The sequence below is a fragment of the Pseudomonas sp. FP2335 genome (genome assembly GCF_030687535.1).
Taxonomy (GTDB): Bacteria; Pseudomonadota; Gammaproteobacteria; order Pseudomonadales; family Pseudomonadaceae; genus Aquipseudomonas.
This window is the reverse complement of sequence record NZ_CP117437.1, coordinates 1,853,975-1,908,468: the sequence shown is the minus strand read 5'-3', so window position 1 is coordinate 1,908,468 and position 54,494 is coordinate 1,853,975. Positions and strand designations below refer to the sequence as shown.

Below are 54,494 nucleotides of genomic sequence, written 5' to 3'. Positions count from 1 at the left end.
CGGGACCAGGAACGCGGCGAGCAACGGCAACGGTTTGCCCAGGCGCGATTCGCGGGGCTTTTCCACGCCTTCGGTGTCGGCCAGCAATTCGCGCGCGGCTTCGGCGCGGCCGGTGTCGAGTTGCGCGGCATTGAGCACGCCTTCGGCGCTCTGCGCTTGCAACTCGGCGACGCGCTCTTGGTACAGCGCCACGTTCAGCGCGGTGCGATCCTCTTCACGCTGGGCGCGGCGGCCACGCAGCACCGGGATCAACAGGAAACTCAGGGCAATCAGAAGCAGCAAGCCGGCTGCGAGCCAGAAATCAATCATCAGTCTTGGTGTCCAGCAATTGGTCGAGACGTTTGCGCTCTTCAGGGGACAGCGCATCGGAGCCATCGTCAGGCGCGGGCCGGCGACGACGAATGATCACCACCATCACCACCACGCCCGCCAGCAACAGCCCCGCGGGGCCGAACCAGAGCAGCGCGGTCTTGCCAGTGAGCGCGGGTTTGTAGCGCACGAAGTCACCGTAGCGATCAACCATGAAGTCGATGATCTGCTGGTTATCCTTGCCCTCCCCCAACATGCGGAAGATCTCTTTGCGCAGGTCGGCGGCGATGGGCGCGTTGGAGTCGGCGATGTCCTGGTTCTGGCACTTGGGGCAGCGCAATTCCTTGGTCAGTTCGCGAAAACGCTCACGCTCGGCGTCGCTGGCGAACTGGTAGGTGTCGATGGCCGCGTGGGCCACACCGGCCAGGCCCAGCGCCAGCACGGCGGCGGCTAACAGACGCTTCATGGCTTGGCCTCATCCACCAGCGCCTGGTACTTGGCGGCCAGTTGCTCGCGCCACACCACTTCGTCGATCACGCCGACGTACTTGTCGCGGATCACGCCCTTGGCATCAATGAAGAAGGTTTCCGGGGCGCCGTACACGCCGAGATTCAGACCGAGGTTGCCGTCTTCGTCGCGGATGTCCAACTGGTACGGGTTGTGGAATTCGGCCAGCCACTTCAGGGCGGCAGCGTTGTCGTCCTTGTAGTTGATGCCGTAGATCACCACGCCTTTCTCGGCCAGCTTGTTGAGCACCGGGTGTTCGACGCGGCAGGAGATGCACCAGGTGCCCCACACGTTGACCAGCGCCGGCTTGCCCAGCAGGTCGGCCTGGGTCAGGGTCTTGTCGCCTTGCACGGTCGGCAGGCTGAACGCCGGGAACGGCTTGCCGATCATTGCCGAAGGCAGCTCGGACGGGTCCAGGTAGAGGCCACGATACAAAACCACCGCACCGAGCAAAAACACGATCAGGGGGATCGCCATCAACCAACGCTTCATACCGCCGCTCCCTGCATGCCGAGGGCTTCACGCACCCGGCTCTTGACCTTGACCCGATAACGTCGATCCAGCGCTGCCAGCAAACCACCGAAACCGGTGAGCAGACCGCCGAACCAGATCCAACGCACGAACGGTTTCACATGCACCCGCACCGCCCAGGCGCCGTCGCCCAAGGGTTCACCCAGCGCAACATAGAGGTCACGGGTGAAACCGGCGTCGATCCCGGCTTCGGTCATCATCGAGCTCTGCACGGTGTACAGGCGTTTTTCCGGGTGCAGCACCGCCACTTCCTTACCGTTGCGCACAACGCGTACGGTGCCTTTGTCGGACGTGAAGTTCGGCCCTTCGAAGTGCTTGGCGCCTTCGAAGATGAAGTGATAACCGGCCAGGTCCATGGACTCGCCCGGCGCCAGGCGCAAGTCGCGCTCGGCACTGTTCTGGCTGGACAGCACCACGCCGAGGGCACACACGGCGATGCCGATGTGCGCGATCTGCATGCCCCAGTAGCTGCGGGTCAGGCCCGGCAGGCCTTTGATCAACCCTTTGTGGCGGGTCTTGTCGAAGATGTCGCGCACGCCGGCCAGCAGCACCCAGGCGGCGAGCAGGAAAGTGGCGAGCACTGCCCAGTTGAAGTCGCCGTAAGCAAAACCGGCGAGCACCGCTAGGGCCACGCTGCCGAGCAACACCGGCATCAGCATGCCCACCAGCCATTTCAGCGGGGTGTCTTTCCAGCGCACCAGCACGCCGACGGCCATCACCACCATCAACAAGCCCATCAATGGGATAAACAACGCGTTGAAGTACGGCGGACCCACGGACAGCTTGGCCCCGCTCAGCGCATCCAGCACCAACGGGTACAGGGTGCCGAGCAGGATCATCGACGCCGCCACCACCAGCACCAGGTTATTGCCCAGCAGCAGGGTTTCCCGCGACCACAGGTTGAAGCCGACCTGGCTCTTGACCACCGGCGCGCGCAGGGCGAACAGGGTCAGGGAGCCACCAACCACAAACAGCAGGAAGATCAGGATGAAGATGCCGCGTGCCGGATCAGACGCAAACGCATGCACCGAGGTCAGCACCCCCGAGCGCACGAGGAAAGTGCCGAGCAGGCTGAGGGAAAACGCCGCGATGGCCAGCAACACGGTCCAGCTCTTGAACACGCCGCGCTTTTCGGTGACGGCCAGCGAGTGAATCAACGCCGTGCCCACCAGCCAAGGCATGAAGGACGCGTTTTCCACCGGGTCCCAGAACCACCAGCCGCCCCAGCCGAGTTCGTAGTACGCCCACCACGAACCGAGGGTGATGCCAATGCCGAGGAACGCCCAGGCGACGATGGTCCATGGCCGCGACCAGCGCGCCCAGGCCGCATCGAGACGCCCGCCGAGCAAGGCGGCGATGGCAAAGGCGAACGCTACGGAGAAGCCGACGTACCCCATGTAGAGCATCGGCGGATGCACGATCAGGCCGATGTCTTGCAGCAGCGGGTTGAGGTCGTGACCGTCCACCGGGATCTGCGGCAGGATGCGGCTGAACGGGTTGGAGGTCATGATCAGGAACAGCAGGAAGCCGATGCTGATCATGCCCATCACCGCCAGCACCCGCGCCAACATGACTTGTGGCAGTTGGCGCGAGAACACCGACACGGCGAAGGTCCAGCCGCCGAGGATCAATGCCCACAGCAGCAACGAACCTTCGTGGGCACCCCACACCGCGCTGAACTTGTAGTACCACGGCAAGGCGCTGTTGGAGTTATTGGCGACGTAGCCGACGGAAAAATCGTCGGTCATAAACGCGTAGGTCAGGCAGCCAAACGCGAACAGCAGGAAGGCAAACTGGCCCCAGGCAGCCGGCTGCGCCAGGCTCATCCACAGGCGGTCGCCGCGCCAGGCACCGAGCAACGGCACCACGGCCTGCACCACGGCAAAGCACAGGGCGATGATCATCGCCAGGTGGCCCAACTCAGGAATAAACAGTGCGGACGTCATCACTCAACCCTCCTTGGCGGGCGTTGGTGCGGACTGGCCGCTGTCTTTCAGGGCCTTGGTCACTTCCGGCGGCATGTATTTTTCATCGTGCTTGGCCAGCACTTCATCGGCCACCACCACGCCGTCGGCGTTGAGCTTGCCCAAGGCGACGATGCCCTGGCCTTCGCGGAACAGGTCCGGGAGGATGCCGCGGTAGCTGATGGTCACGGACTTGCTGAAGTCGGTGACCACGAAGGTCACGTCAAGGGAGTCGCCGGAGCGTTTCAGCGAGCCCTGCTCGACCATGCCGCCGGCGCGGATGCGGGTATCCAGCGGCGCTTCGCCATTGGCGATCTGGGTCGGGGTGTAGAACAGGTTGATGTTCTGTTGCAAGGCGCTCAAGGCCAGGGCCACGGCAATGCCCACGCCAGCCAGGATGGCCAGGATGATCAACAGACGTTTTCTACGCAGCGGATTCACTTTTCGGTCTCCCGGCGCAGACGACGCGCCTCTTGTTGCAGGTAACGCTTGCGGGCCAGGATCGGCGCGGCGACGTTGAGGGCCAGCACCGCCAGGCAGATGCCATAGGCCGTCCAGACGTACAGGCCGTGGTGGCCCATGGCGAGAAAATCACTGAAAGAAGCAAAACTCATCCACGTGCTCCCAGGCAGCTTTGCACTTCGGCCTTGACCCAACTGGCCCTGGCTTCACGCTTGAGCACCTCAAGGCGCATGCGCATCAGCAGCACCGCGCCGAAAAAGCAGTAGAACCCCAGCACCATCAACAGCAGCGGCGCCCACATTTCCACGGGCATTGCCGGTTTTTCGGTGAGGGTGAAGGTGGCGCCTTGGTGCAGGGTGTTCCACCACTCCACCGAGTACTTGATGATCGGGATGTTGATCACGCCGACAATCGCCAGCACCGCGCAGGCCTTGGCGGCACTGTCACGATTACTGATCGCATTGCCCAGGGCAATCAGACCGAAGTACAGGAACAGCAGGATCAACATGGACGTTAGTCGCGCATCCCACACCCACCACGAACCCCAGGTCGGCTTGCCCCAGATCGCCCCGGTGACCAGCGCCACGGCCGTCATCCACGCCCCGATGGGCGCGGCGCATTGCAGGGCGACATCGGCGAGTTTCATCTTCCAGACCAGGCCGACGATGCCGCACACCGCCAGCATCACGTAGCAGGACTGGGCCAGCATCGCGGCCGGCACGTGGATGTAGATGATGCGAAAGCTGTTACCTTGCTGATAGTCCGGCGGCGCGAAGGCCAGGCCCCAGACCAGGCCGATGCCGATCAGCAGCACGGCGAAGAGGCTCAACCACGGCAGCAGCTTGCCGCTGATGCCGTAGAACCATTTGGGTGAGCCAAGCTTGTGAAACCAGGTCCAGTTCATTGCTGTTTCCATCACGGTTGCCGCTTGTCGACGCAAGCAGCTTAGGGTCTTTACTGGCTAATGATCAGCCAGACCTCATTATTCGCCGACGCTGATCTTCAGGCCGGCCGCTATCGCAAAAGGTGTCAGGGTTACCGCCAGGGCGGTCAGGCTGCCAAGCCACAAGAGGTAACCGGTCGCCGGCATGCCCATGAGCGCGGCTTGCAAGGCGCCGCTGCCCAGGATCAACACCGGGATGTACAACGGCAGAATCAACAGGGCCAGCAACAGCCCGCCGCGCTTCAAACCCACGGTCAACGCCGCGCCCACCGCCCCCAGCAAACTGAGGACCGGCGTACCGAGCAACAGGCTCAGCAGCAGGATCGGCAGGCATTCGACGGGCAAACCGAGCATCAGCGCCAGCAGCGGCGAGAGCAAGACTAGCGCCAAGCCGGAAAAAACCCAGTGTGCCAGCACCTTGGCCAATACCAGTAGAGGCAGGGGGTGCGACGAAAGGACCCACTGCTCCAGGGAACCGTCTTCGAAATCACTGCGAAACAGCCCGTCCAGCGAGAGCAGCACCGATAAAAGCGCCGCCACCCACACCAGTCCCGGAGACAAGGTTTGCAACAGTTTAGTCTCGGGACCGACCGCCAAAGGGAAGAGTGCGATGACAATCGCGAAGAACACCAGTGGGTTGGCCAACTCGGCCGGGCGCCGGCATAACAACCGGGCTTCGCGGGCGACCAACAGGGCAAACACACTCATAGCGACCACCGGCCCAGGTCCAGGTCACGGTAACCGGCGGGCATGCGCGCGAGGGTGTGGTGGGTGGTGAGCACCACCAGCCCGCCCTGCTCGCAGTGTTGGGCCAAGTGCTCTTCCAACTGGGCGACGCCTTGTTTGTCGAGGGCGGTGAAGGGTTCGTCGAGAATCCACAGCGGCGGGCCCGGCAGGTACAAACGCGCGAGGGCCACGCGGCGCTGCTGGCCAGCGGACAGGGTGTGACAGGGTACGTCTTCGAAGCCCTTGAGGCCGACGGCGGCGAGGGCCTGCCAGATGGCGTCACGGGAGGCGGGATGATGCAGGGCGCTGAGCCAACTGAGGTTTTCTTCGGCGGTGAGCACGTCCTTGATCCCGGCGGCGTGGCCGATCCAGATAAGGTTGCGGGCCAGTTCAGTACGTTGCGCGTTCAGGGGCTTGCCGTTGAGGCGGATTTCACCCGCCGTCGGTTGCATCAACCCGGCCAGCAGCCGCAGCAGACTGGTCTTGCCGCTGCCGTTGGGGCCGCTGATCTGCACCATGTCGCCGCCCGTCAGCCGCAGGTCGAGGTGCTCGAACAACAGGCGCAGGTCGCGTTCACAGGAAAGCGCTACGGCTTCAAGAAGAGGGCTGGTCAAAAGATCGCGGGCCTTTACGGTTCAAGTCGGCGGTGCAGCGGCCGTTAAAGAGAAATGCACAATAACGGCTTTGGCGACCGATTTTAGAGAGCTGGATCAAATAGTTGTGAGGTTTTTAGCGCTCTCTTTGCAGACCGGCGGCATTATACATGCGATGCCCTACTCTCAAGAGGGCAATTTCCTTCAAGACGGCGTAGACGATGACCGGCGAAATCAACCTTCCTGTGCTTCCACCCGCCTCGACAGGCGGGCCCGCCCCGCTGCCCGCGACCGGTGAACTGCTCAAGTTGCTGGAACCGCAGACCGGGCTGATTTCCCCGGGAAAAACCGCCAACGCCGAAGTCATCGCCCTGAAACAAGGCGGTGAAGCCTTTCAGTTGCTGCTCAAGCTGACCCTCGACGGCGGCCGCCAGACCCTGGTGCAAGCCAGCAGCGCGCAACCCTTGCCGTTGGGCAGCAATGTGGCGGTCAGCCAGACCCCGGCGGGCAACCTGACCATCAGCTTGCAGCAGGCCCTGAGCGCCAACGTCGCCGCCCTCACCCGCATCGACACCACGCAGTTGCCGGTCGGCACGCTGCTGCAAGCCAAGGTGCTGACCACCCAGATGCTGCCCCAGGGCGCAGCGCAACCGGCGATCTACCGTTCGCTGGTGACGGTGCTCAACAACACCCTTGCCGGCGCTACATTGACGTTGGAAAGCCCCCAGCCGCTGCGCGTCGGCAGCTTGCTCAGCGCCGTGGTGCAGAACGCGCAAACCCTGAATTTCGTGCCGCTGAGTGGCTTGAAGGACCAACTGGCCGTCACCCAGCAGTTGGCGACTCAACATAGCCGCCAAGGCTCACTGGATGCCGTGTTCACTGCGTTGCAGAACCTGCCGCGCAGTGACAGCACCTCCACTGAACTGCGCGCGGCGGCCGAGCGTTTGTTGGCTGCTTTGCCCGATTTGGCGCAAGTCAGCAATCCGAAAGTGCTGGCCCAGGTGATCCAGAACAGCGGCGCCTTTCTTGAAGCCAAACTGCTCGCAGGGCAGAACCCAGGGGTTCCACCGCTGGACATGAAAGGCGCCCTGCTGCGCCTGGTGGCCGAGCTGCTACCGGCCCTGCCCGCCAGCACCAACCTCAATGCCATCCTCGCCGCCAATACCCTGGCCCAGGTACTGCCCAACTTTGTACGCAGCCCGCTGAACACCCTCGGCCAGCTCAGCGCCCGCCAGGCTCCCGCCGGTTTCCCGCTGCCCGAACGGCTGATGGCGAAACTGGAAGGCGAAGGCGACCTGGAAAACCTGCTGCGCCTGGCCGCCGGCGCCATCTCACGCCTGCAAAGCCACCAGCTGTCGAGCCTGGAGCAAACCGGCACCACCGCCGATGGTCGCCTGCAAACCACCTGGCAGTTGGAAATCCCCATGCGCACCTTGCAGGACATCGTGCCCTTGCAGGTCAAGTTCCAGCGTGAAGAACCGGCGCCGGACAAAGACCAGCCCGAACGCAAAGAACGCAAAGACCCCAGGCAGATGCTCTGGCGCGTAGACCTGGCGTTCGACATGGAGCCACTGGGACCGTTGCAGGTCCAGGCGCAACTGAGCCAGGGCAAACTGTCCAGCCAGCTCTGGGCGACCCGGCCGTTCACCGCCAGCTTGATCGAAAGCCACCTGGGCCACTTGCGCGAACGCCTGGTCACCTCGGGCCTTAACGTCGGCGACCTCGACTGCCACCTCGGCACCCCGCCACGCGGGCCGAAAACCGGACTGGAGCAACGCTGGGTGGATGAAACCGCATGAACAACGCCAACCCGCCGCGCCAGGCGATTGCCCTCAAGTACGACGGCCAGCAAGCACCGACCCTGACGGCCAAGGGTGACGATGCGCTGGCCGAGGCGATCCTCAAGCTGGCGCGGGAGAATGAAGTACCGATCTATGAAAATGCCGAGCTGGTGAAGCTGCTGGCACGCATGGAGCTGGGGGATAGCATTCCGGAGGAGTTGTACCGCACGGTGGCGGAGATCATTGCGTTTGCCTGGACGTTGAAGGGCAAGTTCCCGGTGGGATATGACCCGGATGCGGGGCCGGTGGAGCGGGACATCACAGAGCGTGGCGACGACTACTGAGCACTTCCAGACATACATCAATCCAAATGTGGGAGCGGGCTTGCTCGCGAATGCGGTGTATCAGCTAACAGATGTATCAACTGACCCACCGCATTCGCGAGCAAGCCCGCTCCCACAGGGGATTTGTGTTCAGTTCAAGACTTCGCTCAGGGGAATGAAGTTGACCACATCCCCCTCCGCCAACATCGTCCCTTCCAACACCTCCACCAACCCCTCGGCCCACGCCGCGCTGCGCAGCACGCCGGAGCTCTGGTTGCGGTAGATGATCGCCTTGCCCTGCTCGATGCGCCCGCGCAGGTACTCGCGGCGGTTGCCCGGTTTGGGCCACGTGAACCCCACTGGCACTTCGAAACGCAATGGCTCCACGTCCGCCACCCCTTGGCGGCGCAGCAGGTAGGGCCGCGCCAGCAACGCAAACGTCACCAGGGTCGACGCCGGGTTGCCCGGCAGGCCAATCACCGGCACGCCACGGAAGTGCCCGAAGGTCAGCGGCTTGCCTGGTTTGATCGCGAGCTTCCACAGCGCCAGCTCGCCCTCTTCCCGCAGGGCAATGCCGAGGAAATCCGCCTCGCCGACCGACACACCGCCCGTCGACAGGATCAGATCAACGCTGCCCAGGCCCGCCAGGCGCGAGCGGGTCTGCTCCAGATCGTCGGGCAGAATGCCGGCGTCGATCACCTCGCAGCCCATGCGCTCAAGCCAGGTACACAACACACGACGGTTGCTGTTGTAGATCTGCCCGGGGCCCAGCGGCAGGCCGGGCTCGATCAGTTCGTCACCGGTGGACAGCACGGCGACGCGCGGGCGGCGGATGACTTCAAGGCGGTCGCGCCCGAGTGAAGCGGCGAGCCCCAGTTCGACGGGCCCCAGGCGCGTGCCTGCAGTCAGGACCAACTCACCGACCGTGGTTTCCTGGCCTTGGGGGCGGATGTTCTGCTGGAGGTGCAGGGGCTCGCTGAAACTCACGCGCTCGTCGGCGTGGACCACGGCGTTCTCCTGCATCTCCACGCAATCCGCGCCTTCCGGCACCGGTGCACCGGTGAAGATCCGCGCGCAGGTGCCGGCGGCCAATGGCTGCGGCGCCTGCCCGGCGAAGATGCGCTGGCTGACCACCAACGGCTCGCCGTTCCAGTCGGCCAGGCGCAGGGCGTAACCGTCCATGGCGCTGTTCGGCCAAGGCGGCAGGTCGAGGGTGGCGATCAGGTCTTGCGCCAAGACACGGCCATCGCAATCGGCCAGGGGCAACGTTTGCAAATCGCGGATCGGCGCGGCCTCGGCCATCGCCAGCAGTTGCGCCAAGGCGTCTTCCACCGGCATCAGCGCACCGCTCTTGCCGGGCTTACCCACGGGATTCACAGGGCTCGGCCTGCTTCAAGTGCGGTACGAAATTGCATGGGCGGTGACGGTTGTCCAGTTGCTCGGCGAGGATGCCATCCCAGCCGGTGCGCACCGCATTGGTCGAACCCGGCAGGCAGCACACCAGGGTGCCGTTGGCCAGGCCGGCCAGGGCGCGCGATTGCACGGTGGAGGTGCCGATGTCGGCCACGGAGATCTGGCGGAACAGTTCGCCAAAGCCGTCGACTTGTTTGTCCAGCAGGCAGCTCACGGCTTCCGGGGTGCTGTCGCGGCCGGTGAAGCCGGTGCCGCCGGTGATCAGCACGACCTGCACCACGTCTTCGGCGATCCAGTGGGCGACCTGGGCGCGGATCTTGTAGAGATCATCCTTGAGCAGCACACGCTCGGCCAGGTTGTGGCCCGCGGCGGTGAGGCGGTCGACGAAGACCTGGCCCGAGGTGTCGGTGTCCAGGGTGCGGGTGTCGCTGACGGTCAATACAGCGATGTTCAGGGGTACGAAGGGCGCATCTGCCTTGGCGGTCATGGCACGGTCCGGTTGTCGAAGAAACAGGCGGGTGTTATATCACAGGCCCCCCTTTTGCTGCCGCTGCGGAACCGCCATGCCTATCGATTCATCGCCCCTACCCTGTTCGGTGTTGCTGTTGTCCGGTGGCCGTGGCCAGCGCATGGGCGGCCAGGACAAGGGCCTGCTGGAATGGCGCGGTCAGCCGTTGATTGCGCACCTGCACGGTTTGGTCCGGCCGCTGACGGACGACCTGATCATCTCGTGCAACCGCAACTCCGAGCGATACGCGGCGTTTGCCGACCAACTGGTCAATGACGACAGCCCGGACTACCCCGGGCCGCTCGCAGGCATCCGCGCCGGTCTTGTCGCCGCGCGTCATGGGCATTTGCTGATCCTGCCGTGCGATGTACCGCAGATCGATGCACAACTGTTGGCCGAGCTGCGTACGACCGCGCAACGCAATCCGCGGGTGCCTGTGATGGTGCGCCATGGTCAATTCTGGGAACCGCTGATCTGCATCCTGCCCACCGCCCTGCGCGACGCGGTCGAGGCCGCCTGGCACGCCGGTGAACGCAGCCCGCGACAGATCTTCATGAAACTCGGCGCGGTGGGCCTGGAATGCCCGGCGGATGATCCGCGCCTGGCCAACCTGAATACCCCCGAGCTGTTACTCCCCAGCCCCGGCGTGTCAGAATGAGCCTCGCATCAGGAACTTTGTCGACGCCGCGCGCGTCACAAGGTCAGTATTTCAAAAGAATTCTCTCGGAGACAACACCATGACTCAACGGACCATCGCCGCTCTCATGCTTGCACTGGGCCTCGCCACCCTCGCCGGTTGCGCTTCGCCAACAGTGATCACCCTGAATGACGGTCGCGAAATCCAGGCCGTCGACACCCCTAAATTCGATAAGGATTCGGGCTTCTACGAGTTCGAACAACTGGACGGCAAGCAGACCCGCATCAACAAGGATCAGGTCCGCACCGTTAAAGACCTGTAAGTCTTAGCGTTTGCCACCAAGGCCCGCCGCGTGCGGGCCTTGTCGTTCTTGCGGGTTACCAGTCGAGGGTGATGCGGCTACGGAAGCTGCGTTCTTCGCCGGTCACCGGGTCGATGAACCGGACACCCTGGGCCAGCAGCTTGAGGGGGTTGGCGTAGTCGTCCACGGCATCCTTGATCACGTCAGGGTAGAACGGGTCGTTACAGATACTCGCGCCGAGCGCAGTCATGTGCACGCGCAACTGGTGCTTCTTGCCGGTCACCGGGAACAGGCCGTAGCGCCACAGATCGCCGTGTTTCTCGCGCACTTCAACCGCCGTTTCGGTGTTGCTCACACCTGCGCCTTCCTGCATGCGGAAGAACGGCTCGCCATCCACCAGGCGGCTTTTATGCACCAGGGGGAAGGTCAGGTCGGGCAAGGCAGGGGCGATGGCTTCGTAGAACTTGTCGATCTGGCGCGTGGGAAACAGCTGTTGATACGCCGCACGACTGGCCGGGTTGGCCGAAAACAGCACCAGCCCCGCGGTGTGCCGGTCAATGCGATGCAAGGGCACCAGCGACGGATTGTCCAAGCGGCGGATCAGGCGGCGCAGCAGGGTTTGCTCGACATACTCACCGGCCGGCGTCACAGGCAGGAAGTGCGGTTTGTCGGCGACCACCAAGTGTTCATCGGCGTAGAGGATGCTCTCCTCGACCGGGATCACCTTTTCGTTCGGCACTTCGCGAAAGTAGTAGATGCACAGGCCTTCCTTGTAGGCCAGGCCCTGGCTGATCGGGCTACCGTGGACATCCAGCACCCGACCGCGCGCGATGCGGTCCAGCCAATGTTCCCGGCCGATCGCCGGGAAGTGCTCGCACAGGCACTCGAGCACCGTCGCCCAAGGGCCCGGCGGCAAGTACAGGGTGCTGGCTTGGTGCTCGGACGCGATAAAACCGGAAGTGGACATGCAGATGCTCGAAGCTTGAGAAAACCGGCGGGCATTATCCCGCATGGCTCAGGCCTTGGCCAATTGCGCCCGCAGAACCGGCGAGGCACTGGCGGCCTCGGTGAATTCCTTGAGCCAGCGCAGCACGTCCACCGCTTCCCAGCGGCCTGGATCGTACAGCGCGTACAACAAACCCTGGTAACCCACCACATCCAACTGCTTGTGATAGCCGGCGCGCTGGAACAACGCCTCGATCTCGGCAAAGCAGGTATTGAAATGCACTTTGTTAAACGGCGTCTTGCCTTCCGTGACCAGGCCGTCGAGGCGCAGCTCGTTCACCGCGTCACGCACGACATCGGCGGACATGCGATTGACGCTGCTTTTCAGTTGTTCAACATTCACCACGGGCGTTCCCTCTATTCAATCGCTGTACAAACATACAGTAACTCAATATTCGGAAACCCGCCATCGCGCAAACCTCAGCGCAGGAAGGCGACCACCTGCCCGCTGTCGAACGGCCAGTCCAGCTCAGCGCCGGTGTCGACCCGGCGGAGTACCGGAATCCTTAGGCCGTAGCTCTCAAACAGCGCTTCGGAATCGGCGATATCGACCAATTCAACCATCAGCCCGTGTTCGACGAGCGGCATGATTTCGGATTCGGCATTCTCACAAAGATGGCAACCCAGGGTGCCGAACAGCTGGCATTCAGGAAGCATGACAAACGGACCTGCTCAGAAAGTAGGCGACCATTCTATGCCCGCTGGTTACCTGTGGCGAGGGCGCTTGCTGCCGCTGGGCCGCGAAGCGGCCCCAGGCATGGGACTGCTGCGCAGTCCGACGCGAGCAAGCGCCCTTGCCACAGAAAACCCTGACGCAGGTCAGCATGGCCTATAACTGATTCAGTGATTCTCGCGGCTTTTTGCCTGCCCTTTTGCAATGGAGATGTGTGTGTTTGCCAACCTGCTGATCATTCTGGCCTCATCCTTGGTGGTGATTGCGCTGTTTCGCCGGCTGCAACTGCCGCCCGTGCTCGGCTACCTGTGCGTGGGCCTGGCCGTGGGACCGACTGCCCTGGACTGGGTGAATGACAGCGAAGAGCTGCCGGACCTGGCCGAACTGGGCGTGGTGTTCCTGCTGTTCTCCCTGGGCCTGGAGTTTTCCTTGACCAAAATGCTTGCCCTGCGCCATGTGGTGTTCGGCCTGGGCAGTTTGCAGGTGCTGGGTTGCGGGGTGCTGCTGGGTATCCTGTTGATGACGCTGGGCGTGGCACCGGGCATCGCGTTGTTGCTCGGTGCCGGGCTGGCGTTGTCGTCCACGGCCATCGTCAGCAAGGAGCTGACCAGCCTCGGCGAAATCTTCAGCAGCCATGGCCAGAATGCGATTGGCGTATTGCTGTTCCAGGATGTGGTGGCGGTGTTGCTGCTGACCCTGGTGCCGGTGTTCGCCGGCACCGGCGAGCAGGCCTGGTACGTGGCATTGCCGCTGACCCTGGGCAAGACCGTGGTGCTGTTTGTCGGCTTGCTGCTGGCCAGCCGCTGGCTGTTGCCGCGCCTGTTTCATGAGGTCGCGGCGTCTCACTCGGCGGAGCTGTTTGTGCTGCTGGCGTTGGTGATCGTGCTGCTTACGGCGTGGCTGACGCACTTGCTGGGGCTGTCCCCGGCCCTCGGCGCGTTCCTGGCCGGCATGCTGCTTGGGGAAAGCCATTACCGGCACCAGATCGAAGCCGACATCCGCCCGTTTCGCGACATCCTGCTGGGGCTGTTTTTCGTCAGTATCGGCATGCTGATCGACCTGCAACTGTTCGTCAGCCACAGCCTGTTGATCCTGGGCCTGACGCTCACGCTGATGCTGGTCAAAGGCTGCGTGGTAGCTGCGCTGGTCAAGTGGCGCGGCAGCGACAGCGAGACCGCCTGGCGCAGCGGCCTGGCCCTGGCCCAGGGCGGCGAGTTCTGTTTTGCCTTGATGGCGCAGATGCAACAGAGCCGGCTGATTCCGGACGAGTTCAACGGCCTGTTGCTCGCTGCGACGTTCTGTTCGATGTTGCTCACGCCCCTGCTGTTGCGCGCCGCGCCAGCCATTGCCCTGCGTCTGCACCGCAAGCCCAACCAGCAGGTGCAACTGGAACACATCACCGCACTCAACGCCGAACTGCGCGGGCATGCGGTGATTTGTGGGTATGGCCGCGTCGGGCAATCCATCGGACGTTTTCTACGCAATGAACAACAGGCGTTTATCGCCCTGGATGACGACCCGGAACGGGTGCAGGAAGCCGCCACCGAAGACAGCAGCGTGCATTACGGCGATTGCCGACGGGGCGCATTACTCAGCGCGGTCGGCCTGGAGCGCGCGCGGTTGGTGGTGATTGCCGTGGACAACACCGATGTCGCCCTGGTGGTGTTGAAAGAAGCGCGGCGAATCAACCGCGAAGTGCCGATCCTGGTGCGCACCCGCGATGACAGCCAGTTGGCCGAATTGAAAGCTGCAGGCGCCAGTGAAGTGGTGCCTGAGCTATTGGAGTCGAGCCTGATGCTCGCCTCCCACGCCTTGATCCTGCTGGGCCTGCCGGACCAACAGGTGCAGGCGCGGGTCGACGAAGTGCGGCATAACCGCTATCGCCTGCTGCACGGTTTTTATCAAGCGGCCGACGAGCCGCTCAATCCTGACTGACCGCGCCGATCTTGTGAATCGACAGGTCCGCACCGTAATACTCCTCTTCCTGGCTCAGGCGCAGGCCGTAGGCGCGCTTGATCACGCCGTACACCAACAGGCCGCCGCCCAACGCCACGACCACACCCAGGGCGGTGCCGATCAACTGGCTGATCAGGCTGACGCCGCCCAAGCCACCCAGCGCGGTCTGGCCAAAGATGCCGCAGGCGATGCCGCCCCATACGCCGCACAGGCCATGCAGTGGCCACACGCCGAGCACGTCGTCGATCTTCCAACGGTCCTGAGCGGCGATAAAGCACCACACAAACAGGCCACCGGCAACCACGCCGGTGACCAGCGCGCCCACCGGGTGCATCAGGTCGGAACCGGCACAGATCGCCACCAGCCCGGCCAAGGGGCCGTTGTGCAGGAAGCCTGGGTCATTGCGCCCGATGATCAGCGCGGCCACGGTGCCACCGACCATGGCCATCAGCGAATTGACCGCCACCAGGCCGCTGACGCCGTTCAGGGTCTGCGCGCTCATTACGTTGAAGCCGAACCAGCCGACAATCAGAATCCACGACCCCAACGCCAGGAAGGGAATGCTCGACGGTGCAAACGCCACCAGTCGTCCCTCGCGATAGCGCCCGTTGCGCGGGCCGAGCAGCAATACCGCCGCCAGCGCCAGCCAGCCACCCATGGCGTGCACCACCACGGAACCGGCGAAGTCATGGAAACTGGCACCAAAGGTCGCCAGCAGCCAGGCTTGCAGGCCGAAGTTGCCGTTCCACACCATGCCTTCGAAAAACGGGTAGATAAACGCCACGATCAGCGCCGTGGCGCACAGCTGCGGAACAAAACGTGCACGCTCGGCGATACCTCCGGAAATAATCGCCGGGATCGCCGCTGCGAACGTCAGCAGGAAGAAGAACTTCACCAGGCCATAGCCATGATCGGCGCTGATCACCGCCGCCGGTTGCAGGAAACTCACGCCGTAGGAGATCCAATAGCCTATAAAGAAATAGGCCAGCGTGGAGATGGCGAAGTCGCTGAGGATTTTCGACAGCGCGTTGACCTGGTTCTTCTGGCGCACCGTGCCGACTTCGAGGAACGCGAAGCCGGCGTGCATGGCCAATACCATGACGGCGCCGATCAGGATAAACAGGGTGTTGGAACTGTGGACGAGGGTGTCCACCGCACTTTGCAAATTTTCCATGGAGGTTGGCAGGCCTGCATTAAAGGCAAAAAGCACCAAAGCGGTTCAAGCCAGGGTCTCGCGCACTAAATTGGCACCACCGGCTCCACCCCTCTTCAGAGGGCGTGAACCGCTTTAGCGCAGCGATCACCACAACAGGCCGTTGCCGACAGGGTTTTTCCGCGAGTTTCAGTTATTTAGGGTAAGGTTTTTGAAGGCTTCCTGCCCGACCGCCCGGATTCAGCGCAAGCCACGTGGCCTGCGCACCAAGGCAAAGCAAAAGCTGTACCAGACAATTGCACTGAACCTTCACCGATGCCGGTGACTCGAAACCACAACGCACAGATTCAGCCCATCACGGAGATAACCATGGCCAGAAAAACGGCAAAGACTGCTCAAGAAATACTGCTGGCGGATTTTCAAACCCTGGTCAGCGACACCGAAAAGCTGCTGGACGACACCAAGATCCTGGCTGGTGACCAAGCCGACGAGCTGCGCAGCAAGATCCACGAGAGCCTGCTCAAGGCCCGTGAAACCTTGCACCAGACCGAAGAGTCCCTGCGCGAACGCGGCCAGGCGGCCGTCACCGCCACTGAAGATTATGTGCAGGCCAATCCTTGGCAGTCGGTCGGCATTGCCGCCGGCGTGGGTTTCCTGATCGGCCTGCTGGCTACAAGGCGCTAATCATGTCTAACGGCGAAACCGGCTCGTCCACGAGCTCTACTTCAAAGCGCCTGGGCGCGGCCGTGTTGGGTTTGCTGCACAGCCACGTCGAACTGTTCGGCATCGAATTACAGGAGCAGAAGGCGCGCACCGTCAGCCTGTTGCTGTTTGCCGGGCTGGCGTTGGTGTTTGCCCTGCTGCTGTTGGTGGGGTTGTCGACCCTGGTGATGATCCTGGTCTGGGACACCGGCTATCGTCTCACCGGGATCATCTGCCTCTGCGTGTTCTACAGCCTGGCCGCCGCCTTCTGCGGGTTACGCCTGAAAGCGGCGGTGTTCGATGAGTCCACACCGTTCCACGCCACCCTCGAAGAGCTGGCCAACGACCGGGAGCGCCTGCTGCCATGAGCCTGACTGAAATCCCGCACACCACTTCGCGCCGGGAAATGCGCAAGGCGCTGATCCGCCTGCGCATGGAAATGCACCGCCAGGAAATCCGCCATGAGTCGCAGCAACTGGTGGCACCACTGGCCAAGGTGCGCAACATGGGCCAGAACTGGCAGGACAGCCTGGGCATTAAGCATGCGCCGCTGTGGGGCGTGGCGGCGGTGACGCTGCTGGGCTTCTTCACCGGCAAGGGCGCCAAGGGTGGCAGTCTCGCCAGCCTGACGCGCCTGGTACGGTTGGGCGCCGGTTTGATCCCGCTGATCAAACTGGCCATGCAGGGGGCGTCGCGCAAAGGCTGAGCCACGCTGGCTGCATTCTTGCAGACAGAAGCGGCCCGGCTCTCGTTTTCGAGAGTCGGGCCTTTTTTCGCCATTTCTTTAAGGAGTCCCTGTGATCGACGGGCAACCGCTCGCCTGCTTCCAGCCGTTTATCGACACTGCCACCGGGCGCATTGCCGGCGTCGAAGCCCTGGGTCGCTTGCGTCAACCTGACGGCCGCTTGCAGTCCGTGGGGCCGCTGTTCGCTGACCCGCGCACGCCTGGCGTGAGCTTGCGGCGGCTGGACCGGCAGATCCGCGACAACGCACTGAGCCGCCTGCACGAAGTGCCCGAAGACTGGTTCCTCAGCCTGAACATCTCGCCCCGCTGGATCAACCGCCTGCGCCCCGGCCAGGTGCTGCCCAGCCTCAAGCAAGTGCGCGCCCACGGCGTCGATCCCCGGCGGATCGTATTCGAGATCACCGAGTTGGGCGGCAACATCCAGCGCCTGGCTGACGTAGTGGCGCGTTATCGCGAGGCCGGCGCGCGCATTGCCATCGACGATTTCGGTGCGGGCTACTCCCAGCTGGATCGGGTGCTGGCGCTGCAACCGGATATTCTCAAGCTCGACATGCGCCTGTTCCAGGACGCCGCACGCGGCGGGCCGAGCAGCGAAGTGGTGCGCGCACTCGCGCAAATGGCCGAGAAGACCGGCTGCTGGATCATTGCCGAAGGCGTGGAGACCGAAGCGCAGTTGAGCTTTGCCCTGGAGTGCGGGGCGCGGTATGTGCAGGGGTATCTGTTCGCCCAGGCGCAGCTTGACTGGTTCGCCGCCGATGCCTTCGTGCCACGCTTTGCACAACTGCGCACGCAGTACGTCCAGCAAAAACTCACGGAGCGCGGGCGCCTCATGCAGCTGCGCCTGCAATTGGTCGAGCTGATGCACATCCTGCAAACCTGGGCCCAGGGCCAGGCACCCTTGAGCCAACTGCCACAACTGCCGGACTTCCCCTGGCTGCTGCGCTTCTATCAGTGCGACCGGCATGGCACCCAACTGACCCCGAACTTCGAATGGCAGCACGATGCCTGGCAAGCCGACAGCCGTTACCTGGGTCACAACTGGTCGTGGCGCCCGTATTTCTATCACTTGCTGGCCGAGGGTTGGGAGGAGCGGCGGCTGAATCTGTCTTCAACCTATCGCGACGCCACCAGCAATCAATACTGCCTGACCGCCGGACAATTCTTCGATAACGGTCAGCGCTTGCTGTTAATCGATGTCGACGCCGCCGGGCTGTAGATTTTCGCTTGCCCCGCCGAAGCGGAACCGGGAAGCTGGGGGGGTCATTCACCGCACGGAGAGTACCCGCCTTGGATTGGCCCACCCTGCTGACCCGCGAACGCCTTGGCAAACCCCTGCACAGCCCGGAAGAACTGGGGCGCAGCCCGTTTCACAAAGACCACGACCGCATCATTTTCTCCGGCGCGTTCCGCCGCCTGGGCCGCAAGACCCAGGTGCACCCGGTGTCGAGCAACGACCACATCCACACGCGCCTGACCCACTCGCTGGAAGTCAGTTGCGTCGGCCGCTCCCTGGGCATGCGCGTCGGCGAGACCCTGCGTGGCGCCCTGCCCGACTGGTGCGACCCCAGTGACTTGGGCATGGTGGTGCAATCGGCCTGCCTGGCCCATGACATCGGCAACCCGCCGTTCGGGCACTCCGGTGAAGACGCCATCCGCCACTGGTTCCAGCAGGCCGCCGGGCGCGGTTGGCTGGATGACATGAGCAGCGCCGAGCGCAATGACTTCCTCAATTTCGAGGGCAATGCCCAGGGGTTCCGGGTGCTCACCCAGCTGGAATATCACCAGTTCGACGGCGGCACGCGGCTGACCTACGCCACCCTCGGCACATACCTGAAATACCCCTGGACCGCCCGCCACGCCGACTCCCTGGGCTACAAGAAACACAAGTTCGGCTGCTACCAGAGCGAGCTGCCGATTCTTGAGCAGATCGCCCACAAGCTCGGCCTGCCGCAACTGGAAGAACAACGTTGGGCGCGTCATCCGCTGGTCTATCTGATGGAGGCCGCCGACGACATCTGCTATGCGTTGATCGACCTCGAAGACGGCCTGGAAATGGACCTGTTGCAATACGCCGAAGTCGAGTCGCTGTTGCTTGACCTGGTGGGCGACGACCTGCCGCAAACCTATCGCCAATTGGGCCCCGACGACTCGCGCCGACGCAAACTGGCGATCCTGCGCGGCAAGGCCATCGAACACCTGACCAACGCAGCGGCGCAGGCCTTTGTCGAACAACAAGATGCCTTGCTTGCGGGCACCCTGCCAGGGGACCTGGTGGAGCATATGCACGGTCCGGCCAAACGCTGCGTGCTCGACGCCAAGGACATGGCACGCAAGAAAATCTTTCAGGACAAGCGCAAGACCCTGCATGAGATCGGCGCCTACACCACCCTGGAGATCCTCCTGAACGCCTTCTGCGGCGCTGCGCTGGAGCAGCATGGCGGACGCACGCCTTCGTTCAAGAACCGGCGTATTCTCGACCTGCTGGGCAACAGCGCGCCCAATCCGGCGTGGCCATTACACGCCTCGTTTCTACGCATGATCGACTTTATCGCCGGCATGACCGACAGCTACGCCACCGAAATGGCACGGGAGATGACGGGGCGTTCCAGCCCTCAGTAATCCTGTCTATCCAGCCGCCTGTTCCCTGAAAGGAATCGCCCTACGATGGGAACAGAGCGGCCTGATCGAATTCGCACACTCACTCGAAGAATAATCACGCACGTTTCTGGCCGATCTGGCGAGTAATTCCTACGCCCCAACCCACGACGCTTGACTCAGTGTGTGCCCTTTTATGCCCGAACATCACCTGCGTATCCTGTTGGTGGAGGACCATCCCTTTCAGCTCATCGCGACTCAGTGCCTGCTCAAAAGCTTCGGTTTCACGCAGCAGACCCTGGCGGAAAACGCCGAACAGGCGGTCCGTCAGATGAGCCGCTCCGAAACGCCTTTCGACCTGTTGCTCTGCGACCAATGCCTGCCGGACCTGCCGGGGCTGGAACTGGTCGAAATAGCCAGCCGCCGTGGGTTCATCAGCGCAGCGGTGTTGCTCAGCAGCCTGTCCCTACTCGAATTATCAAAACTCTATATTCAAGCGCAACAACGTCACTTGCCGTTACTGGGTTACTTGTCAAAACCGTTGAACGGCAACGAACTTTCAGCACTACTTAATCCAATATCTGACTTGTAGCCGTAGGAATTTAAACATCAACACATAAGAAAATAACCAGTACAAAGCCAACCTCGCCATCCTGACCGCAACATTCCCACCCTGCAGCCATCGACACACTGACACAGCCAGCCATAAATCCTGATGACCTGTAGGTCTCAGCCTTTTTTGATGTAGGAACATTCTTGTTTTGTATCTGCTGCCACCAGGCTTCATGCTCACACCACATCTTCTGAGCTAATGTGCCCGCTTTATTTGCACTTGCATGGAATGTGATTATGAACTCAGTTTTCATTATCGATGACCACCCCGTTATAAGGTTGGCAATTCGAATGTTGTTGGAGCACGAAGGCTACAAAGTCGTCGGTGAAACGGATAATGGTTGTGATGCGATACAAATGGTCCGTGAATGCCTTCCGGACTTGATCATTCTTGACATCAGTATTCCGAAACTCGATGGGCTTGAAGTGTTGTGCCGATTCAACGCGATGAACACCCAGATGAAGACCCTCGTCCTGACCGCGCAGTCCCCTACGCTCTTTGCCACACGCTGCATGCGCTCGGGTGCCGACGGCTATGTGTGCAAGGAAGGCGACCTGAGCGAACTGCTCAGCGCCATCCGCGCCGTATTATCCGGTTATAACTATTTCCCCAGCCAGGCATTGAACGCCGCAGGCTCGGAAAGTCACTCCCATGAACTTGAACTATTCAAATCGGTTAATGACCGGGAACTGATGGTTTTGCAACTTTTTGCACAAGGCCGCACCAACAAGGAAATTGCCAAAGGCATGTTTCTAAGCAACAAGACCGTCAGCACTTATAAAAAGAGGCTCATGCAAAAATTAAAGGCCAAATCCTTGGTAGAACTTATCGAGTTGGCAAAACGAAACGCGCTAGTGTGAGAAAGCGGATGCCCAGGCGTATAAAGGATTATTTGATTGTATTGAGCGCAGGCGTGTGCTTGAGCACCACTGTGCTCGCTGTTCAACCGGAGCCGGAACACTTCACCTTATTGAGCCGCGCAGGGTCCGTCCAACTGGACACCTCTCTGGACAAGACCCAGCGCCAGTGGTTGCAGAACAAACGCGAGCTGGTGCTGGGCACGGCACTCCCTGACTACCCGCCCTTCGACCTCACATCCAGTGGGCGTGACTACGAAGGACTGACCGCCGATTATGCCGGGATTCTGGCCAAAGCCTTGTCGATGCCGGTCAAGGTCTTGCGCTACCCATCACGGGAAGCGTCCATCCAGGCACTCGAATCGGGGGAGATCGACCTGCTCGGCACCTCCAATGGCTTTGAGGCCGCCAACCCCCTGCTCAGCCTTTCCGCGCCGTATGCGGTGGATCAACCGGTGCTGGTCACCCGCGAGGGTGAAACCCGCAGCCTCACAGATGGCCTCGCAGGGCTACGGTTAAGTCTGGTCTATCACTACCTGCCACTGGACGAAGTGCAGAAGCTGTACCCCAAGGCCCTGATCCGCGCCTACCCGTCGTACCAGAATGCGTTGAATGCGGTGGCATTCGATCAGGCGGATGTGTTTCTCGGCGATACCATTTCCACTCACTACATGATCAACAAGGGCTACCTGAAAAATATCCGCATGGCCAATTTCGGGAAGCACGAGGCCCATGGTTTCAGCTTTGCCATGCGCCAGGACCAGCACATGCTGCAGGGCATTGTCGATTCAGTGCTGGCAAAGGTGCCCACCAACGAACGCGAGAGCATTGCCAAGCGCTGGAGTGCCGGCAGCGACATCCTGCTGACCGACCAGAAGCTGCAACTGAGCAAACGCGAGGAGCGCTGGCTGAACGATCACCCGGTGGTCAAGGTGGTTGTCAACGAAACCTTCGCACCGTTGTCCTTCTTCGATGCCGACGGCAATTTTCGCGGCATCACCGCCGACCTGCTGGAGCTGATCCGCCTGCGCACCGGGTTGCGCTTCGAACTCCAGCGCGAGCGCGATGTGAACGCAACGATCGACCAGATCAACACCGGCAAGGCCGACATGATCGGTGCCATCGTTCCAAGCACCGAGCGGGAGGCCCAACTGAACTTCAGCCGGCCCTATCTCGAAAACTCCTACGTGATGTTGACGCGCAAGGAAGACCGGACGCCGAACGGCCTGGACGCGATGGAAGGCAAGCGCCTGGCGGTCACCCAGGGCAGCCCGCTGGTAAAGTTCCTGCGCGAACGCTATCCGCGGATTCAACTGGTAGAGACCGGTGACACCTTCAAATCCACCGAGCTGTTGGTACAAGGGCACGTGGACGGCGCCGTAAACACCTTGGTGATCGCCAACTACTTGCTGTCGTCACCGATGTTCCAGGACAAGATTCAGATCAGCTCCAGCATCGGCACCGCGCCGGCCACGTTCGCGCTGGCGACATCCCGCAGGGCCACCGAACTCACGTCGATTATCGACAAGGCCCTGCTCAGCATCGCCCCGGATGAGCTGGGCGTCATCAACAGCCGGTGGCGCGGCTACACCGCCGCGTCCGACAGTTACTGGCGCAACTACCACGACCTGATCGCCAAGATCATTCTCGGCACTGGCCTGCTGCTATTGATTTCCCTGGCCTGGAACGCCTACATGCGCCGGCAGATCAAGCATCGCAAGATGGCCGAGCGCGCACTCAACGACCAGTTCGAGTTCATGCGCGCACTGGTCAACGAAACGCCCCATCCGATTTACGTGCGTGACCGCAAGGGCCTGCTGCAAACCTGTAACGACAGCTACCTGCAAGCGTTCGACGTCAAACGCGAGGACGTGATCGGCAAAAGTGCGCTCCAGATCAGCACGGCACTCGAAACAGAGGCCGCTCAATATCACGCCGACTACCAGCGCGTTGTGGCGCAAGGCGACCCGTTGATCCTGGATCGGTCGCTGCACATCCGCGGCAAGAAACTGACGATCTACCACTGGATCCTGCCTTACCGCGATTCGACGGGCGAGGTCCGAGGCGTCATCGGCGGCTGGATCGACATCAGCGAGCGGCGCCAGCTGTTCGATGAACTGCGCACGGCCAAGGAGCGCGCCGACGAGGCCAATCGGGCGAAAAGCACTTTTCTCGCAACCATGAGCCACGAGATCCGTACGCCGATGAATGCGGTGATCGGTATGCTGGAGCTGACGCTAAAACGTGCCGACCAAGGGCACCTGGACCGTCCGGCAATCGAGGTGGCCTACAACTCGGCCAAGGATTTGCTGGAACTGATCGGCGACATCCTCGACATCGCCCGCATCGAATCCGGCCGCCTGAGCCTGGCCCCCGAGCGCGTCAACCTCAAGGAAGTGATCGAATCGGTGGTGCGGGTATTCGACGGCCTGGCGCGCCAGAAAACCCTGAGCCTGCTGCTGGAGTTCAAGCCTGAGTGTGATGACCACGATGTGCTGATCGACCCGTTGCGCTTCAAGCAGGTGCTGTCCAACCTGGTCAGCAATGCCATCAAGTTCACTGAACGCGGTCAGGTAAAGATCCGCGTGGAATTACTGGACACCGAGGTCGCGCAGCAAGTCGAAATGAAGCTGGTGGTGGAGGACACCGGTATCGGCATCAACCGCGACGACCAACTGCGGTTGTTCGAACCCTTCGCCCAGGCGGACAACTCGGGGCATTTGGCCCGCAGCGGCGCAGGACTGGGGCTGGTCATCTGCCGCAGCTTGTGCGCAATGATGGGCGGCACCCTGAGCCTGAGCAGCGTACCGATGGTCGGTACCCAGGTGCATGTCAGCCTGAAAATGTCGCGCCTGCAGCCAGTCGAGGCGGTGAATGAACTCAAGCCGGTGGCGCCGGCGCCTGCCCCGGTGCTCAACGTATTGGTGGTGGACGATCACCCGGCGAACCGCTTGCTGATGTGCCAGCAACTGGGTTACCTGGGGCACCAGTTCACCGCGGCCTCGCACGGTGCTGCCGGCTTTCAGGCCTGGCGCCAGGAACGCTTCGACCTGGTGATCGCCGACTGCAACATGCCTATCATGAACGGCTACGAGTTGACCCGCTCGATTCGTGAGTACGAACAGCGCGAACAACTGCGCCCTTGCGTAGTGCTGGGTTTTACCGCCAACGCCCAGCCCGAGGAGAGACAGCGCTGCATTGAAGCGGGCATGGACGATTGCCTGTTCAAACCGATCAGCCTGACGGCACTGGAGCGGCAACTGGCGCAGATATGCCCGCAGCCATCGGGCCTCAAGTTGGACCTCGGCAGCCTGGACGCGCTCACCGGAGGCGACCCGCAACTGAGCCGGCGCCTGCTGGAGGAGCTACTGAGCAGCAGCGGCCGTGATCGCCAGGAGCTGGTCGCCTTGCTTGCACGCGAGGCCGCAACCCATGACATCATCGAGCAGGCCCACAAGATCAAGGGTGCTGCGCGCATTGTGCAGGCCAGCGTGTTGGCCGGGCAATGTGAAGCCCTGGAACAGGCCTGCGCAGCGGGTGAGGACCGGGCCACGATCGAAACAGGTATCAAGGCTCTGGAAAAATGCATGCTTGAACTGGAGCGGGTACTGCAAACCCAGCTCAATGAGCTGAATCGCCGGGATAACCTCTAGTTGTGGCGAGGCAGCTTGCTCCCGCTGGGCTGCGTAGCGGCGCCAAAACCGGGGAGCGCTGCGCATTCCAGCGGGAGCAGGCTCCCTCGCCACGAAAAGCGCGATGGTGTTATGGGCAGTCGGTCAAACGCAGGAAAATCGCCGCCAATTGCTCGATGCCAACGCTGTCCTGCTCGGTAAAACGCGCCAGTGACGGGCTGTCGAGGTCGAGAACGCCGATCAACTGGCCATCCTTGACCAGTGGCACCACCAACTCACTGTTGGAGGCACTGTCGCACGCGATATGCCCCGGGAACGCATGCACATCTTCCACCCGCTGGGTTTGCCGCGAGGCGGCTGCGGCGCCGCACACACCACGGCCAAACGGAATACGCACACAGGCGATCTGACCCTGGAACGGCCCCAGCACCAACTCTTCATTGCGGTTGAGGTAGAAACCGGCCCAGTTGAGGTCGTCCAACTGGTTGAACAGGAACGCAGAAAACTGCGCACTGTTGGCGATGAAGTCACGTTCATCGGCGAGCAGCGACTCCAGTTGCGCACACAGCATGGCATAGCCGTCGAGGCCGGTGCCGGCGTGTTGTAGATCGATCATGGTTGACGCTCCAGCAATTTGAGGCCCACCCAGTAACGGGCGAATTGATATGCGCAACGGCCGTTGCGGTTGCCGCGTCCGGTGGCCCAGCGCACGGCGAGGATGTCGAGCGCTTCGTCACGTTGCCACGGCAGGCCGGCCTTGCCCGCCAGTTCGCCGATCCAGTGCTCAACCACATCCAGGAAGTGTTCCTGGGTGAACGGATAGAACGACAGCCACAGGCCAAAACGGTCGGACAGCGCGATCTTGTCTTCCACCGCCTCGCTGGGGTGCAACTCACCGTCCACACGTTTCCAGTTGTCGTTGTCACTCTGGTTTTCCGGTACCAGGTGACGACGGTTCGACGTGGCGTACAGCAGCACGTTTTCCGGCGCCTGCTCGAGGGACCCATCGAGCACGCTCTTGAGCACGCGATAGTCGCCCTCGCCCGCTTCGAACGACAGATCATCACAGAACAGGATGAAGCGTTGCGGCAGCTTGAGCAGCTGCTCGACCACACGCGGCAGGTCGGCCAGGTGGTCGCGTTCGATCTCGATCAAGCGCAGGCCGGCCGCTGCATGCTGGGCCAGCAAGGCGCGGACCATGGACGACTTGCCGGTGCCGCGCGACCCCCACAACAACGCATGGTTGGCAGGCAGGCCGTCGAGAAACTGCTGGGTATTGCGCGCCAGGGTTTCCCGTTGCTTGTCCACGCCGATCAGATCGGACAGGCGCATATCCAGGCTGACTTCCAGCGGCAGCAAGTAACCAGTGCGGCCTTCACGCTGCCAGCGGGCAGCCAGGCAGTGGCTCCAGTCGATGGTTTGGCGCGGCGCGGGCAACAAAGGTTCGAGCCGGGCGAGTACGGCATCGGCCCGCTCAAGAAAGGCATTCAATCGAGAATCCACGATTATTCCTCTGGCAAGTTCTTGCAAAAGATGGCGTATTGGCAGCCCCGCGGCAAAACACACGAGGCTGCGTAAAAACGATTAATGCCGGGCAAGCCAGAGCCGGTGGATGTTCAGCTATGCTTGCCGGGCGAAGGGAAACGTGAAGTGGTTCAACACTCAATGGATATCAAGTTCGCCCACCGCTTGTCTTATAAACAAGCCAGATTGACTGTGCTGGTCGGTTTCGTCTTGGGAACCTTGCTCAGTCTGATCCAAATCGGCATTGATTATGCCAGCGAAGACGCATCCATCAACCGTGAAATACGCTCGTTGCTCGAAATCAGCCACAACCCCGCGTCACGTATCGCCTACAACATCGACGCCGAACTGGCGCAAGAGCTGACCCTGGGCCTGCTGCAATCCCCTGCGATCATCCGCGCCCGTCTGGTCGATAACAACGGCGTGGTACTGGCTGACGTCAATCGGCCACGCAAGGAAAGTACCTACCGCCCCATCAGCGATTTCCTGTTTGGTGCCAATCGCCAGTTTGAAGACCGACTGTTCCTCAGCCACATGCCCAACGAATCCCTCGGCGAATTGCACCTCGACGTCGATACCTACGCGTTCGGCAGCCGATTCCTGCGCCGCGCCGAAATCACCTTGCTCAATGGCTTTGCCCGCAGCCTGCTGCTGACCGGGATCCTGCTCGCCCTGTTCTACGTGATGCTGACCCAACCGCTGGTGCGCATCATCCACGCCCTGAGTACCAGCAAGCAGACGCGCCTGGATTGCCCGCCCGGCCACGAGCACGACGAAATCGGCGTGCTGGTGAACGTCGCCAACCAGCAATTTGAAAACATGGAAACCGAGATCCAGCAGCGCCGCCACGCCGAAGACCGCCTCACCGAATACCTGGGGCAACTGGAAAATATCGTCTCGGCGCGCACCCTGGAACTCAAGACCAGCAATCAGCGCCTGAGCCAATCCAATGACGAGCTGGAGGCGGCGAAGGTCAACGCCCTGGGCATGGCCCAAGCCAGGGCCGCGTTCCTGGCGAACATGAGCCATGAAATCCGCACACCGCTCAATGGCTTGCTGGGGATGATCGCCCTTAGCCTGGACAGCCCGCTGACCGCCGAACAGCGCCAGCAACTGTCGATAGCCCATGACTCGGGCAAAGTGCTGGTGGAGTTGCTCAACGACATTCTCGACCTGTCCAAGTTTGACGCCGGCCAGTTGGAGCTGGAGTCGATCCCGTTCGACCTGGGCTCGTTGGTGGAAGATACCGCGAACCTGCTGTCGCAGAACGCCGCCTCAAGCGTGGAACTGACCTGCCTGATCGACCCACAGTTTCCGGCCCAGGTGATCGGTGACCCGACACGCGTGCGGCAGATCGTCAGCAATTTGTTGTCCAACGCGCTGAAATTCACACGCTTTGGCCGTGTGGACGTGCGCCTGAGCACCCACAATGACCAAGTCAGAATCGAGGTGTGTGACACCGGTATCGGCATTGCCCAGGAAGCGCAGGTGAAGATCTTCCAGCCCTTTACCCAGGCCGGCGCAGGCATCACCCGCCAGTTTGGCGGCACCGGGCTGGGCCTGGCCCTGACCTACAACCTGTGCGAAGCGATGCGCGGGCGCTTGAGCATCAGTTCAGAAGTCGGCTTCGGCAGCCAGTTCTGCGCCGAATTACCGCTGCCCACACATTTACCGGCGGTTCAGCAGGCGCCTCTGCAAGGCGAGGTGATCGCCATTACCAGTGCCGGCAGCGGCCTGGCGGAATTGCTCACCACCCTGCTACCACATTGGGGGCTCACGCCACGCTGCTATCCCCGCGATGCCGACTTGGGCGGGCAGAGCCCCGATCTGTTGATCACTGACTGCCCCGAATGCCTGTTCCGCCTGCGCCCGACGATCAGCGCTCCGATCCTGTTGGTCACCGCCTATGGCAACTTCATGCCCAGTGAAGAAGTCGCGGCCCTGGCGCCGTTGCAGCAACAGGCGCGCCCGTTGAGCCGCACTGCGCTGTACCAGATCCTGCATCGCAACCTGCGCAGCGACACGCAACCGTTCCTTGACCCGATCCAGATCGAGACCCCACCCCTCGCGCAGCGGGCACGCATCCTGCTGGTAGAGGACAATCCGGTCAATCAACTGGTGGCCAAGGGCATGCTGAGCAAGCTGGGCTGTGAAGTGGTGATCGCCGCCCATGGTGGCGAAGCGCTCAAGTTCCTTGAGGAACAGCGCTTTGACATGGTGCTCATGGACTGCAACATGCCGGTCATGGATGGCTACGAAGCCAGCCGGCAGATCCGCCGCAGCGGGCGCTGGCCGGACCTGCCCATCGTGGCCTTGACCGCCAATGCCCTGGCCGAAGAACGCGAACGTTGCCGAGCAGCGGGGATGAATGACTACCTGGCCAAGCCATTCCGTCGTGAAGAGCTCAATGGCCTGCTGGATCTGTGGGTGCCGAGGACGACAAGTCTTTGATCTGCGCCAGCAGTTGGTCCAGGCCATCGCGCAGGGCATCGGCCTGGTTCAGGTCGACGCCGCTGTCGCACAGCAAGCGGGTTTTCAAGGCGTGGGCCTGCCCCTTCAACTGCGCGCCCGCCTCGCTCAGGCTCAAATGCACCTCACGCTCGTCCCGTGCACTGCGCTGACGCCGCACCAGCCCGAGTTGCTCCAGGCGCTTGAGCAGGGGCGTGAGCGTGCCCGAATCGAGCATCAACCGCTGCCCCAGCGCCCGCACCGTGGGCAGGGCCTGGGCCGCCGCGTGCCATTCCCACAGCACCAGCATGGCCAGATACTGCGGATAGGTCAGGCCGAGCTGATCGAGCATGGGCTTATAGGCACGGGTCACGGCGCGGGAAGCGGCATAGAGCTTGAAGCACAGCTGATGGTCGAGGGCGAGGGAGACGGTCATTTGAGCAGGGCTTCGATCTCTTGAGTCAGGTCCTGGGGCTTGGTGGTCGGGGCGAAACGCTTGACCACCTGGCCGTCGCGACCGATGAGGAACTTGGTGAAGTTCCACTTGATGCCTTTGGAGCCGAGCAGGCCTGGCGCTTGCTGTTTCAGCTGGACGAACAACGGGTGGGCATCGTTGCCATTGACGTCGATTTTCTTGAACAAGGGGAAACTGACGCCGAAATTCAGCTCGCAGAACTCGGAAATCGCCCCTTCGTTACCCGGCTCCTGCTTGCCGAACTGGTTGCAGGGAAACCCCAATACCACCAGCCCCTGGTCCTTGTAGGCCTGCCAGAGTTGCTCCAGCCCCTTGTACTGCGGGGTGAAGCCACATTTGCTGGCGGTGTTGACCACCAGGATGGCCTTGCCGGCGAAATCGGCCAAGGTTTTTTGCTCACCCTTGATGGTGGTGCAAGGAATGCTCAGCAGGGGATTGCTCATGGCAGTGCCTCGATGACAAAGGAGGAAAGAGGCTGAAAGATAGCTTCCAATTCAATTGCACGCAATTTAATCATGCATTCCTGTCGTGCTAGCGCGGCACGAAATCGAGGCACACCGAGTTGATGCAGTAACGCAAGCCCGTCGGCGGCGGGCCGTCCGGGAACACGTGGCCCAAGTGGGCATCGCATTTGGCACAGGTAACTTCAGTGCGGATCATGCCGTGGCTGACGTCACGGATCTCGATCATCGCACTCTCGGCAATCGGTTCGTAGAAGCTCGGCCAGCCGCAGCCTGCATCGAATTTGGTGCTGGAATCGAACAGCGGCTCATTGCAGCAGATGCAGTGATAAACGCCATCGGTGGTGGTGGCATTGTATTTGCCGGAAAACGGGCGCTCAGTGCCTTTGAGGCGACACACCTGATACTGCGCCGGGTCGAGCATTTCCCGCCATTCCTCAAGGGTTTTCTGCAACTTTTCCATCGATACACCTCGGCAACTGAAAAACCCTGATCTGTATCTTTTCCGTAGATCAGGTGGCACGTATGATTGCGCCTCTTCAAAACGCCAGTCTGGCACCCGCGCCATCGGCATTCAAACGTATTTATGGGGGCGGGCCCCGCAGGATTCGCAGTACGGTTGTGTCCACACCGTCTGGATCGTTCATTTTCAGGATCACATCGCCATGCAGGTCAGCAAATCGAACAAGCTCGCCAACGTCTGCTACGACATTCGCGGCCCGGTGCTCAAGCACGCCAAGCGTCTGGAAGAGGAAGGCCATCGCATCCTCAAGCTGAACATCGGCAACCCGGCGCCCTTTGGTTTCGAAGCGCCGGACGAAATCCTCCAGGACGTGATCCGCAACCTGCCGACGGCGCAGGGCTACAGCGACTCCAAGGGCCTGTTCAGCGCGCGCAAGGCGGTGATGCAGTACTACCAGCAGAAACAGGTCGAAGGTGTCGGCATCGAGGACATCTACCTGGGCAATGGCGTGTCCGAGTTGATCGTGATGTCCATGCAGGCCCTGCTCAACAATGGCGACGAAGTGCTGGTGCCGGCTCCGGACTACCCGCTGTGGACCGCCGCCGTGACCCTGGCCGGCGGCCACCCGGTGCACTACCTGTGTGACGAAGGCGCCGACTGGTTCCCGGACCTGGCCGACATCAAGGCCAAGATCACCCCGAACACCAAGGCTTTGGTGATCATCAACCCGAACAACCCGACCGGCGCGGTGTATTCCAAGGAAGTGCTGCTGGGCATGCTGGAACTGGCGCGCCAGCACAACCTGGTGGTGTTCTCGGACGAAATCTACGACAAGATTCTCTACGACGACGCCGTACACGTATGCACCGCCTCCCTGGCGCCGGACCTGCTGTGCCTGACCTTCAACGGCCTGTCCAAGTCCTACCGCGTGGCGGGTTTCCGTTCCGGCTGGATCGCGATCTCCGGTCCCAAGCACAACGCCCAGAGCTACATTGAAGGCATCGACATGCTGGCCAACATGCGCCTGTGCGCCAACGTGCCGAGCCAGCACGCCATCCAGACCGCCCTGGGCGGCTACCAGAGCATCAACGATCTGCTCCTGCCCCAGGGGCGCCTGCTGGAGCAGCGCAACCGCACATGGGAACTGCTCAACGCCATCCCCGGCGTGAGCTGTGTGAAACCGATGGGCGCGCTGTACGCCTTCCCACGCATCGACCCGAAAGTCTGCCCGATCTTCAACGACGAGAAATTCGTGCTCGACCTGTTGCTGTCGGAAAAGCTGCTGGTGGTCCAGGGCACGGCGTTCAACTGGCCGTGGCCGGATCACTTCCGTGTAGTGACCTTGCCGCGTGTGGATGACCTGGACATGGCCATTGGTCGCATCGGCAACTTCCTCAAATCCTATCGCCAGTAACGACAATGACGCTGTACGACTGGGAATAGGTCGTACAGCGATTATCTGGCAACACTTCTCTACCCTTTTATCCCTCTTCCCTGTCTCGGTCCCCCCATAAAACGCTCAGCCCCCTATAATTACGGGGCGCGACGGCACAGGCATAACGATCAAGACGGGCTTTAGGGATCGGAAATTCCCTTCAAGACTCTACATTCAGGCTGTAGGACACAGTTTGAAATAGTCGCTCGGTTGAATAGCCCCAAGCCGCACCTTATATACCCCGCAGTACGCGACATATTTAGCATGAGGAGAACTCTACAACCATGATGCGCATCCTGCTGTTCTTGGCCACTAACCTGGCGGTCGTGCTGATTGCCAGCATCACCCTGAGCCTTTTCGGCTTCAACGGGTTCATGGCGGCCAACGGGGTTGACCTGAACCTCAATCAGCTGCTGGTTTTCTGTGCGGTCTTTGGTTTTGCCGGCTCGCTCTTCTCGCTGTTCATCTCCAAGTGGATGGCGAAGATGAGCACCAGCACCCAAGTCATCACCCAGCCACGCACCCGGCATGAGCAATGGTTGCTGCAGACCGTCGAGCAATTGTCCCGCGAGGCCGGTATCAAGATGCCGGAAGTCGGGATCTTCCCGGCCTATGAAGCCAACGCCTTTGCCACCGGCTGGAACAAGAACGACGCGCTCGTTGCAGTGAGCCAGGGCATGCTGGAACGCTTCTCGTACGACGAAGTGAAGGCGGTGCTGGCCCACGAGATCGGCCACGTGGCCAACGGCGACATGGTCACCCTGGCGCTGGTCCAGGGCGTGGTGAACACCTTCGTGATGTTCTTCGCACGGATCATCGGCAACTTCGTCGACAAGGTGATCTTCAAGAACGAAGAAGGCCGCGGCATTGCCTACTACGTGGCGACCATCTTCGCCGAACTGGTGCTGGGCTTCCTGGCCAGTGCGATCACCATGTGGTTCTCGCGCAAACGCGAATTCCGCGCAGACGAAGCCGGTGCGCGCCTGGCGGGTACCGGGGCGATGATTGCAGCCCTGCAACACCTGCGCTCCGAACAGGGCCTGCCGGTGCACATGCCGGACAGCTTGACGGCCTTTGGCATCAACGGCGGTATCAAACAGGGCATGGCTCGCCTGTTCATGAGCCACCCGCCGCTGGAAGAGCGGATCGACGCACTGCGTCGTCGAGGCTGACAGGCCACGAGTGTCACCAAAAGGGGCGATTTGATCGCCCCTTTTTTGTGGCTGCTTATATCGCCATCGCAGGCAGCTCCCACAGGGGAATGCGATCAAAATGTGCGGGCGGCGGTGCGACGATTCGACTTGCCCGCAATGGCGCCAGCAAATTCAGCGCTTGACCAACTGATACACGCGCTCTTCAAGGCGCGTAACGCCGTCCTGCACAAACTTCCAACTCTCACCCAGGATGTCCTGCTCTTGCAGCACCTGCAGCGTCCAGTGCTCGCCTAGCAGCAGCTGCACCTCTTCATCCGTCACCGCGAACGGAGGACCCGCCTTCTGCACTTGCTCGTAGTCCAGGGTAATCAACAAACCCTGGCAGCCTGCTGGCAGCAACGTATTCAGATGATCGGTGTAGCGCGCCCGCATCAGCGGCGGCAAGGCAATCAACGCCGCGCGATCATAGAGCGCCGCGCAATCCGCCAGCACCTCGGCATCCAATGCGAAGAAATCGCCACACCAAATCTCGATCGAATCCGCCTGATACACCTTGAACACACCCCGCCCGGTGATGCGCGGCGTGAGATTCTGCTCACTGAAGAACGCCTCAACCGCCTGCTCCGACAGCTCCACCCCCAATACCCGCAGGCCTTGGCTGGCCAGCCACATCAAGTCCAGGCTCTTGCCACACAAGGGCACCAGCACCTTGGCGCCTTCGGCCAATGGCGGCCAGTGCCGTTGCAGGTACGGGTTGACCTCAGGCAAGTGAAAGCCGATCTGATTACGTGCCCAGCGCTCCTGCCAAAACTTGGGTTCCATGGACACCCCCGAAAATTCGATCAAATTGCGCTAAAACTTATATTAGATTTAGATCAATGATCTGATTGAAGATGGCTCCATGTTAACGCTCAGGACCCTACTTATGTTCCCCAGCCTGTTTATCTCCCACGGTTCGCCCATGCTCGCCCTGCAACCCGGCGCCAGCGGCCCTGCCCTTCAGCGCCTGGCTGGCGAAATGCCGCGTCCGAAGGCGATTGTCGTGGTCTCGGCACACTGGGAAAGCCAGGAACTGCTGGTCAGCGGCAGCGCCGCACCAGAAACCTGGCATGACTTCGGTGGCTTCCCCCGCGAACTGTTCGCGGTGCAGTACCCGGCACCGGGCGACCCGCAGCTGGCCGGCGAAATTGTCGAATTGCTGCACGCCGACGGCCTGAATGCACGTATCGATGAGCGCCGCCCTTTCGACCACGGCACCTGGGTGCCGCTGTCGCTGATGTACCCCGCGGCAGAAATTCCGGTGGTGCAGGTATCGTTGCCCAGCCGCATGGGCCCTGCCCTGCAGACGCGGGTCGGACATGCCCTCGCCGGCTTGCGCGGGCAAGGCGTGCTGTTGATCGGCTCGGGCAGCATCACTCACAACCTGGGTGAGCTGGACTGGCACGCCGGGCCGGAAAGCATCGAGCCGTGGGCACGGGAGTTTCGCGATTGGATGGTGGAAAAGCTGGCCGCCAACGATGAGGCCGCGCTGCATGATTATCGGCGCCAGGCACCGCATGCAGTACGTAGCCATCCGAGTGATGAGCACCTGTTGCCGCTGTACTTCGCGCGCGGCGCCGGCGGGGATTTCAGCGTCGCGCACCAGGGCTTCACCATGGGTGCCTTGGGCATGGACATCTACCGGTTTGGCTGACACAGATCACAATGTGGGAGCGGCGGTTGACCCTAAATCGAGCAGGCAAAAAAAATCCCCGAACCAGTCGGGGATTTTTTATGTGCGATCAATCAGCCCAGGGGCGGATCAATCTTCGCGGTAGCGACGCAGCTTCAGCTGCTTACCGGCAACGCGAGTGTCTTTCAGCTTGGCCAGCAGTTTTTCCAGACCATCTTCCGGCAGCTCCACCAGGGAGAAGCTGTCACGGACCTGGATGCGACCGATGGCTTCACGCGCCAGGCCACCCTCGTTGAGGATAGCGCCCAGCAGGTTCTTGGCCGCGATACCATCACGCGCGCCCAGCGCGGTACGGCAACGAGCACGACCTTCAGCCAATGGAACCGGAGCGCGACGCTCACGATCACCACGGTCTGGACGGTCGCCGGAACGTTCTGGACGATCACCGCGTGGCGCGCTGTTCGGAACCAGTGGACGTTCTTTCTCGATGGCAGCCAGGGTCAGGGCTTGACCGTTGGTCGCTTTGCGCAGCAGAGCTGCAGCCAGGGCACGAGGGGTGCAACCGATATCGGCGGTCAGGCGGTCCAGCAGGTCGCCGTGGGTCGATTCAGCGTCAGCCACCAGTGGTGCCAGGCTGTTGGTCAGTTTCTTGATGCGCGCATCCAGAACAGCCTGGGCGTCCGGCAGGCGGACTTCGGCAACTTTCTGACCGGTCACACGCTCGATCACTTGCAGCATGCGGCGCTCACGTGGAGTCACCAGCAGCAGTGCACGACCTTCGCGACCCGCACGGCCGGTACGGCCGATACGGTGAACGTAGGACTCTGGATCGTAAGGCATGTCAACGTTGAACACGTGGGTGATACGTGGAACGTCGAGACCACGAGCGGCAACGTCGGTCGCTACAACGATGTCCAGACGGCCATCCTTGAGGGAGTCGATCACGCGCTCACGTTGGTTCTGGGCGATGTCACCGTTCAGCGCAGCGGCTTTGTAGCCTTTGGCTTCCAGGGCACTGGCCAGGTCCAGGGTCGCTTGCTTGGTACGCACGAACATGATCAGGGCGTCGAAGTCTTCGACTTCCAGCAGGCTCAATACAGCCGAGGTCTTCTGGTCAGCGTGAACCAACAGGTGAGCCTGTTCGATCGCGGTAACGGTCTGAGTCTTGGTCTGGATCTTCACGTGCTCTGGGTCACGCAGGTGACGCTCGGCAATGGCACGGATCGACTGTGGCAGGGTAGCCGAGAACAGTACGGTCTGACGGGTCGGTGGCAGCGCCTTGAAGATGACTTCCAAGTCATCCATGAAGCCCAGCTTCAACATTTCGTCAGCTTCGTCGAGAACCAGGTGGTTCACGGTCGACAGGACTTTTTCGTCACGACGCAGGTGGTCGCACAGACGACCCGGCGTGGCGACAACGATCTGTGCGCCATTACGGATTGCTTTCAGTTGTGGGCCCATAGGCGCGCCGCCGTAAACGGCCACAACGGTTACGCCTGGCATTTGCTTGGCATAGGTTTCGAAAGCGGTTGCTACTTGCAGCGCCAACTCACGGGTTGGCGCCAGGATCAGGGCTTGCGGTTCGCGCTTGGCAGGATCGATGCAGTGCAGGATAGGCAGGGCGAACGCGGCGGTTTTACCAGTACCGGTTTGCGCCTGGCCAATCATGTCCTTGCCGGCCATGATGATCGGGATCGATTGCTGCTGAATCGCCGAAGGCTCTTCGTAGCCAGTCGCTGCGACGGCTGCAAGGATATTCGGGTTCAGATTAAAAGCGGCGAAGCCGCCGGTTTCCTGGGTCATGGGTCTGCCTCTAAGTGCATCCGCAAAGACCCATGCTCCAAAGCTGCGCATGCCGTGTTGAGACTCAAGAGTCGCCCTGGCTGCTTTGTCGGCGGGGATTTGCGAAAACGAATGAAAGAAAAAAGATTCGTCAAGGAAGAGTCCGCTGTGCGGACGTGCAGCCGAAGCTGACTTCGGGGAATTGCGCTACCTAAACGCGGCCCGGTTAAAGGCCGGCGCGCACTATACCGGAAATACCTGAAAAAGGGAGCTTTTTTTATCGCAAAGCACCGATAAACCGCAGCGTGTCACAGTCTTTGCAGATAACTCCCACAGGGTCTATTTTTCAAAGGCCCGGCCCTGTTGGTCATAACGCTTAAACGGTTCACCCAACCACCAAGAGCCTTTGGTCCGAAACCTAGCTTGCGCCCGAGGGCACACCCGATGAATCAAGCCAGCAGCAGTCGCGTCAGCCGTGCACTCCAGGGCCATGTCTTGCTCTTGGGCCTGGATCGGGTGGCGAAACGCAACGCCTTTGACCTGGATTTGCTCAACGAGCTGAGCCTGGCTTATGGCGAATTTGATCGAAATGACGATGCGCGGGTCGCCGTGGTGTTTGCCCACGGCGACCACTTCACCGCCGGCCTCGACCTGGCGAATGTCAGCGCGGTGATGGCTGGCGGCTGGCAACCGCCGCTGGGGGGATGTGATCCCTGGGGCGTGTTCGCCGGCCCACGGGTGGGCAAACCCGTGATCGTTGCCGCCCAGGGTTACTGCCTGACTATCGGGATCGAGCTGATGTTGGCGGCCGACATCAACCTGTGCGCAAGCAATACGCGCTTTGCGCAGATGGAAGTACAGCGTGGGATCTTTCCGTTTGGCGGCGCGACATTGCGCTTCCCGCAGATCGCCGGTTGGGGCAACGCGATGCGCTGGTTGCTCACCGGGGATGAGTTCGACGCCCATGAAGCGTTGCGCCTGGGCCTGGTGCAGGAAGTGATGGCCAGCGAAGACTTGCTGCCACGCGCCATCGAGTTGGCCAATCGCATTGCGCGCCAGGCGCCACTGGGTGTACAGGCGACATTGATGTCGGCACGCATGGCGCGGATGGAAGGCGAAGCCGTGGCGGCGCAGGCGTTGCCGCCGATGGTGGATAAACTGCTCAACAGCGAAGATGCCAAGGAAGGTGTGAAAGCGATGATCGAGAAGCGGCCCGGGGTGTTTAAAGGTATTTAGTTGCCGACAGTGATGGCCTCTTCGCGGGCAAGCCAGCTCCTACACTTAACCGCGTACATCCTTTGGAATGCGGTTGAATGTGGGAGCGGGCTTGCCCGCGAAGGCGTCGGCACACACACCTAAGTCGCCGGCCGGATCGCCTTGATCAACGCCTGCAACGAGTACCCCAACCGCGGCGCCAGGGCCTCGGCACGGGCCGACAGCGCCTGCATGTCCAATAGCTGGTCCAACTCCGAAGGCACCAGCAAAATCACATTGCCCTCCTTCACCGGCAGTTCCCAATAATGCCGGTGGTACAAGCCACGCAACAATGCCGCGCCCAGCGGCTTGCCATCATCGGTGGCCCACTGGTTGATCACCAGCCAGCCGCCGGGGTTGAGCTTCTTCTGGCAATTTTCCAGGAAGGTCCAGGCCAGGTGTCCGACGCCGGGGCCAACATCGGTATACAGGTCGACGAAAATCAGATCGGCCGACTCAGCGGTCTCCAGCAGTTGCAAAGCGTCGCCGATGCGGATGTACAGACGCGGATCGTCGTCCAGCCCCAGGTACTCGATGGCCAGACGCGGCACATCGGGGCGCAGCTCAATGGCTTCCACATCTTCCAGCGGTAAGAACTTGAGACATGCCTGGGTCAGCGTACCCGCGCCCAAACCAAGGAACAGCGCACTCTCCGGCTGTTCATGGCACAACGCGCCAATCAGCATCGCACGGGTGTAGTCGTATTCCAGCCAGCTCGGGTCGGCCGTGAACACGCAGCTTTGCTCAATGGCGTCGCCAAATTCGAGAAACCGGTAATCGGCCACTTCGAGCACACGGATCATGCCGAAGTCATCATGGACTTCGGCCAGCAGGCGCTCGACACGCTCCTCGCTCATCACTACTCCTAAAGGCTTGGCTACACGGCAAAGGCGCGATTGTCGGCCAACCGGCGGCAACAGGTCACGCACTAATTGCTGATAACATTGGCGCCCACCGTCAATCAGCCAATCGAGTTCAAGATGAGCCAACCCTGGAGCCCCGACAGCTGGCGCGCCCTGCCGATCCAGCAACAACCCCAGTACCCGGACGCTGCACACTTGCTGCAAGTGGAGCAGAACCTGGCCAGCTACCCGCCGCTGGTGTTTGCCGGGGAAGCCCGCGAGTTGCGCCGTCAGTTTGCCGAAGTGACCCAGGGCCGCGCCTTCCTGCTGCAGGGCGGCGACTGCGCCGAAAGCTTCGCCGAGTTCTCTGCCGCGAAAATCCGCGACACCTTCAAGGTGCTGCTGCAAATGGCCATCGTGATGACCTTCGCCGCCGGCTGCCCGGTGGTGAAAGTCGGGCGCATGGCCGGCCAGTTCGCCAAGCCGCGCTCGGCCAACGATGAAACCATCGACGGCATCACCCTGCCCGCCTACCGGGGCGACATCGTCAACGGTATCGGCTTCGACGAAAAAAGCCGTGTGCCGGACCCGGACCGCCTGCTGCAGTCCTACCACCAGTCCACCGCCACCCTCAATTTGTTGCGCGCGTTTGCCCAGGGCGGTTTCGCCGACCTGCACCAGGTGCACAAGTGGAACCTGGACTTCATCGCCAACTCCGCCCTGGCGGAAAAATACAGCCAACTGGCCGACCGCATCGACGAAACCCTGGCGTTCATGCGTGCCTGTGGCATGGACAGTTCGCCGCAACTGCGCGAAACCAGCTTCTTCACCGCCCACGAAGCGCTGCTGCTCAACTACGAGCAAGCCTTCGTACGCCGCGACAGCCTGACCAACGACTACTACGACTGCTCGGCCCACATGCTCTGGATCGGCGACCGCACCCGCCAGCTGGACGGCGCCCATGTCGAGTTCCTGCGCGGCGTGAACAACCCGATTGGGGTCAAGGTCGGCCCGAGCATGAACCCCGACGACCTGATCCGCCTGATCGACATCCTCAACCCGGACAACGACCCCGGCCGCCTCAACCTGATCGCGCGTATGGGCGCCGGCAAGGTCGGCGACCACCTGCCAAACCTCATCCGCGCCGTACAGCGCGAGGGCAAGCAGGTGCTGTGGAGTTCCGACCCGATGCACGGCAACACCATCAAGGCCAGCAGCGGCTACAAGACCCGCGACTTTGCGCAGATCCTTGGCGAAGTGAAGGAGTTCTTCCAGGTGCATCAGGCCGAGGGCAGTTATGCCGGCGGGATTCATATCGAGATGACCGGGCAGAACGTCACCGAATGCATCGGTGGTGCACGGCCGATTACCGAAGACGGGTTGTCGGACCGTTATCACACCCACTGTGATCCGCGGATGAATGCGGACCAGTCGTTGGAGTTGGCTTTTTTGATTGCCGAGACCTTGAAGCAGGTCAAGCGCTGAGATTTTAGTTGCCTGGGCTGACGCCTTCGCGGGCACGCCCGCTCCCACATTTTGATTTGTGAACACGCTCAACTGTGGAAGCGGGCTTGCCCGCGAAGAGGCCCTAGAGGCCCGCACTTATACTGATCATTGCCGCCCTCAACCGCACCGCACTCGCCCGCTGGCAATTCAACTGCACCCGCTCCAGCCCCAGCCAATCCGCCATCTGCCGCAAGTTCAGCGCCAGCGCCAACATCCCCTGCTCATCCAGCCCCGGCTCTTCTTCATGCACCGCATGCACCGCCAACCGACCATTGGCGCGTTCGGCACGCAGGTCAACACGCGCAGCAATCCGCTCGTTGTGCAAAAACGGCAGCACGTAGTAGCCGTACACCCGCTTCTGCTGGGGCGTGTAAATCTCCAATCGATAACGGAAATCAAACAGCCGCTCGGTGCGGCTGCGCTCCCAGATCAACGAGTCGAACGGCGACAGCAAAGCACTGGCCGAGAGCTTGCCGGGGACTTTCGACTCGGGCAGGCAGTACGCCGGTTGTTTCCAGCCCTGCACCTGGCAGACGAGCAATTGGCCGTCTTCCACCAGTTCGGCCAGACGATGGCGGCTGTCGGTGGGGTCCAGGCGGAAGTAATCGCGCAGGTCTTTTTCGGTGCCCACACCGAGTGCGGTGGCGCTGTGCAGCAGCAAGCCGCGCTGGGCTTCGGCTTCGCCGACAGTCGCTTGCAGGATCTCGCCGGGAATGACGCGCTCCGGCAAATCATAGAGACGCTCAAACCCGCGCCGACCGGCAACCGTGACCAGCCCGGCAGCGAACAGCCATTCCAGCGCGTGCTTTTCGTCACTCCAGTCCCACCATGGGCCAGCGCGCTCTTCGCGGGTGGACAAACTGCCCGCGCCGACGGCGCCCTGCTGTTCGACCGTCTTGAGCACGCGCTGGATGATCGCCTGTTGCTCCCGCCCGAAACGCGCCATCTGCGCGTAAATCCCCTGCCCTTGCTGCGCCCGCTGCATGCGCCAGCGCAACAATGGATACAGCGCCATCGGCAGCAGTGAGGCCTCATGCCCCCAGTATTCAAAGAGTGAACGGCGGCGCCCCTGGCTCCAGGCCGCTTGCTCAAGCAGCGACGGGGAGTAACTGCCCAAGCGGGAGAACAGCGGCAGGTAATGGGAGCGCACCACGGCGTTGACCGAATCGATCTGTAACACACCGAGGCGCTCGATCAAGCGGTTGAGGTGCGCGGGCTTGATCTGTGCAGGCGCCTGGCGCCCGGAAAATCCCTGGGCGGCCAGTGCCATGCGTCGAGCTTGCTTGAGTGAAAACGATAGGTCGGCGGGCATGGGACTCTCCGTGTGGGCGCCCCCTTACCCTACTGCATCCACGGTCATTTTCGCAGCGGGTCTTGCCAGTCGTGCAGACGGCGCTCGCGCTCAACGTCGGCGCGACTGAGACCAATATCCTTGAGCGCGTCATCGCTCAAACTCGCCAATACCTGGCGTTCCTGCCAACGGTGCAGTGCGTTCAGCACACCGCAAAAGGGTCGCTTCGCCATCAGCACGAAACCTTTTTGACCTTTCATCTTCTCGCCCTCCCTTGGGGATGGCGCAAGTGTGTGCCCGGCCTTATGATCAATCCAACGAATGTTTCTTATGCAATACATCTCAGAGATTGATCAATTGTCCGCCTACCCAAGCATCGACACTGAAGTGCTGCGCACCTTCGTCGCCATCGCCGAGCAGGGCGGATTCACCCGTGCCGGCGAGCACGTAAACCGCACCCAGTCGGCGGTGAGCATGCAAATGAAGCGCCTCGAAGAAGACGTGTTGCAGCGCAAGTTGTTCGAGCGCGATGGCCGGCAGGTGCGGCTGACGCCGGAGGGCCAAGTGCTGCTGGGCTATGCGCGGCGCATCCTCAAGCTGCACAGCGAGGTGTTCAACACCCTGCGCGAGCCGCATATGGTCGGACTGGTGCGCATCGGCACACCGGACGACTACGTGATGCGCTTCCTGCCGGGGATTCTCAAGCCGTTTTCCAAGGCCTATCCGCTGATCCAGATCGAAATGCACTGCGAATCGTCGACGGTGCTGATGCAGCGCCGGGACCTGGCATTGACCGTGATCAGCCGCGAGCCGGGTAATGAAATGGGGGAACTGCTGCGCACCGAACGTATGGTCTGGGCCGCCGCCCCCTGCTTTTGCATGGATGAGCACGACACCTTGCCCCTGGCGGTTTCCGGCGGCGATTGCCTGTACACCCAATGGGCCCGCTCCGCCCTGGAAGTCGCCGGGCGCGATTATCGCCTGGCCTACCACAGCACCAATGGCGCGGCGATCCAGGCAGTGGTAAGCGCCGGCCTGGCGGTGATGATCAGCATGGAAAGCCTAGTGACCGAGGACCTTCGCGTGCTCGGCAACGAAGAAGGATTCCCACCCTTGCCGTCGATGAATCTGCACTTGCTGCGTAACCCGCTGATGGCCTCGCCCATCACCGAATGCCTGGCCGAGTACATCATCGAAGGTTTCAAACTTTAAACATCAACATCACCGCACACACCACCAGGAAACCGCAGAACAGCCCGCGCAGCAGCCGTTCCGGCATGGCGTGGGCGACTTTCACCCCCCAACTGATGCTGAGCAGCCCCCCCACCGCCAGAGGCACGCCGATCAACCAATCCACCTCCTGGTGCCAGGCGTAGGTCACCAGGGTCACGCCGGTGCTGGGCAATGCCAGAGCCAGGGACAACCCTTGGGCGACGACCTGGGAGGTGCCGAACAGGCTAGTCAACACAGGCGTCGCAATCACCGCGCCGCCCACACCAAACAGACCGCCCATGGACCCGGACGCCGCGCCCAGGACACCGAGCCATGGCCAGCTGTAGCGCATCTCGGCACTCGGCGGCGCGTTGCGTGTGAACATGCGCAACAGGTTGTAGGCCGACAGTGCCAACAGGAAGGCGATAAAACCGAGGCGCATCGCCCCGGCATCCAGGCCCACCGCCCAGATCGAACCCAGCCACGCAAAGCTGAAGCCCATGATCCCCAGCGGCAGCGCATGGCGCAGTTGAATGCGGTTGCGTTGATGGTACCGCCACAGCGCCAGCATCACGTTGGGTACCACCATCACCAAGGCCGTGCCTTGGGCGATCTGCTGGTCCAGGCCGAAAAACACCCCCAGCACCGGGATGGCAATCAGCCCGCCACCAATGCCGAACAGACCACCCACGGTGCCCAAGGCCACGCCCAATACCAGGTACATCGCTAAATCCAACACCGCTCGCCACTCCACAATCCCAAGACCTCCATGCTACGCAGTCGGCTATGGCACGGAAACGCATAGCAACGCACAATGGCTGTGCCGATCTCGCATAAGCGCTCACCATGAATCCAAATATCCTGACTGACCAACTGAGCCTGTTTCTCGATGTGCTGGAGACCGGCAGCTTCTCCGCCGCCGCACGCCGCCATCCATTGACGCCCTCGGCGGTGGCGCGGCGTATCGACAGCCTGGAAAGCTCGGTGGGCAGCCGCCTGTTCCAGCGCAGCACCCACGCCGTGGTACCCACCCCGGCGGGCCTGGCGTTTGCCGAGCGGGCGCGGCGGATTGTCAGCGAGTTGCAACTGGCCCGGGCCGAAGCGGTGTCCCTGAGCCATGCACCGGAAGGCCTGATTCGGGTGGATGCGCCGGCGGCGTTTGGGCGTCGGCATCTGGCGCCGGTGATTGCGGACTTCCTGAATGTGTACCCCGGGCTGGATGTGCACCTGCACCTGATCGACAGCTTTGTGGACATGCAGGGTGCGCACTTGGGCAAGGTCGACCTGGTGCTGCGTGCCGGGCATATCGTCGACACCCGGCTGATCGCCACGCCCCTCGCCAGTATCGTGCGTATCGCCTGTGCCAGCCCGGCCTACCTGAAAAACCGCGGTACGCCGACCCACCCCCGCGAATTGAGTGACCATGACGGGCTCGACTGGGATGGCCTGGCCCCCATATTCGCCTGGCGTTTCGAGCTGGATGGGCGCCGCGCGACCTATCGCCCACAGCGCATCCGCATGAGTGCAAACAATGCCGAAGCCCTGCTCTCCGGTGCCCTGGCCGGATTGGGCATCGCACACCTGCCCACCTGGCTGGCCAGCGAATATCTGGTGCGTGGCGAACTCGTACCGCTGTTTTGTGAAGGCGGCTTGCCGAGCCCGGAGACCACCGGGATCTATGCGCTGCGCCTGGAACAACAGCCCAACGCGCGCAGCCGATTATTGCTGGAATACCTGAAAACCCGTTTCAGCCCGGTGCCGCCCTGGGACCTGGCGCTGCAAAGCGGCTTGATCTGACCGCCTGGGCAGAATTATCTGGCGCATTAAACATTCGCCCGCTAGATTCCAGCCCAGACATGTTTTTTTAAGGCACCGCCATGAGCAAAAATCCCGCCCCGTGCGAATCCCTGCTGCTGGATAACCAGCTGTGCTTCGCCCTGCACTCCACCTCGCTGCTGATGACCAAGGTTTACAAGCCAATGCTGCAAGCCCTTGGCCTGACCTATCCGCAATACCTGGCCATGATGGTGCTGTGGGAAGAGGATGGATTGACTGTCGGCGAAATCAGCAGCCGCCTGCTGACTGATCCGGGCTCCCTCACGCCGCTGCTCAAGCGCCTGGAAGCCGAGGGATTGCTGAGCCGCACACGCAGCCGTGAGGATGAACGGGTGGTGGTGGTGGAACTGACCGACGCCGGGCGCGCCTTGCAGGACAAGGCCATGGGCATTCCGCAGTGCATCCTCGGTGCCAGCGGCCTGGAGTTGGCGCAGTTGCGCAAATTGCAGGCCGATCTGATTGCGCTGCGCAGCAACCTGCAAGCCAACGTCTGACACTGTAGACCAGCCACCCAGCAGCCAAATGTGGGAGCTGCCTTGTGTGGGAGCGGGCTTGCTCGCGAATGTGGTGGGTCAGTCACTTGATTAGTAGCTGGCAGGCCGCATTCGCGAGCAAGCCCGCTTTTACACACACATTGGGTTCACGTGGTTTCTGGAAATAATTTGCAAATTTATCTTGCGCGCAAAACATTAGCGCTATACATTCGCCTCACCAACTACTTAGCGCGCAAACATTTTGCGCAACAAACCAAGAGGACGACACCATGCAAACTCTCTACACCGCAGTAGCCACCGCCACCGGCGGCCGTGATGGTCGTGCGGTTTCCAGCGACAATATCCTCGACGTCAAACTCTCCACCCCCAAGGAACTGGGCGGTGCCGGTGGCCAGGCGACCAACCCTGAGCAACTGTTCGCGGCCGGCTACTCGGCGTGCTTTATCGGTGCACTGAAATTCGTCGCCAGCCAGACCAAACGCAAAATCCCGGATGACGCTTCGATCACGGCCCATGTGGGCATCGGTCAAATCCCCGGTGGTTTTGGCTTGGACATCGACCTGCACATCAGCCTGCCAGGCCTGGCTCAGGACGACGCGCAAAGCCTGGTCGACGCGGCACATCAGGTGTGCCCATACTCCAACGCCACCCGCGGCAATGTGGATGTGCGCCTGCACGTCACCGTCTGACCTAAACGGCGCCCATAAAAAAACCCGACTCAGAGTCGGGTTTTTTTCGTATCGGCGGGGCCAGAATTACTTCTTGGCGCGACCTTTGTACGAACCGCCTTCGCGGGTGTCGATCTCGATCAGGTCGTCGATTTCGATGAAATCGGCTACTTGCAGCTCGGTACCGTTAGCCAGCTTGGCCGGCTTCATGACCTTGCCCGAAGTGTCGCCGCGAGCGGAACCTTCGGTGTAGGCAACTTTACGCACGATGGTAGTCGGCAGCTCTACGGAAACCAGACGGTCTTCGAAGAAGATTGCTTCGCAAACGTCGGTCATGCCTTCTTCCACGAACGGCAGAACGGCTTCGATGTCTTCAGCGTTCAGCTCGTACATGGTGTAGTCAGTGGTGTCCATGAACGTGTAGGTGTCGCCGCTGATGAAGGACAGGGTCGCTTCTTTGCGGTCGAGGATCACGTCGTCCAGTTTGTCGTCGGCGCTGTAAACGATCTCGGTCTTGTAACCGGTCAGCAGGTTCTTCAGCTTGGTCTTCATGATTGCGCTGTTACGACCAGACTTGGTGAACTCAGCTTTCTGAACCAGCCAAGGGTCGTTTTCGAGACGGATCACTGTACCGGGTTTCAGTTCTTTACCAGTTTTCATTGCATATATCCGAAATTTGGATGGGATTTACAAAATTCAAGGTGGCGTATCATATCCAACTTTCATAAAACTGTACCAGCGCCGTCGCAAGATCGGCCTGCAAGGCCTGTTCCAGACACCAGGATTCGGCGTGCTGGTTGAGCTCGGGCCAATGCTCCGCAAGCATTTTCCAGCACAGCGCCATATCGCCATCCGTGTTCCAGGCCTGCCACAACGCGATCAACGCGGCCCGGGCGGCCGGTGATAATGCGGCGGTGTACAGTTCCAGGAAGGCATCGAGCTTGTCCAGATGGATGTCTTCGTCCTGCCGATAGATATGCCACAACAACGGCCGGCCGGCCCATTGGGCACGCACGAACGAGTCTTCGCCGCGCACCGCGTTGAAATCGCAGCACCACAGCAGGCGGTCGTATTGCGCCTGGCGGACGAACGGCAGCACCTGCACCGTCAGGGCATCGCGCTGATGGACGTCGCCTACCGCCAGGCCCTCGGCCCCCAGCCAGCGCTGCACATCGCCGAGGATGCGCCCTTCCGGCACCAATAGATGAGTGGCATGCCCGCCCGTCGATAACACGTCCAGCCAAGCGGCGAGCCCGGCGTTTTCGTAGGCAAACAGCGAGATCAGGCGTGCGCCCGCGACTGGAACAATCCCCATATCATGTAGGAATTGATGCTGCGCAGCGGTGTCCTGCTGAAACGCCCGACGCTGTTCCAGCAATCCAGCTTCACGCAACAAGCCTCCCGTACCAGGGCGGAAGCCGGGAAAGAAGAAGTACTTCTGCACGCCCTTGAACTTCACCGAAGGCAAGCGATGGCAACCCACCACCCAGTCTTCGGCACTCAGGTAATCCAGGTTCATCCATAACGGCGGGCGCTCACGCTCAGCCATGGCTTCCATATAGTCAGGCGGCAATTGGCACGCGAACGCGGCAATCACCACATCCGCCGCCGTCGCGCCCGTCCACTCGGCTGGCCAATGGCGCACTTCGACGCCTGCCTGGGATTGCTGATCGCGTTGCACATCAATCTCGGGGCACATGCGCTCGAAGGCACGCAAGTCATCGACCCACAGGCGCACATCACAGCCGTGCTCCGCCACCAGTTGCCGGGCCAGGCGCCAGGTCACGCCGATGTCGCCGTAGTTGTCGACGACGCTGCAAAAAATATCCCAGCGGGCTTTCATTCCGGGCTCCAACGCTCAAAGGCTCGATTGTCCGCATAAATGCGCCGATGCAGAAGGCTTGATCGCGATTATTCTGCACAGTGGCTGTGCGACAATCGCCGCCACGCCGCAAATGCCTGCCAGGAGGCCGCCATGTCTGATCGTCCGTTGTCGCTGTTCAAGCTCAGTGCCGCCATCGCGTTTGGCGTCTGGCTGGGGTTTATCGCCATTGCGTTGACCGCCTGGCTGGCGTCGCGCTATCTGTTCCCGCAGAGCCTGGCGCCAGTAGCACAGGCGGTCGAGCAATTGGGCAAGCCTGCAGGGGTGGCGCCTGAACCGCCGAATCGCATGTTCGAACAGTATCAACAGAACCTGCACAAGCAGGAACAGCAGCAAACCCTGGATCAGGCCCGCAACAATGCGCGCAACCTGTCCAACCCCAAATGCCAGTTCTGGCTGCAACAGGACCAGAACGCCCCCAACGAAAAGTCTCGGGCCAATGTCCTGCAATTCTGCGATTGATGACCATGAATAAACACGCCGTCCACCACTTGATCCTGGAAAAGCTCAACGTCGACCTCGACATCGCCAGACGTGCTGCGCAAACCGCCTACGAAACCGCGACCCACGAAGAAAACATCGCCGAGAACAAATACGACACCCTGGGGCTGGAAGCGTCCTACCTGGCGGCCGGACAAGCCAAGCGTGTCGAAGAGATCAAGCAGGCTCTGACCCTGTGCCAAAACCTGCAACTGCGCGGGTACGATGATCAGCGGGGTATTGAAGTCGGCACGCTACTGGGCCTGGAAGACGAGAACGGTCGCCAGCAATGGCTGTTCCTGGCGCCGGACGCGGCGGGTTTGAAAGTGGACGTGGTGGGGCAGCCGGTGACCGTCATCACCCCGCGCTCGCCGCTGGGCAAAAGCCTGCTGGGCAAGTTCGAAGGCGATGAGGTGGAGATTCTGGTAGCGGGCGCTCGGCAACTGTTTGTGGTTACCGAGGTTAAATAAGCCACATCAGGCGACAAGTTTGAAGTGGCGAGGGAGCTTGCTCCCGCTGTGCTGCGAAGCGGCCCCCTGCCCTTTGCGGTTTCAGTGGACGGGCAGTTCAACACCTTCGAACAGCTCTTCCAGTTCCTGCTTGTTGTGGCACTGGATCGCCTTGGCCATGACTTCGCGGGTCAGGTGCGGCGCGAACTTCTCGATGAAGTCGCACATGAACCCCCGCAGGAAGGTGCCACGACGGAAGCCGATCTTGGTCACGCTGGACTCGAACAGCTCGCTGGCATCGAGCACAACCAGGTCTTTATCCAGGTTGGTGTCGACCGCCATCTTGGCGACGATACCCACGCCCAGGCCCAGGCGCACGTAAGTCTTGATCACGTCGGCGTCGGCCGCAGTGAACACCACTTTGGGCGTGAGGCCACGGTGGCTGAAAGCCTCGTCGAGCTTGGAACGGCCGGTGAAACCGAACACGTAAGTCACGATCGGGTATTCAGCCAGGGCTTCCAGGGTCAGCTTAGGCAGCTTGGCCAGCGGGTGACCCTGCGGCACCACCACGCAGCGGTTCCAGCGGTAGCACGGCATCATCACCAGGTCACCGAACAGCTCCAGGGCTTCGGTGGCGATGGCAAAATCGACGGTGCCGTCAGCGGCCATCTCGGCGATCTGCATCGGCGAACCCTGGTGCATGTGCAGCGCCACGTCCGGGTATTGCTTGATGAAATCACGGATCACCGGCGGCAGCGCATAACGTGCCTGGGTGTGCGTGGTTGCGATGGACAGCGTGCCCTTCTTCTCGTTGGAGAATTCCTGGGCGATCTGCTTGATGCTTTCGACTTTGCGCAGGATCTCGCCGGCAGTTGTGATGATGCGCTCACCGGCCGGGGTTACACGGGTCAGGTGCTTGCCGCTGCGGGCGAATACTTCAACGCCCAACTCGTCTTCGAGCAGGCGGATCTGCTTGCTGATACCAGGTTGCGAGGTGTAAAGGCTTTGAGCAGTAGCGGAAACGTTGAGGTCGTGGTGCGCCACTTCCCAGATGTAGCGCAGTTGTTGAAGCTTCATATGTATCCCTCAAAGCAGATAGACGCCACGGGTATCAGCGACGGTATATAACTATATTAAAGGTTTGATGGATAAATCTAGAACTTTTTATCGACATCTAACCATCACACGTCATCACTACGTCGACGTTGTAACGAGGGCACCAGGTAAACCGGCACCGTAGACAGTTGCAGCACCCGCGCGGCAGTCCGCCCAAGCGGGGTGGCCGTCGCGGTTGCATGGCTGTGACTACCTACGATCAGCAGATCCACGGAAAGTTTGCGCAACTGGTCGAGTATCACCTCGCACGGGTCCCCCTGGATCACCCGGACCAAGCGGATCAACTTCAGGTCTTGCTCGCCGTCTCCCAGTTCCTCGCGAAAACTGTCCAGCACCCGCTGTTCGATCGTCGCCATCACTGTGGTCAGGCCCTGGCTTTGCCACTCGCTCAGGGCCTGCTCATCAAGGTAGCTCTGCAACACCGATTCGGCGAACAGCCCGATGGGCTCGACCACGTGAATCACATACAGATCCGCCTTGAACGTTCGCGCCAGCGCCAGTGCATGTTGCATCACATAGGGCGCATACAGACCGAGGTCCGTGGCGTACAGCATCGAACGAATCATAGAACCTCCTGGACTGCCAGGATGGCGGGGATTGAATGAGCTTAGCAGCGCATCAACGACTTCGACTGGCTTAGCTCCCGGACTGAACCCTCACCTCATTACTGATGCCATGGGGCACATGCCCGGTGGCCACCACCTCCCTGGCTTTCTCGCAATGACCGGCCTGGTCATCGAAAAACACATCGGCGGCAAACGCCTCCAGGAACGCGGACTTCTCCAGCCCACCAAGAAACAACGACTCGTCCAGACGAATATCCCACTCACGCAAGGTACGAATCACCCGCTCATGGGACGGTGCCGAACGGGCGGTGACCAGCGCCGTGCGGATCGGGCAGGACTCGTCCGGGAACTCACGCTGCAACAAATTGAGCGCCGCCAAAAAGCCTTTAAAAGGCCCCCCGTGCAAAGGCTGACGCGCCGACTCACGCTCGTTGGCCTGGAACGCTTCCAGGCCGCCAGCCTGGTATACACGCTCCGACTCATCGGAAAACAGCACTGCATCACCGTCGAAGGCAATGCGCAGTTCATCACTCGATGCCCGTCGTGCGCCGCCCGACAAAATCGTCGCCGCAGCAAAACCGGCATCGAGTGCACTGCGCACGTCTTCAGCATGGGTCGAAAGAAACAGATGACAACCAAAGGCGGCCAAATAAGGATAAGGACTACGCCCGCCGACGAAAGCGGCGCGGGAAATATCCAGACCATAGTGCTGGATCGAATTGAACACCCGAAGGCCAGTGTCGGCACTATTGCGGGAAACCAACACCACTTCGACCCGCGCACGACCGAGGCTGGCGTTGAGGCTCAGCAGCTTCTTGACCAATGCAAAGGCGTCGCCGGGCTCGAGGGGTTCGTCCTCGTGTTCGATCTGATATTTGCGGTAGGCCTCGACCCCTTGGGCCAGATAGACCTTATGGCTGTCGCTCAGGTCGAACAGTGCCCGCGAAGAGATCGCCAGCACCAGTTTGTCGCCCAATCCCTTCGCCATCCTGTTCTCCCCTGCTCAGCGGTTGCGCCGGTCGATAAAACTCAAGGCCTGGTAGAGCGCCTGCATTCGCGGCAACTCACAACCGGCCGCCTTGGCGGCAGCCAGTGGCCGGGCATAGATCGCCGCCAGTTCCAGCGGGCGCTTGTGCACATGATCGTGGTACATGCTGGGCAAATAGTCGTCCATGGTTTCGGTCATGGCGAACATCTGCTCGGCATAGCTGGCGGCAATCTCATGGCCGCAGGCATGGGCGCCCTGCACCACTTCCGCCATCAGCGCGCGGATCAGCTCGCGGCTGGATTCATCCGCCATCATGGCCGTGGTGCCCGTGCCCAACAGCACCGAGAGGCCATTGAACGGCACGTTCCACACCAGTTTATGCCAGCGGGCCTGATGCACATTGGCCATGGCCTGGGACTCGATGCCCGCCCTATGAAACAACGCGGCGCCGGCTTCGACAATGGCTTTCTGGCGTGCCTCATCATTGGCGGCGGTACCGCTGTGATAACCCAGGTTGACCCGGCCCAGGGCCTGGTGCTCGACAACCCCGGGCCCGGAGCGGTGCACGCCGATATAACACAAGCCGCCGAGCAGGTGCAGCGACGCCGGCAGGTGCTCGCGTAGACTGTCTTCGACGTCCAGGCCGTTTTGCAGCAGCACCACCTTGGCATCCGGCGCCGCGACCTGGGCAATAGTCGGCGCCAGGTCAACGTTGCCGGTGGATTTGGTGCCCACCAGCAGCCAATCGCAGGGCGGCATGTCGGCGGCATTGGCATAGGCCTGGACCGGGTGCAGGTGCAATGCACCATGCACTGTGCTGTTCAGACGCAGGCCATGCTGGCTGACGGCAGCGTATTCGCTGCGCAACAGGAAGTGCACATCGAAGCCGGCACGCGCCAGCATCACGCCGTAGAAGCCACCGATGGCGCCGGTGCCGATGATGCCAATGCGTGGGGATTGTACGGTCATGGCAAATCCTCTGGAGTACGGGTAAGTGCGTGGTCAATGGCGCTGGCAAGGTCAGACGGTGTCAGGCGCGTCTGCAGTTGCCCAAGGAATTGACCCTCGCACACCAGGAACAACGCGGGCAAATGAAAGATCTGGTAGCGTTCGACCGCACCACCGTTGTGCCCGGCATCGACCCAGCACACCCGGTCCACCGGCAATCGCCAGCCCGGCAACTGCAGGCGCGCCCAGCGGCAACTGGAACAACCGGCACTGGTGAATATGACGAGCGAAAGGCCTGGCAATCCCAGCAATTGCTGGTCAATATCCAGGTCGGTCAATTCCAGTTCCTTCACTATACTGCTGCCACCGCCGTCAACTGGACGGTGTTCGGAGTCCGTGTACATGGGTCGTTTTTTACCTCACCCTGATGATGTCGCCGTCGAGTTAATCCAACGTCCCTCTCCCGCCATCCCTCGTCAACGCCTGCTCACTCACGGCCTGGGCGGCATCGCCTGCCATTGGCCGCGTGCCTGGCGCCAAGGTACGGCGGTTGACCTGCATATCCCATCCCTGGGGCCCAGCGCCCGTTATCCAGGCTATGTGGCATGGTGCCGCAAGGCGGAAGACGGTTACCGCATCGGCATCGCGTTTACCGACGAACATGCACTGTTCGGTGCACGAATGGGTGAACAAGCATGCCGGATAGAGCGCTACTGCCGCCAGCACGAAGATGCCGAACCAACACCCCAGCAATTCGAGGCGCTGGCCCGCGAGTGGGTGTCGCGTCATGCCGTCGAGTTCTCCCACGAGGCCTTTGTGGCGCCAGCACTGGATTAAAGCGGGCTTTGCCCATTGTCGCGGGCCCGTATTACGCGCTAAGGTTCCTCCCCCCTGCATTCAAATCATGCTGTGCTCCGCCGCACGGGGATGGCTGGCGGCCGGCACCCGTGACCCTGACGAGTAACACGATGGCTGATTTACCGATCAATGACCTAAACGTTGAATCCAACGAGACCCTGATCACGCCCGATCAGCTCAAGCGCGAAATCCCCCTGAGCGACGCTGCCTTGCAGACCGTCACCAAGGGCCGCGAAGTCATCCGTGACATTCTCGACGGCACCGACCACCGCCTCTTCGTCGTCATCGGGCCTTGCTCGATCCACGACCTCAAGGCTGCCCACGAGTACGCCGAACGCCTCAAGGTGCTGGCGGCGGAAGTGTCCGACACCCTGTATCTGGTGATGCGCGTCTATTTCGAGAAACCGCGTACCACCGTTGGCTGGAAAGGCTTGATCAACGACCCGTATCTGGACGACTCGTTCAAGATCCAGGACGGCTTGCACATCGGTCGCCAGTTGCTGCTCGACCTGGCTGAAATGGGCCTGCCCACCGCCACCGAAGCACTGGACCCGATCTCCCCGCAGTACCTGCAGGACTTGATCAGTTGGTCGGCCATCGGCGCACGTACCACTGAATCCCAGACCCACCGCGAAATGGCGTCCGGCCTGTCGTCGGCCGTGGGTTTCAAGAACGGCACCGACGGCGGCCTGACCGTGGCGATCAACGCGCTGCAATCGGTTTCCAGCCCGCACCGTTTCCTGGGGATCAACCAGGAAGGTGGCGTGTCCATCGTCACCACCAAGGGCAACGCCTATGGTCACGTGGTGTTGCGCGGCGGCAACGGCAAACCCAACTATGATTCGGTCAGCGTTGCGCTGTGCGAGCAGGCACTGAACAAGGCCAAGATCAAACCGAACATCATGGTCGACTGCAGCCACGCCAACTCCAACAAGGACCCGGCCCTGCAGCCGCTGGTGATGGAAAACGTCGCCAACCAGATCCTCGAAGGCAACCAGTCGATCATCGGCCTGATGGTCGAGAGCCACCTGAACTGGGGTTGCCAGGCGATTCCAAAAGACCTTGCCGACTTGCAGTACGGTGTGTCGATCACCGATGCCTGCATCGACTGGGCGGCCACCGAAAACACCCTGCGCAGCATGCATGCCAAGCTCAAGGACGTCTTGCCGACCCGCAAACGCAACTGAACCTGAATTGCGCACACAAAAACGCCGGGCTAAGCCCGGCGTTTTTCATGCTGGTGTTTTATGCCTTACAGCTTCGCGGCATGGCGCTGATGGCGCTCCATGTAGCGTTCGACATAGGAGCAGGACGGTATCACTGTATAGCCGGACTCTTCGGCAAACTTCAGGGCTTCCTCGGTCAGCGCCGCGGCAATCCCACGGCCGCGCAGTGCGTTGGGCACGAAGGTCCGATAAATGTCCAGGGTCTGCTTACCGAGGTCCATGTAGGTCAGGTAGGCACGATGACCGTCCACATTGGTCTCGAACTGATGACCTGCCTGGTCATGGTGGATGGACAACGCCTCGCTCATCACTACTCCTCGCGGGTCTTGGATTCTGACCCCTACCTTACCGATGTTTTTCCGGCGAAGGAACATCTACGCCACCCCGTGCCGGTTTCGACAACGAGAAACCTCTGGCGCTCACAACCAGCACGCAGTGAGATAGTAGGCACCAATCCTGTCATTGCTCAAGGCGCTCTCGTCATCCCCAACGGCTGGCGGTTATAGAAAGGGCATCGATCAACCGGTGATCGAAC

62 protein-coding genes (1 of these 62 cut by a window edge) are annotated in these 54,494 nt (G+C 61.4%); 27 read left to right on the top strand and 35 right to left on the bottom strand.

Annotated elements, in window-relative coordinates; translation table 11 throughout:
• The 9 genes from ccmI to ccmA form a co-directional block, all read right to left on the bottom strand.
• Positions 1-309 carry the 5' end (the start) of a c-type cytochrome biogenesis protein CcmI gene (gene ccmI / locus PSH81_RS08555; RefSeq protein WP_305392318.1) on the bottom strand. It extends 876 nt beyond the left edge of the window, so 309 of the gene's 1,185 nt are visible here — the first part of the coding sequence; it begins with the start codon at positions 307-309; its stop codon lies off the left edge, out of view.
• On the bottom strand, positions 302-775 hold the full coding sequence (locus tag PSH81_RS08550; protein WP_226455419.1) for a cytochrome c-type biogenesis protein: 474 nt from the start codon (positions 773-775) through the stop codon (positions 302-304). The genes ccmI and PSH81_RS08550 overlap by 8 nt, the downstream gene beginning before the upstream one ends.
• Positions 772-1,308 carry a DsbE family thiol:disulfide interchange protein gene (locus PSH81_RS08545; RefSeq protein WP_017734371.1) on the bottom strand — a complete coding sequence of 179 codons (537 nt, stop codon included), beginning with the start codon at positions 1,306-1,308 and terminating at the stop codon, positions 772-774. Before PSH81_RS08545 ends, PSH81_RS08550 begins: the two co-directional genes overlap by 4 nt.
• The gene (locus PSH81_RS08540) at positions 1,305-3,293 is read right to left on the bottom strand and encodes a heme lyase CcmF/NrfE family subunit (RefSeq protein WP_192298887.1); all 1,989 of its coding nucleotides are present in this window, start codon (positions 3,291-3,293) and stop codon (positions 1,305-1,307) included. Before PSH81_RS08540 ends, PSH81_RS08545 begins: the two co-directional genes overlap by 4 nt.
• 3 nt (positions 3,294-3,296) lie before the next feature.
• Positions 3,297-3,752 (bottom strand): cytochrome c maturation protein CcmE, encoded by a 456-nt coding sequence (gene ccmE, locus PSH81_RS08535; protein ID WP_226455418.1) that lies wholly within the window; start codon positions 3,750-3,752, stop codon positions 3,297-3,299.
• On the bottom strand, positions 3,749-3,925 hold the full coding sequence (gene ccmD, locus PSH81_RS08530) for a heme exporter protein CcmD (RefSeq protein ID WP_003172771.1): 177 nt from the start codon (positions 3,923-3,925) through the stop codon (positions 3,749-3,751). The genes ccmE and ccmD overlap by 4 nt, the downstream gene beginning before the upstream one ends.
• A complete protein-coding gene (locus PSH81_RS08525; RefSeq protein ID WP_192298785.1) occupies positions 3,922-4,677 on the bottom strand; it encodes a heme ABC transporter permease in 756 nt (251 codons plus the stop codon). Before PSH81_RS08525 ends, ccmD begins: the two co-directional genes overlap by 4 nt.
• 78 nt (positions 4,678-4,755) lie before the next feature.
• Entirely contained in the window at positions 4,756-5,424 is a 669-nt protein-coding gene (gene ccmB / locus PSH81_RS08520) for a heme exporter protein CcmB (RefSeq protein WP_192298784.1), read from the bottom strand.
• Entirely contained in the window at positions 5,421-6,056 is a 636-nt protein-coding gene (gene ccmA / locus PSH81_RS08515) for a cytochrome c biogenesis heme-transporting ATPase CcmA (RefSeq protein ID WP_192298783.1), read from the bottom strand. The genes ccmB and ccmA overlap by 4 nt, the downstream gene beginning before the upstream one ends.
• Positions 6,057-6,256: 200 nt before the next feature.
• Between ccmA and PSH81_RS08510 the strand changes: the two genes are divergently transcribed.
• Both PSH81_RS08510 and PSH81_RS08505 read left to right on the top strand, forming a co-directional pair.
• A complete protein-coding gene (locus PSH81_RS08510; protein WP_226455417.1) occupies positions 6,257-7,834 on the top strand; it encodes a flagellar hook-length control protein FliK in 1,578 nt (525 codons plus the stop codon).
• Positions 7,831-8,160, top strand: coding sequence for an EscU/YscU/HrcU family type III secretion system export apparatus switch protein (locus tag PSH81_RS08505; protein WP_226455416.1), 330 nt, complete (start codon positions 7,831-7,833; stop codon positions 8,158-8,160). Before PSH81_RS08510 ends, PSH81_RS08505 begins: the two co-directional genes overlap by 4 nt.
• A gap of 129 nt (positions 8,161-8,289) precedes the next feature.
• Here the strand turns inward: PSH81_RS08505 and glp are convergent, their stop codons facing one another.
• Together glp and moaB are read right to left on the bottom strand one after the other, a co-directional pair.
• Positions 8,290-9,516: a gephyrin-like molybdotransferase Glp gene (gene glp, locus PSH81_RS08500; RefSeq protein WP_305392317.1), complete on the bottom strand. Its 1,227-nt coding sequence runs from the start codon at positions 9,514-9,516 to the stop codon at positions 8,290-8,292.
• Positions 9,500-10,039: a molybdenum cofactor biosynthesis protein B gene (moaB, locus tag PSH81_RS08495; RefSeq protein ID WP_192298778.1), complete on the bottom strand. Its 540-nt coding sequence runs from the start codon at positions 10,037-10,039 to the stop codon at positions 9,500-9,502. Before moaB ends, glp begins: the two co-directional genes overlap by 17 nt.
• Before the next feature lie 76 nt (positions 10,040-10,115).
• Here moaB and mobA point away from each other — a divergent pair, with 76 nt between their 5' ends.
• Both mobA and PSH81_RS08485 read left to right on the top strand, forming a co-directional pair.
• A complete protein-coding gene (gene mobA, locus PSH81_RS08490; RefSeq protein WP_305392316.1) occupies positions 10,116-10,718 on the top strand; it encodes a molybdenum cofactor guanylyltransferase MobA in 603 nt (200 codons plus the stop codon).
• Positions 10,719-10,797: 79 nt separating this feature from the next.
• The gene (locus PSH81_RS08485; RefSeq protein ID WP_016978480.1) at positions 10,798-11,019 is read left to right on the top strand and encodes a YgdI/YgdR family lipoprotein; all 222 of its coding nucleotides are present in this window, start codon (positions 10,798-10,800) and stop codon (positions 11,017-11,019) included.
• A gap of 55 nt (positions 11,020-11,074) precedes the next feature.
• Here the strand turns inward: PSH81_RS08485 and PSH81_RS08480 are convergent, their stop codons facing one another.
• From PSH81_RS08480 to PSH81_RS08470, 3 genes are all read right to left on the bottom strand, one after another.
• Positions 11,075-11,965, bottom strand: coding sequence for a pseudouridine synthase (locus PSH81_RS08480; RefSeq protein ID WP_226455413.1), 891 nt, complete (start codon positions 11,963-11,965; stop codon positions 11,075-11,077).
• Positions 11,966-12,013: 48 nt separating this feature from the next.
• Positions 12,014-12,349, bottom strand: coding sequence for a hypothetical protein (locus PSH81_RS08475; RefSeq protein WP_003189932.1), 336 nt, complete (start codon positions 12,347-12,349; stop codon positions 12,014-12,016).
• Between the two features lie 74 nt (positions 12,350-12,423).
• Positions 12,424-12,660, bottom strand: coding sequence for a glutaredoxin family protein (locus PSH81_RS08470; protein ID WP_192298775.1), 237 nt, complete (start codon positions 12,658-12,660; stop codon positions 12,424-12,426).
• A 226-nt stretch (positions 12,661-12,886) separates the two neighbouring features.
• On the opposite strand from PSH81_RS08470, the gene PSH81_RS08465 reads away from it, so the two are divergent.
• Entirely contained in the window at positions 12,887-14,611 is a 1,725-nt protein-coding gene (locus tag PSH81_RS08465) for a monovalent cation:proton antiporter-2 (CPA2) family protein (RefSeq protein ID WP_226455412.1), read from the top strand.
• Here PSH81_RS08465 and PSH81_RS08460 read toward each other — a convergent pair.
• On the bottom strand, positions 14,598-15,806 hold the full coding sequence (locus PSH81_RS08460; RefSeq protein WP_305392315.1) for an ammonium transporter: 1,209 nt from the start codon (positions 15,804-15,806) through the stop codon (positions 14,598-14,600). The genes PSH81_RS08465 and PSH81_RS08460 overlap by 14 nt on opposite strands.
• A gap of 348 nt (positions 15,807-16,154) precedes the next feature.
• Here PSH81_RS08460 and PSH81_RS08455 point away from each other — a divergent pair, with 348 nt between their 5' ends.
• The 6 genes from PSH81_RS08455 to PSH81_RS08430 all read left to right on the top strand — a co-directional run bounded on the left by PSH81_RS08455 (position 16,155) and on the right by PSH81_RS08430 (position 20,419).
• Complete coding sequence (locus tag PSH81_RS08455) at positions 16,155-16,469, top strand: YqjD family protein (protein ID WP_192298772.1); 315 nt, start codon at positions 16,155-16,157, stop codon at positions 16,467-16,469.
• A 2-nt stretch (positions 16,470-16,471) separates the two neighbouring features.
• Entirely contained in the window at positions 16,472-16,855 is a 384-nt protein-coding gene (locus PSH81_RS08450; protein WP_192298771.1) for a phage holin family protein, read from the top strand.
• Entirely contained in the window at positions 16,852-17,193 is a 342-nt protein-coding gene (locus PSH81_RS08445; protein ID WP_192298770.1) for a hypothetical protein, read from the top strand. The genes PSH81_RS08450 and PSH81_RS08445 overlap by 4 nt, the downstream gene beginning before the upstream one ends.
• Before the next feature lie 91 nt (positions 17,194-17,284).
• Positions 17,285-18,448, top strand: coding sequence for an EAL domain-containing protein (locus PSH81_RS08440; RefSeq protein WP_305392314.1), 1,164 nt, complete (start codon positions 17,285-17,287; stop codon positions 18,446-18,448).
• Between the two features lie 71 nt (positions 18,449-18,519).
• Entirely contained in the window at positions 18,520-19,851 is a 1,332-nt protein-coding gene (locus PSH81_RS08435; protein ID WP_192298768.1) for a deoxyguanosinetriphosphate triphosphohydrolase, read from the top strand.
• 172 nt (positions 19,852-20,023) lie between these two features.
• The gene (locus tag PSH81_RS08430) at positions 20,024-20,419 is read left to right on the top strand and encodes a response regulator (RefSeq protein WP_226455409.1); all 396 of its coding nucleotides are present in this window, start codon (positions 20,024-20,026) and stop codon (positions 20,417-20,419) included.
• 10 nt (positions 20,420-20,429) lie between these two features.
• Here PSH81_RS08430 and PSH81_RS08425 read toward each other — a convergent pair whose 3' ends face one another.
• On the bottom strand, positions 20,430-20,693 hold the full coding sequence (locus PSH81_RS08425; protein ID WP_226455408.1) for a hypothetical protein: 264 nt from the start codon (positions 20,691-20,693) through the stop codon (positions 20,430-20,432).
• On the opposite strand from PSH81_RS08425, the gene PSH81_RS08420 reads away from it, so the two are divergent.
• Both PSH81_RS08420 and PSH81_RS08415 read left to right on the top strand, forming a co-directional pair.
• A complete protein-coding gene (locus tag PSH81_RS08420) occupies positions 20,677-21,300 on the top strand; it encodes a response regulator transcription factor (RefSeq protein WP_226455407.1) in 624 nt (207 codons plus the stop codon). The genes PSH81_RS08425 and PSH81_RS08420 overlap by 17 nt on opposite strands.
• Before the next feature lie 8 nt (positions 21,301-21,308).
• Entirely contained in the window at positions 21,309-24,950 is a 3,642-nt protein-coding gene (locus tag PSH81_RS08415; protein ID WP_305392313.1) for a transporter substrate-binding domain-containing protein, read from the top strand.
• Positions 24,951-25,059: 109 nt separating this feature from the next.
• On the opposite strand, the gene PSH81_RS08410 is transcribed toward PSH81_RS08415, so the two are convergent.
• Positions 25,060-25,545: a GAF domain-containing protein gene (locus PSH81_RS08410; RefSeq protein ID WP_192298763.1), complete on the bottom strand. Its 486-nt coding sequence runs from the start codon at positions 25,543-25,545 to the stop codon at positions 25,060-25,062.
• On the bottom strand, positions 25,542-26,432 hold the full coding sequence (locus PSH81_RS08405) for an ATP-binding protein (RefSeq protein ID WP_226455405.1): 891 nt from the start codon (positions 26,430-26,432) through the stop codon (positions 25,542-25,544). The genes PSH81_RS08410 and PSH81_RS08405 overlap by 4 nt, the downstream gene beginning before the upstream one ends.
• A gap of 162 nt (positions 26,433-26,594) precedes the next feature.
• Here PSH81_RS08405 and PSH81_RS08400 point away from each other — a divergent pair, with 162 nt between their 5' ends.
• Entirely contained in the window at positions 26,595-28,904 is a 2,310-nt protein-coding gene (locus PSH81_RS08400; RefSeq protein ID WP_226455404.1) for a response regulator, read from the top strand.
• On the opposite strand, the gene PSH81_RS08395 is transcribed toward PSH81_RS08400, so the two are convergent.
• From PSH81_RS08395 to msrB, 3 genes are all read right to left on the bottom strand, one after another.
• Complete coding sequence (locus PSH81_RS08395; protein ID WP_305392312.1) at positions 28,858-29,337, bottom strand: MarR family winged helix-turn-helix transcriptional regulator; 480 nt, start codon at positions 29,335-29,337, stop codon at positions 28,858-28,860. The genes PSH81_RS08400 and PSH81_RS08395 overlap by 47 nt on opposite strands.
• On the bottom strand, positions 29,334-29,819 hold the full coding sequence (locus PSH81_RS08390) for a glutathione peroxidase (RefSeq protein WP_226455402.1): 486 nt from the start codon (positions 29,817-29,819) through the stop codon (positions 29,334-29,336). Before PSH81_RS08390 ends, PSH81_RS08395 begins: the two co-directional genes overlap by 4 nt.
• Before the next feature lie 88 nt (positions 29,820-29,907).
• Positions 29,908-30,300 (bottom strand): peptide-methionine (R)-S-oxide reductase MsrB, encoded by a 393-nt coding sequence (gene msrB / locus PSH81_RS08385; RefSeq protein WP_226455401.1) that lies wholly within the window; start codon positions 30,298-30,300, stop codon positions 29,908-29,910.
• Positions 30,301-30,502: 202 nt separating this feature from the next.
• On the opposite strand from msrB, the gene PSH81_RS08380 reads away from it, so the two are divergent.
• Both PSH81_RS08380 and htpX read left to right on the top strand, forming a co-directional pair.
• On the top strand, positions 30,503-31,714 hold the full coding sequence (locus PSH81_RS08380) for a pyridoxal phosphate-dependent aminotransferase (RefSeq protein ID WP_192298757.1): 1,212 nt from the start codon (positions 30,503-30,505) through the stop codon (positions 31,712-31,714).
• Between the two features lie 305 nt (positions 31,715-32,019).
• Positions 32,020-32,907, top strand: a complete 888-nt coding sequence (gene htpX / locus PSH81_RS08375) for a protease HtpX (protein ID WP_176998241.1) — start codon at positions 32,020-32,022, stop codon at positions 32,905-32,907.
• 153 nt (positions 32,908-33,060) lie between these two features.
• On the opposite strand, the gene PSH81_RS08370 is transcribed toward htpX, so the two are convergent.
• Positions 33,061-33,711: a thiopurine S-methyltransferase gene (locus tag PSH81_RS08370; protein ID WP_305392311.1), complete on the bottom strand. Its 651-nt coding sequence runs from the start codon at positions 33,709-33,711 to the stop codon at positions 33,061-33,063.
• A 103-nt stretch (positions 33,712-33,814) separates the two neighbouring features.
• On the opposite strand from PSH81_RS08370, the gene PSH81_RS08365 reads away from it, so the two are divergent.
• Positions 33,815-34,582: a class III extradiol ring-cleavage dioxygenase gene (locus PSH81_RS08365; RefSeq protein WP_305392310.1), complete on the top strand. Its 768-nt coding sequence runs from the start codon at positions 33,815-33,817 to the stop codon at positions 34,580-34,582.
• Between the two features lie 108 nt (positions 34,583-34,690).
• Here the strand turns inward: PSH81_RS08365 and PSH81_RS08360 are convergent, their stop codons facing one another.
• Positions 34,691-36,364 (bottom strand): DEAD/DEAH box helicase, encoded by a 1,674-nt coding sequence (locus tag PSH81_RS08360; RefSeq protein WP_192298754.1) that lies wholly within the window; start codon positions 36,362-36,364, stop codon positions 34,691-34,693.
• Between the two features lie 423 nt (positions 36,365-36,787).
• On the opposite strand from PSH81_RS08360, the gene PSH81_RS08355 reads away from it, so the two are divergent.
• A complete protein-coding gene (locus PSH81_RS08355; protein WP_305392309.1) occupies positions 36,788-37,579 on the top strand; it encodes a crotonase/enoyl-CoA hydratase family protein in 792 nt (263 codons plus the stop codon).
• A gap of 119 nt (positions 37,580-37,698) precedes the next feature.
• Here the strand turns inward: PSH81_RS08355 and PSH81_RS08350 are convergent, their stop codons facing one another.
• Entirely contained in the window at positions 37,699-38,454 is a 756-nt protein-coding gene (locus PSH81_RS08350) for a spermidine synthase (protein WP_192298752.1), read from the bottom strand.
• Positions 38,455-38,577: 123 nt separating this feature from the next.
• On the opposite strand from PSH81_RS08350, the gene PSH81_RS08345 reads away from it, so the two are divergent.
• Positions 38,578-39,924: a class II 3-deoxy-7-phosphoheptulonate synthase gene (locus tag PSH81_RS08345; RefSeq protein WP_122759419.1), complete on the top strand. Its 1,347-nt coding sequence runs from the start codon at positions 38,578-38,580 to the stop codon at positions 39,922-39,924.
• A 103-nt stretch (positions 39,925-40,027) separates the two neighbouring features.
• On the opposite strand, the gene PSH81_RS08340 is transcribed toward PSH81_RS08345, so the two are convergent.
• The gene (locus tag PSH81_RS08340) at positions 40,028-41,257 is read right to left on the bottom strand and encodes a winged helix-turn-helix domain-containing protein (RefSeq protein WP_226455398.1); all 1,230 of its coding nucleotides are present in this window, start codon (positions 41,255-41,257) and stop codon (positions 40,028-40,030) included.
• A gap of 44 nt (positions 41,258-41,301) precedes the next feature.
• Positions 41,302-41,496, bottom strand: coding sequence for a DUF1127 domain-containing protein (locus PSH81_RS08335; RefSeq protein WP_226455397.1), 195 nt, complete (start codon positions 41,494-41,496; stop codon positions 41,302-41,304).
• Positions 41,497-41,566: 70 nt separating this feature from the next.
• Here PSH81_RS08335 and PSH81_RS08330 point away from each other — a divergent pair, with 70 nt between their 5' ends.
• Positions 41,567-42,448: a LysR family transcriptional regulator gene (locus PSH81_RS08330; RefSeq protein ID WP_305392308.1), complete on the top strand. Its 882-nt coding sequence runs from the start codon at positions 41,567-41,569 to the stop codon at positions 42,446-42,448.
• On the opposite strand, the gene PSH81_RS08325 is transcribed toward PSH81_RS08330, so the two are convergent.
• A complete protein-coding gene (locus PSH81_RS08325; RefSeq protein WP_226455396.1) occupies positions 42,438-43,187 on the bottom strand; it encodes a sulfite exporter TauE/SafE family protein in 750 nt (249 codons plus the stop codon). The genes PSH81_RS08330 and PSH81_RS08325 overlap by 11 nt on opposite strands.
• Positions 43,188-43,294: 107 nt before the next feature.
• Between PSH81_RS08325 and PSH81_RS08320 the strand changes: the two genes are divergently transcribed.
• From PSH81_RS08320 to PSH81_RS08310, 3 genes are all read left to right on the top strand, one after another.
• Positions 43,295-44,245, top strand: a complete 951-nt coding sequence (locus PSH81_RS08320; RefSeq protein WP_192298746.1) for a LysR family transcriptional regulator — start codon at positions 43,295-43,297, stop codon at positions 44,243-44,245.
• An 80-nt stretch (positions 44,246-44,325) separates the two neighbouring features.
• On the top strand, positions 44,326-44,778 hold the full coding sequence (locus PSH81_RS08315) for a MarR family winged helix-turn-helix transcriptional regulator (protein WP_226455395.1): 453 nt from the start codon (positions 44,326-44,328) through the stop codon (positions 44,776-44,778).
• A 269-nt stretch (positions 44,779-45,047) separates the two neighbouring features.
• Complete coding sequence (locus PSH81_RS08310) at positions 45,048-45,467, top strand: organic hydroperoxide resistance protein (RefSeq protein WP_010176159.1); 420 nt, start codon at positions 45,048-45,050, stop codon at positions 45,465-45,467.
• Positions 45,468-45,533: 66 nt separating this feature from the next.
• On the opposite strand, the gene PSH81_RS08305 is transcribed toward PSH81_RS08310, so the two are convergent.
• Together PSH81_RS08305 and earP are read right to left on the bottom strand one after the other, a co-directional pair.
• Entirely contained in the window at positions 45,534-46,106 is a 573-nt protein-coding gene (locus PSH81_RS08305; protein ID WP_192298744.1) for an elongation factor P, read from the bottom strand.
• A gap of 49 nt (positions 46,107-46,155) precedes the next feature.
• Positions 46,156-47,289 (bottom strand): elongation factor P maturation arginine rhamnosyltransferase EarP, encoded by a 1,134-nt coding sequence (gene earP / locus PSH81_RS08300; protein WP_192298743.1) that lies wholly within the window; start codon positions 47,287-47,289, stop codon positions 46,156-46,158.
• Positions 47,290-47,421: 132 nt separating this feature from the next.
• Between earP and PSH81_RS08295 the strand changes: the two genes are divergently transcribed.
• Both PSH81_RS08295 and PSH81_RS08290 read left to right on the top strand, forming a co-directional pair.
• Positions 47,422-47,790 (top strand): hypothetical protein, encoded by a 369-nt coding sequence (locus PSH81_RS08295; RefSeq protein ID WP_226455394.1) that lies wholly within the window; start codon positions 47,422-47,424, stop codon positions 47,788-47,790.
• Positions 47,791-47,795: 5 nt separating this feature from the next.
• Positions 47,796-48,278: a GreA/GreB family elongation factor gene (locus PSH81_RS08290; protein ID WP_192298741.1), complete on the top strand. Its 483-nt coding sequence runs from the start codon at positions 47,796-47,798 to the stop codon at positions 48,276-48,278.
• A gap of 81 nt (positions 48,279-48,359) precedes the next feature.
• On the opposite strand, the gene cysB is transcribed toward PSH81_RS08290, so the two are convergent.
• The 5 genes from cysB to PSH81_RS08265 form a co-directional block, all read right to left on the bottom strand.
• Positions 48,360-49,334 carry an HTH-type transcriptional regulator CysB gene (cysB, locus tag PSH81_RS08285; RefSeq protein ID WP_017734418.1) on the bottom strand — a complete coding sequence of 325 codons (975 nt, stop codon included), beginning with the start codon at positions 49,332-49,334 and terminating at the stop codon, positions 48,360-48,362.
• Between the two features lie 104 nt (positions 49,335-49,438).
• Complete coding sequence (locus PSH81_RS08280) at positions 49,439-49,939, bottom strand: universal stress protein (RefSeq protein WP_192298740.1); 501 nt, start codon at positions 49,937-49,939, stop codon at positions 49,439-49,441.
• A 70-nt stretch (positions 49,940-50,009) separates the two neighbouring features.
• Entirely contained in the window at positions 50,010-50,927 is a 918-nt protein-coding gene (locus tag PSH81_RS08275) for a 5'-nucleotidase (RefSeq protein WP_192298739.1), read from the bottom strand.
• Positions 50,928-50,942: 15 nt separating this feature from the next.
• Positions 50,943-51,896 carry a putative 2-dehydropantoate 2-reductase gene (locus tag PSH81_RS08270; RefSeq protein WP_226455393.1) on the bottom strand — a complete coding sequence of 318 codons (954 nt, stop codon included), beginning with the start codon at positions 51,894-51,896 and terminating at the stop codon, positions 50,943-50,945.
• Entirely contained in the window at positions 51,893-52,279 is a 387-nt protein-coding gene (locus PSH81_RS08265) for a thioredoxin (protein WP_192298737.1), read from the bottom strand. The genes PSH81_RS08270 and PSH81_RS08265 overlap by 4 nt, the downstream gene beginning before the upstream one ends.
• On the opposite strand from PSH81_RS08265, the gene PSH81_RS08260 reads away from it, so the two are divergent.
• Complete coding sequence (locus PSH81_RS08260) at positions 52,278-52,712, top strand: PilZ domain-containing protein (RefSeq protein WP_305392307.1); 435 nt, start codon at positions 52,278-52,280, stop codon at positions 52,710-52,712. The two genes, PSH81_RS08265 and PSH81_RS08260, sit on opposite strands and share 2 nt — an antisense overlap.
• Before the next feature lie 131 nt (positions 52,713-52,843).
• Complete coding sequence (locus PSH81_RS08255) at positions 52,844-53,920, top strand: 3-deoxy-7-phosphoheptulonate synthase (RefSeq protein ID WP_192298735.1); 1,077 nt, start codon at positions 52,844-52,846, stop codon at positions 53,918-53,920.
• 65 nt (positions 53,921-53,985) lie between these two features.
• Here the strand turns inward: PSH81_RS08255 and PSH81_RS08250 are convergent, their stop codons facing one another.
• Positions 53,986-54,267 carry a GNAT family N-acetyltransferase gene (locus PSH81_RS08250; RefSeq protein ID WP_003233387.1) on the bottom strand — a complete coding sequence of 94 codons (282 nt, stop codon included), beginning with the start codon at positions 54,265-54,267 and terminating at the stop codon, positions 53,986-53,988.
• Positions 54,268-54,494: the final 227 nt, after the last annotated feature.

Coding starts and splice junctions, on each gene's coding strand:
- PSH81_RS08380 (WP_192298757.1), top strand. CDS start 30,503: ATGCAGGTCAGCAAATCGAACAAGCTCGCCAACGTCTGCTACGACATT.
- PSH81_RS08355 (WP_305392309.1), top strand. CDS start 36,788: ATGAATCAAGCCAGCAGCAGTCGCGTCAGCCGTGCACTCCAGGGCCAT.
- PSH81_RS08430 (WP_226455409.1), top strand. CDS start 20,024: ATGCCCGAACATCACCTGCGTATCCTGTTGGTGGAGGACCATCCCTTT.
- PSH81_RS08255 (WP_192298735.1), top strand. CDS start 52,844: ATGGCTGATTTACCGATCAATGACCTAAACGTTGAATCCAACGAGACC.
- PSH81_RS08260 (WP_305392307.1), top strand. CDS start 52,278: ATGGGTCGTTTTTTACCTCACCCTGATGATGTCGCCGTCGAGTTAATC.
- PSH81_RS08290 (WP_192298741.1), top strand. CDS start 47,796: ATGAATAAACACGCCGTCCACCACTTGATCCTGGAAAAGCTCAACGTC.
- PSH81_RS08550 (WP_226455419.1), bottom strand. CDS start 775: ATGAAGCGTCTGTTAGCCGCCGCCGTGCTGGCGCTGGGCCTGGCCGGT.
- PSH81_RS08335 (WP_226455397.1), bottom strand. CDS start 41,496: ATGAAAGGTCAAAAAGGTTTCGTGCTGATGGCGAAGCGACCCTTTTGC.
- earP (WP_192298743.1), bottom strand. CDS start 47,289: ATGAAAGCCCGCTGGGATATTTTTTGCAGCGTCGTCGACAACTACGGC.
- PSH81_RS08270 (WP_226455393.1), bottom strand. CDS start 51,896: ATGACCGTACAATCCCCACGCATTGGCATCATCGGCACCGGCGCCATC.
- PSH81_RS08425 (WP_226455408.1), bottom strand. CDS start 20,693: ATGAAAACTGAGTTCATAATCACATTCCATGCAAGTGCAAATAAAGCG.
- htpX (WP_176998241.1), top strand. CDS start 32,020: ATGATGCGCATCCTGCTGTTCTTGGCCACTAACCTGGCGGTCGTGCTG.
- PSH81_RS08320 (WP_192298746.1), top strand. CDS start 43,295: ATGAATCCAAATATCCTGACTGACCAACTGAGCCTGTTTCTCGATGTG.
- PSH81_RS08510 (WP_226455417.1), top strand. CDS start 6,257: ATGACCGGCGAAATCAACCTTCCTGTGCTTCCACCCGCCTCGACAGGC.
- PSH81_RS08450 (WP_192298771.1), top strand. CDS start 16,472: ATGTCTAACGGCGAAACCGGCTCGTCCACGAGCTCTACTTCAAAGCGC.
- PSH81_RS08420 (WP_226455407.1), top strand. CDS start 20,677: ATGAACTCAGTTTTCATTATCGATGACCACCCCGTTATAAGGTTGGCA.
- PSH81_RS08345 (WP_122759419.1), top strand. CDS start 38,578: ATGAGCCAACCCTGGAGCCCCGACAGCTGGCGCGCCCTGCCGATCCAG.
- PSH81_RS08370 (WP_305392311.1), bottom strand. CDS start 33,711: ATGGAACCCAAGTTTTGGCAGGAGCGCTGGGCACGTAATCAGATCGGC.
- PSH81_RS08250 (WP_003233387.1), bottom strand. CDS start 54,267: ATGAGCGAGGCGTTGTCCATCCACCATGACCAGGCAGGTCATCAGTTC.
- PSH81_RS08545 (WP_017734371.1), bottom strand. CDS start 1,308: ATGAAGCGTTGGTTGATGGCGATCCCCCTGATCGTGTTTTTGCTCGGT.
- PSH81_RS08305 (WP_192298744.1), bottom strand. CDS start 46,106: ATGAAAACTGGTAAAGAACTGAAACCCGGTACAGTGATCCGTCTCGAA.
- ccmD (WP_003172771.1), bottom strand. CDS start 3,925: ATGAGTTTTGCTTCTTTCAGTGATTTTCTCGCCATGGGCCACCACGGC.
- PSH81_RS08390 (WP_226455402.1), bottom strand. CDS start 29,819: ATGAGCAATCCCCTGCTGAGCATTCCTTGCACCACCATCAAGGGTGAG.
- PSH81_RS08540 (WP_192298887.1), bottom strand. CDS start 3,293: ATGACGTCCGCACTGTTTATTCCTGAGTTGGGCCACCTGGCGATGATC.
- PSH81_RS08265 (WP_192298737.1), bottom strand. CDS start 52,279: ATGTACACGGACTCCGAACACCGTCCAGTTGACGGCGGTGGCAGCAGT.
- PSH81_RS08505 (WP_226455416.1), top strand. CDS start 7,831: ATGAACAACGCCAACCCGCCGCGCCAGGCGATTGCCCTCAAGTACGAC.
- PSH81_RS08340 (WP_226455398.1), bottom strand. CDS start 41,257: ATGCCCGCCGACCTATCGTTTTCACTCAAGCAAGCTCGACGCATGGCA.
- PSH81_RS08480 (WP_226455413.1), bottom strand. CDS start 11,965: ATGTCCACTTCCGGTTTTATCGCGTCCGAGCACCAAGCCAGCACCCTG.
- PSH81_RS08360 (WP_192298754.1), bottom strand. CDS start 36,364: ATGACCCAGGAAACCGGCGGCTTCGCCGCTTTTAATCTGAACCCGAAT.
- PSH81_RS08350 (WP_192298752.1), bottom strand. CDS start 38,454: ATGAGCGAGGAGCGTGTCGAGCGCCTGCTGGCCGAAGTCCATGATGAC.
- PSH81_RS08445 (WP_192298770.1), top strand. CDS start 16,852: ATGAGCCTGACTGAAATCCCGCACACCACTTCGCGCCGGGAAATGCGC.
- PSH81_RS08315 (WP_226455395.1), top strand. CDS start 44,326: ATGAGCAAAAATCCCGCCCCGTGCGAATCCCTGCTGCTGGATAACCAG.
- PSH81_RS08295 (WP_226455394.1), top strand. CDS start 47,422: ATGTCTGATCGTCCGTTGTCGCTGTTCAAGCTCAGTGCCGCCATCGCG.
- PSH81_RS08275 (WP_192298739.1), bottom strand. CDS start 50,927: ATGGCGAAGGGATTGGGCGACAAACTGGTGCTGGCGATCTCTTCGCGG.
- moaB (WP_192298778.1), bottom strand. CDS start 10,039: ATGACCGCCAAGGCAGATGCGCCCTTCGTACCCCTGAACATCGCTGTA.
- PSH81_RS08280 (WP_192298740.1), bottom strand. CDS start 49,939: ATGATTCGTTCGATGCTGTACGCCACGGACCTCGGTCTGTATGCGCCC.
- PSH81_RS08310 (WP_010176159.1), top strand. CDS start 45,048: ATGCAAACTCTCTACACCGCAGTAGCCACCGCCACCGGCGGCCGTGAT.
- PSH81_RS08465 (WP_226455412.1), top strand. CDS start 12,887: ATGTGTGTGTTTGCCAACCTGCTGATCATTCTGGCCTCATCCTTGGTG.
- PSH81_RS08525 (WP_192298785.1), bottom strand. CDS start 4,677: ATGAACTGGACCTGGTTTCACAAGCTTGGCTCACCCAAATGGTTCTAC.
- PSH81_RS08470 (WP_192298775.1), bottom strand. CDS start 12,660: ATGCTTCCTGAATGCCAGCTGTTCGGCACCCTGGGTTGCCATCTTTGT.
- PSH81_RS08410 (WP_192298763.1), bottom strand. CDS start 25,545: ATGATCGATCTACAACACGCCGGCACCGGCCTCGACGGCTATGCCATG.
- msrB (WP_226455401.1), bottom strand. CDS start 30,300: ATGGAAAAGTTGCAGAAAACCCTTGAGGAATGGCGGGAAATGCTCGAC.
- cysB (WP_017734418.1), bottom strand. CDS start 49,334: ATGAAGCTTCAACAACTGCGCTACATCTGGGAAGTGGCGCACCACGAC.
- PSH81_RS08455 (WP_192298772.1), top strand. CDS start 16,155: ATGGCCAGAAAAACGGCAAAGACTGCTCAAGAAATACTGCTGGCGGAT.
- PSH81_RS08415 (WP_305392313.1), top strand. CDS start 21,309: ATGCCCAGGCGTATAAAGGATTATTTGATTGTATTGAGCGCAGGCGTG.
- PSH81_RS08460 (WP_305392315.1), bottom strand. CDS start 15,806: ATGGAAAATTTGCAAAGTGCGGTGGACACCCTCGTCCACAGTTCCAAC.
- PSH81_RS08330 (WP_305392308.1), top strand. CDS start 41,567: ATGCAATACATCTCAGAGATTGATCAATTGTCCGCCTACCCAAGCATC.
- ccmB (WP_192298784.1), bottom strand. CDS start 5,424: ATGAGTGTGTTTGCCCTGTTGGTCGCCCGCGAAGCCCGGTTGTTATGC.
- PSH81_RS08395 (WP_305392312.1), bottom strand. CDS start 29,337: ATGACCGTCTCCCTCGCCCTCGACCATCAGCTGTGCTTCAAGCTCTAT.
- PSH81_RS08485 (WP_016978480.1), top strand. CDS start 10,798: ATGACTCAACGGACCATCGCCGCTCTCATGCTTGCACTGGGCCTCGCC.
- mobA (WP_305392316.1), top strand. CDS start 10,116: ATGCCTATCGATTCATCGCCCCTACCCTGTTCGGTGTTGCTGTTGTCC.
- PSH81_RS08400 (WP_226455404.1), top strand. CDS start 26,595: ATGGATATCAAGTTCGCCCACCGCTTGTCTTATAAACAAGCCAGATTG.
- PSH81_RS08365 (WP_305392310.1), top strand. CDS start 33,815: ATGTTCCCCAGCCTGTTTATCTCCCACGGTTCGCCCATGCTCGCCCTG.